Annotated in this window: 48 protein-coding genes, 1 pseudogene and 1 riboswitch (1 of these 50 running past the window's edge); of the genes and pseudogenes, 12 read left to right on the forward strand and 37 right to left on the reverse strand. The window is 52.1% G+C overall.

What is annotated here, in order from left to right; translation table 11 throughout:
• Positions 1-341 precede the first annotated feature (341 nt).
• From NT140_03755 to NT140_03825, 15 genes are all read right to left on the reverse strand, one after another.
• Entirely contained in the window at positions 342-4,421 is a 4,080-nt protein-coding gene (locus tag NT140_03755) for a tetratricopeptide repeat protein (GenBank protein ID MCX5830995.1), read from the reverse strand.
• Between the two features lie 110 nt (positions 4,422-4,531).
• Positions 4,532-5,098, reverse strand: coding sequence for a tetratricopeptide repeat protein (locus NT140_03760; GenBank protein MCX5830996.1), 567 nt, complete (start codon positions 5,096-5,098; stop codon positions 4,532-4,534).
• A 158-nt stretch (positions 5,099-5,256) separates the two neighbouring features.
• On the reverse strand, positions 5,257-5,829 hold the full coding sequence (locus NT140_03765) for an HD domain-containing protein (GenBank protein MCX5830997.1): 573 nt from the start codon (positions 5,827-5,829) through the stop codon (positions 5,257-5,259).
• Positions 5,830-5,841: 12 nt separating this feature from the next.
• Positions 5,842-7,263, reverse strand: coding sequence for a tetratricopeptide repeat protein (locus tag NT140_03770; GenBank protein MCX5830998.1), 1,422 nt, complete (start codon positions 7,261-7,263; stop codon positions 5,842-5,844).
• A gap of 402 nt (positions 7,264-7,665) precedes the next feature.
• A complete protein-coding gene (locus NT140_03775) occupies positions 7,666-7,803 on the reverse strand; it encodes a hypothetical protein (protein MCX5830999.1) in 138 nt (45 codons plus the stop codon).
• A gap of 32 nt (positions 7,804-7,835) precedes the next feature.
• Positions 7,836-9,107, reverse strand: coding sequence for a phosphopyruvate hydratase (gene eno, locus NT140_03780; GenBank protein ID MCX5831000.1), 1,272 nt, complete (start codon positions 9,105-9,107; stop codon positions 7,836-7,838).
• A 77-nt stretch (positions 9,108-9,184) separates the two neighbouring features.
• Complete coding sequence (locus NT140_03785; protein ID MCX5831001.1) at positions 9,185-10,378, reverse strand: MFS transporter; 1,194 nt, start codon at positions 10,376-10,378, stop codon at positions 9,185-9,187.
• A 50-nt stretch (positions 10,379-10,428) separates the two neighbouring features.
• Positions 10,429-12,183 carry a dynamin family protein gene (locus NT140_03790; protein MCX5831002.1) on the reverse strand — a complete coding sequence of 585 codons (1,755 nt, stop codon included), beginning with the start codon at positions 12,181-12,183 and terminating at the stop codon, positions 10,429-10,431.
• 70 nt (positions 12,184-12,253) lie between these two features.
• Positions 12,254-12,316: riboswitch (Fluoride riboswitch) on the reverse strand.
• A gap of 780 nt (positions 12,317-13,096) precedes the next feature.
• Positions 13,097-13,300 (reverse strand): hypothetical protein, encoded by a 204-nt coding sequence (locus NT140_03795; protein MCX5831003.1) that lies wholly within the window; start codon positions 13,298-13,300, stop codon positions 13,097-13,099.
• 314 nt (positions 13,301-13,614) lie between these two features.
• Positions 13,615-13,800, reverse strand: coding sequence for a hypothetical protein (locus NT140_03800; protein ID MCX5831004.1), 186 nt, complete (start codon positions 13,798-13,800; stop codon positions 13,615-13,617).
• 26 nt (positions 13,801-13,826) lie between these two features.
• Positions 13,827-14,246, reverse strand: coding sequence for a type II toxin-antitoxin system VapC family toxin (locus tag NT140_03805; GenBank protein MCX5831005.1), 420 nt, complete (start codon positions 14,244-14,246; stop codon positions 13,827-13,829).
• Complete coding sequence (locus NT140_03810) at positions 14,221-14,478, reverse strand: AbrB/MazE/SpoVT family DNA-binding domain-containing protein (protein MCX5831006.1); 258 nt, start codon at positions 14,476-14,478, stop codon at positions 14,221-14,223. The genes NT140_03805 and NT140_03810 overlap by 26 nt, the downstream gene beginning before the upstream one ends.
• Before the next feature lie 115 nt (positions 14,479-14,593).
• The gene (locus tag NT140_03815) at positions 14,594-16,003 is read right to left on the reverse strand and encodes a TolC family protein (GenBank protein MCX5831007.1); all 1,410 of its coding nucleotides are present in this window, start codon (positions 16,001-16,003) and stop codon (positions 14,594-14,596) included.
• On the reverse strand, positions 16,000-19,095 hold the full coding sequence (locus NT140_03820) for an efflux RND transporter permease subunit (GenBank protein MCX5831008.1): 3,096 nt from the start codon (positions 19,093-19,095) through the stop codon (positions 16,000-16,002). The genes NT140_03815 and NT140_03820 overlap by 4 nt, the downstream gene beginning before the upstream one ends.
• Position 19,096: 1 nt before the next feature.
• Positions 19,097-20,257 carry an efflux RND transporter periplasmic adaptor subunit gene (locus tag NT140_03825; protein MCX5831009.1) on the reverse strand — a complete coding sequence of 387 codons (1,161 nt, stop codon included), beginning with the start codon at positions 20,255-20,257 and terminating at the stop codon, positions 19,097-19,099.
• 306 nt (positions 20,258-20,563) lie between these two features.
• Between NT140_03825 and NT140_03830 the strand changes: the two genes are divergently transcribed.
• The 8 genes from NT140_03830 (at position 20,564) to NT140_03865 (ending at position 31,234) form a co-directional block, all read left to right on the forward strand.
• Positions 20,564-21,421 (forward strand): L,D-transpeptidase, encoded by an 858-nt coding sequence (locus NT140_03830; GenBank protein ID MCX5831010.1) that lies wholly within the window; start codon positions 20,564-20,566, stop codon positions 21,419-21,421.
• Positions 21,422-21,607: 186 nt separating this feature from the next.
• On the forward strand, positions 21,608-21,844 hold the full coding sequence (locus tag NT140_03835) for a hypothetical protein (protein ID MCX5831011.1): 237 nt from the start codon (positions 21,608-21,610) through the stop codon (positions 21,842-21,844).
• Entirely contained in the window at positions 21,841-22,251 is a 411-nt protein-coding gene (locus tag NT140_03840) for a putative toxin-antitoxin system toxin component, PIN family (GenBank protein MCX5831012.1), read from the forward strand. The genes NT140_03835 and NT140_03840 overlap by 4 nt, the downstream gene beginning before the upstream one ends.
• Before the next feature lie 331 nt (positions 22,252-22,582).
• On the forward strand, positions 22,583-25,432 hold the full coding sequence (locus NT140_03845) for an N-6 DNA methylase (GenBank protein ID MCX5831013.1): 2,850 nt from the start codon (positions 22,583-22,585) through the stop codon (positions 25,430-25,432).
• Positions 25,433-25,584: 152 nt separating this feature from the next.
• The gene (locus NT140_03850) at positions 25,585-30,321 is read left to right on the forward strand and encodes a hypothetical protein (protein MCX5831014.1); all 4,737 of its coding nucleotides are present in this window, start codon (positions 25,585-25,587) and stop codon (positions 30,319-30,321) included.
• A 60-nt stretch (positions 30,322-30,381) separates the two neighbouring features.
• The gene (locus tag NT140_03855; GenBank protein MCX5831015.1) at positions 30,382-30,522 is read left to right on the forward strand and encodes a hypothetical protein; all 141 of its coding nucleotides are present in this window, start codon (positions 30,382-30,384) and stop codon (positions 30,520-30,522) included.
• 75 nt (positions 30,523-30,597) lie between these two features.
• Positions 30,598-30,963 carry a hypothetical protein gene (locus NT140_03860; GenBank protein MCX5831016.1) on the forward strand — a complete coding sequence of 122 codons (366 nt, stop codon included), beginning with the start codon at positions 30,598-30,600 and terminating at the stop codon, positions 30,961-30,963.
• On the forward strand, positions 30,950-31,234 hold the full coding sequence (locus NT140_03865; protein MCX5831017.1) for an NAD(P)H-binding protein: 285 nt from the start codon (positions 30,950-30,952) through the stop codon (positions 31,232-31,234). Before NT140_03860 ends, NT140_03865 begins: the two co-directional genes overlap by 14 nt.
• 50 nt (positions 31,235-31,284) lie before the next feature.
• On the opposite strand, the gene NT140_03870 is transcribed toward NT140_03865, so the two are convergent.
• From NT140_03870 to NT140_03880, 3 genes are all read right to left on the reverse strand, one after another.
• The gene (locus NT140_03870; GenBank protein MCX5831018.1) at positions 31,285-32,460 is read right to left on the reverse strand and encodes an LL-diaminopimelate aminotransferase; all 1,176 of its coding nucleotides are present in this window, start codon (positions 32,458-32,460) and stop codon (positions 31,285-31,287) included.
• 24 nt (positions 32,461-32,484) lie between these two features.
• Positions 32,485-33,306 carry a diaminopimelate epimerase gene (gene dapF, locus NT140_03875; protein ID MCX5831019.1) on the reverse strand — a complete coding sequence of 274 codons (822 nt, stop codon included), beginning with the start codon at positions 33,304-33,306 and terminating at the stop codon, positions 32,485-32,487.
• An 89-nt stretch (positions 33,307-33,395) separates the two neighbouring features.
• Positions 33,396-34,721: a 3-deoxy-D-manno-octulosonic acid transferase gene (locus tag NT140_03880; GenBank protein MCX5831020.1), complete on the reverse strand. Its 1,326-nt coding sequence runs from the start codon at positions 34,719-34,721 to the stop codon at positions 33,396-33,398.
• Positions 34,722-35,000: 279 nt separating this feature from the next.
• Between NT140_03880 and rpe the strand changes: the two genes are divergently transcribed.
• A complete protein-coding gene (gene rpe, locus NT140_03885; GenBank protein MCX5831021.1) occupies positions 35,001-35,657 on the forward strand; it encodes a ribulose-phosphate 3-epimerase in 657 nt (218 codons plus the stop codon).
• A 183-nt stretch (positions 35,658-35,840) separates the two neighbouring features.
• Here rpe and NT140_03890 read toward each other — a convergent pair whose 3' ends face one another.
• The 8 genes from NT140_03890 to NT140_03925 form a co-directional block, all read right to left on the reverse strand.
• Positions 35,841-36,695, reverse strand: a complete 855-nt coding sequence (locus NT140_03890) for a 3-hydroxyacyl-CoA dehydrogenase NAD-binding domain-containing protein (protein MCX5831022.1) — start codon at positions 36,693-36,695, stop codon at positions 35,841-35,843.
• Between the two features lie 53 nt (positions 36,696-36,748).
• Positions 36,749-38,131: a DNA polymerase III subunit delta gene (gene holA / locus NT140_03895; protein MCX5831023.1), complete on the reverse strand. Its 1,383-nt coding sequence runs from the start codon at positions 38,129-38,131 to the stop codon at positions 36,749-36,751.
• A gap of 8 nt (positions 38,132-38,139) precedes the next feature.
• Positions 38,140-38,793 (reverse strand): TIGR00730 family Rossman fold protein, encoded by a 654-nt coding sequence (locus tag NT140_03900; protein MCX5831024.1) that lies wholly within the window; start codon positions 38,791-38,793, stop codon positions 38,140-38,142.
• A gap of 170 nt (positions 38,794-38,963) precedes the next feature.
• Positions 38,964-39,155 carry a 30S ribosomal protein S21 gene (gene rpsU, locus NT140_03905; protein MCX5831025.1) on the reverse strand — a complete coding sequence of 64 codons (192 nt, stop codon included), beginning with the start codon at positions 39,153-39,155 and terminating at the stop codon, positions 38,964-38,966.
• Positions 39,156-39,379: 224 nt separating this feature from the next.
• Positions 39,380-40,438 carry a histidinol-phosphate transaminase gene (gene hisC, locus NT140_03910; GenBank protein ID MCX5831026.1) on the reverse strand — a complete coding sequence of 353 codons (1,059 nt, stop codon included), beginning with the start codon at positions 40,436-40,438 and terminating at the stop codon, positions 39,380-39,382.
• 56 nt (positions 40,439-40,494) lie between these two features.
• Positions 40,495-40,902 (reverse strand): glycine cleavage system protein GcvH, encoded by a 408-nt coding sequence (gcvH, locus tag NT140_03915; protein MCX5831027.1) that lies wholly within the window; start codon positions 40,900-40,902, stop codon positions 40,495-40,497.
• Between the two features lie 22 nt (positions 40,903-40,924).
• Positions 40,925-42,010, reverse strand: a complete 1,086-nt coding sequence (locus NT140_03920; protein MCX5831028.1) for a Xaa-Pro peptidase family protein — start codon at positions 42,008-42,010, stop codon at positions 40,925-40,927.
• Positions 42,000-42,689, reverse strand: coding sequence for a tetratricopeptide repeat protein (locus NT140_03925; GenBank protein ID MCX5831029.1), 690 nt, complete (start codon positions 42,687-42,689; stop codon positions 42,000-42,002). The genes NT140_03920 and NT140_03925 overlap by 11 nt, the downstream gene beginning before the upstream one ends.
• A gap of 307 nt (positions 42,690-42,996) precedes the next feature.
• Between NT140_03925 and NT140_03930 the strand changes: the two genes are divergently transcribed.
• The 3 genes and pseudogenes from NT140_03930 to NT140_03940 all read left to right on the forward strand — a co-directional run bounded on the left by NT140_03930 (position 42,997) and on the right by NT140_03940 (position 43,945).
• The gene (locus NT140_03930) at positions 42,997-43,443 is read left to right on the forward strand and encodes a hypothetical protein (protein ID MCX5831030.1); all 447 of its coding nucleotides are present in this window, start codon (positions 42,997-42,999) and stop codon (positions 43,441-43,443) included.
• A 15-nt stretch (positions 43,444-43,458) separates the two neighbouring features.
• Positions 43,459-43,785: pseudogene (locus NT140_03935) on the forward strand (thioredoxin fold domain-containing protein).
• Between the two features lie 34 nt (positions 43,786-43,819).
• Positions 43,820-43,945 carry a hypothetical protein gene (locus NT140_03940; GenBank protein ID MCX5831031.1) on the forward strand — a complete coding sequence of 42 codons (126 nt, stop codon included), beginning with the start codon at positions 43,820-43,822 and terminating at the stop codon, positions 43,943-43,945.
• 356 nt (positions 43,946-44,301) lie between these two features.
• On the opposite strand, the gene NT140_03945 is transcribed toward NT140_03940, so the two are convergent.
• From NT140_03945 to ilvB, 11 genes are all read right to left on the reverse strand, one after another.
• Positions 44,302-46,281 carry an Ig-like domain-containing protein gene (locus tag NT140_03945; protein MCX5831032.1) on the reverse strand — a complete coding sequence of 660 codons (1,980 nt, stop codon included), beginning with the start codon at positions 46,279-46,281 and terminating at the stop codon, positions 44,302-44,304.
• Positions 46,282-46,324: 43 nt separating this feature from the next.
• Positions 46,325-47,290 carry a tetratricopeptide repeat protein gene (locus tag NT140_03950; GenBank protein ID MCX5831033.1) on the reverse strand — a complete coding sequence of 322 codons (966 nt, stop codon included), beginning with the start codon at positions 47,288-47,290 and terminating at the stop codon, positions 46,325-46,327.
• 61 nt (positions 47,291-47,351) lie between these two features.
• Positions 47,352-49,262, reverse strand: coding sequence for a type IV pilus secretin PilQ (pilQ, locus tag NT140_03955; protein ID MCX5831034.1), 1,911 nt, complete (start codon positions 49,260-49,262; stop codon positions 47,352-47,354).
• Between the two features lie 17 nt (positions 49,263-49,279).
• A complete protein-coding gene (locus NT140_03960) occupies positions 49,280-49,762 on the reverse strand; it encodes a pilus assembly protein PilP (protein ID MCX5831035.1) in 483 nt (160 codons plus the stop codon).
• Entirely contained in the window at positions 49,749-50,507 is a 759-nt protein-coding gene (gene pilO / locus NT140_03965) for a type 4a pilus biogenesis protein PilO (GenBank protein MCX5831036.1), read from the reverse strand. The genes NT140_03960 and pilO overlap by 14 nt, the downstream gene beginning before the upstream one ends.
• Positions 50,508-50,513: 6 nt before the next feature.
• Entirely contained in the window at positions 50,514-50,870 is a 357-nt protein-coding gene (locus NT140_03970) for a PilN domain-containing protein (protein ID MCX5831037.1), read from the reverse strand.
• On the reverse strand, positions 50,867-52,150 hold the full coding sequence (gene pilM, locus NT140_03975) for a type IV pilus assembly protein PilM (GenBank protein ID MCX5831038.1): 1,284 nt from the start codon (positions 52,148-52,150) through the stop codon (positions 50,867-50,869). Before pilM ends, NT140_03970 begins: the two co-directional genes overlap by 4 nt.
• A gap of 627 nt (positions 52,151-52,777) precedes the next feature.
• Positions 52,778-54,439, reverse strand: coding sequence for a dihydroxy-acid dehydratase (ilvD, locus tag NT140_03980; GenBank protein MCX5831039.1), 1,662 nt, complete (start codon positions 54,437-54,439; stop codon positions 52,778-52,780).
• Positions 54,440-54,611: 172 nt separating this feature from the next.
• On the reverse strand, positions 54,612-55,664 hold the full coding sequence (gene ilvC, locus NT140_03985) for a ketol-acid reductoisomerase (GenBank protein ID MCX5831040.1): 1,053 nt from the start codon (positions 55,662-55,664) through the stop codon (positions 54,612-54,614).
• A 2-nt stretch (positions 55,665-55,666) separates the two neighbouring features.
• Positions 55,667-56,170, reverse strand: coding sequence for an acetolactate synthase small subunit (gene ilvN / locus NT140_03990; protein MCX5831041.1), 504 nt, complete (start codon positions 56,168-56,170; stop codon positions 55,667-55,669).
• Between the two features lie 31 nt (positions 56,171-56,201).
• Positions 56,202-57,671, reverse strand: partial view of a biosynthetic-type acetolactate synthase large subunit gene (ilvB, locus tag NT140_03995; GenBank protein MCX5831042.1) — the 3' portion only. The gene runs 234 nt beyond the window's last position; 1,470 of the gene's 1,704 nt are visible here — the last part of the coding sequence; the start codon falls outside the window, past its right edge; it ends in the stop codon at positions 56,202-56,204.

Consider the following 57,671-nt stretch of genomic DNA (forward strand, 5'->3'; position numbering starts at 1 on the left):
GGTGTTCCATAGCCTGAATGCAGTTGAAGATGAACTTGTCACTTCCCTGGCGACTTTGGAAAAGGATAATCATACAGTGGCAGGGCTAACCGGTTTCGAATGGATCGTTAGTATATCTATGAATGCAAATTAGTATAAAAAAGCATGCAGAAGAAGGAATCCCGCCAGTATACCCAACCAAAGAATCGCGTAACCCATAAACCCTCCTATTTGCTGTTCATTGATCTTAAATTCGGCAATATGGCCTATATTGTTAGCATATCGGCAGATTAAAAACTAGGAGGTTCCACGTAATAAAAAACTGTTTTTGCTACTCGTAGCAGCAATACGCTTAGAGGCGCCTACTCCGCCTCGCCGAGGAAAACAAAAGCGCCCCAATAGTAGGGATTATCATAACCGTAACGGGCCTTAACCACTTCCCGCTGTTTGAGGGCCGCATGGCGAAGGGCCTCGGCGCGGTTCACTTTGCCTGATTGCAGGTTCTCGTAGAAAGAAACCATCAGTTCCTTTGTCTCCCTGTCGGGAACCTCCCAGAGACTCATGACCAGGCTCTTCGCGCCTGCCTGGGTGAAGGCCCTTCTCAGCCCATAGACCCCCTCACCGTTTTTCACGTCCCCCACCCCCGTCTCACAGGCCGAAAGTACCACCATATCGGTCCCGCGGAGATTCAGGCCGAGAATCTTCTCGCCCGTCAGGACACCATCCATGGTACCTTCCTGAGCAAGGGAACGGTTTGCCCCCGCCAGCGCGAGGCCGGCACGGAGGAAGGGGTTTTCGATGCTAACAGGCTTCTTGGAAGGGAGTTTATCCTTTCCAATGATGTTAATACCCCGGCTCTTCTCATCCATAAGGGAAGACCAGTCCTGATCGGAGAGGAAGAAACCATGGGTGGCCAGGTGCAGGATTCGAGGGCTTTCCTTTCGCAGCAGGACTGACTCCCGCGCCGTTTCTCCAGTATATGTATCGGAATCGGAGCGGCCCATAATGGCAGCGATGGCCTCCACTTCTTCCTTTGTCCCCGGCAGTCGTGAAAAGGTGAGCCCCTGCATCTGACGAGACCTGGTTACGGGCTTTTCTTTTTCTCCATCTGTTTGTTTAGCTGCCAGGTTAAAATCCGGGTCGCCTATCAAGAGAGCCTTCCGTCCTTTTTCCTTGATCATGCCGTAACCGGCAATATCCCGCCCCGCGGAGACGTAGTGAAAAGTATGCGTCTCAATGAGATAGCGACCTTTATCATCCCGCAGAACCTCAAAGGGGATGAGGTTGAGGCTGCCGTCAGGAGAAAGAAAGATTTGTCTTGATTCACCGACGCCTAAATGTAACGGGGCGAAGATCAGCCGGTAGAGATCGTTGCTCTGTTTCGCCAGGACATCGGACAGGGTTTTACTGTTCCCCAGGGATTTCTTGAAAGCTGCCGTCTGCTGGTCGATGTTGTCAGCATCTCCAAGATCAACAAGCGAGACATCGGGATTTTTTCCGGAAGAAAGGACAAACGCGAGGTAACGAGATGAGCCCCACTCGCCTTTTTTGAAATCAACACCCTTGATCCGGGCCATTTCGATGAGAATCGCACCTTGTGGGAGAGCAGAAGCAACGGCGGAAGTTGTGGCTATTCTCGTCTTTCTGTGTTGTGCAAAGGCCTGACTCAGGCGGCTGAGTTGCCCCTCTAAGGTTTCCTTTTGGGCAGTTAGTTCAACAATGCGTTTCTGATAGGCTTCCGGGCCTTCCTTCCCCTGACCTCCCAAGACAAGCATTGCCAGTTCCTGTCGGATTAAGATCAGATTCGCAAAGATTTCTTGTGCCTGGGGATTGTCGCCAACAGAAAGAACCTCCTTTATCCGCTTCTGGGCTTCAAGAAGGATACCCTTCCGGGCGAGCCAAACATCCAGGGCGTTCCTTATGGCTTTTGGATCGTCCGGAAAGCGCTGCCATATCAGGCTAAGATAAGCGAAAAAGTCGTATTCCCGGGTTGCCAGAAATTGAGTTTGCAGGGACTCCGAGGCAAAGCCGAGGACCTGCTCAATCTGCTTGCGGTCGCTTTCCTGAACACGTTCCATTAGGGTAAGGGACTCACCACTCCGTCCCTGAGCAGCGTAGAGCAAGGCCAGATTCCTCAGGGCAGTTGCGGTGTGGGGATGCTCATGGCCCAGGGTCTTCTCAGCGATCGCCAGGGAGCGACTATAGAGGGGTTCAGCTTTGTCGTAGGAACCCATGGTTTTGTAGAACACGGCCAGGTTGTTCAGGGAATTGGCGGTGTCAGGATGCTCTGGCCCCAAGACTTTCTCCCTGACCACCAGAGAGCGCCTCAAGAGGGGTTCCGTCCTGTCGTAGTCACCCATTTTATAATATAGCGAGGACAGATTGATCAGGGCGTAGACGGTGTTGGGATGTTCCGGCCCCAAGGTTTTCTCCCAAATCGCCAAGGCCCGCTTTAATAGGGGCTCAGCTTTGTCGTAGGTCCCCATGGTTACATAGAGTGCGGCCAGATTCGTCAAGGTAGTTGCGGTGTTGCGATGCTCCGGCCCCAAGACTTTCTCCCTGATCGACAGAGAGCGCCTGTATAGGAGCTCCGCCTTGTCATAGGCGCCCATTTTGTGATACATTAAGGCCAGATCGTTCAGGGTATAGGCGGTATCGGGATGCTCCGGCCCCAAGACTTTCTCCCTGACCGACAGAGAGCGCCGGTAGAGGGGTTCAGCCTTGTCGTAGGAACCCATGGTGCCATAGAGTCCGGCTATGTTGTTCAGGGTAAGGACGGTATCGGGATGCTCCGGCCCCAAGACTTTCTCCCTGATCACCAGAGAGCGCCTGTATAGGGGTTCCGCCTTGTCATAGGCGCCCATGTGAGAATATATTAAGGCCAGGCTGTTCATGGTATAGGCAGTTTCGGGGTGCTCCGGCCCCAAGATTTTCTCCCTGACCGACAGAGAGCGCCGGTAGAGGGGTTCAGCCTTGTCGTAGGCCCCCATGGTGTCATAGAGTCCGGCCAGGTTGTTCAGGGAAACGGCGGTATCGGGATGCTCCGGTCCCAAGGTTTTTTCGCTGATTGCCAGGGAGCGCCTGAAGAGGGGCTCCGCCTTGTCATAGGCCTCCATACTGTAATAGAGTCCAGCCAAGTTGTTTAGGGAGTCGGAGGTGTCGGGATGCTCCGGCCCCAGGACTTTCTCCCTGATCGTTAAGGCCCGCTTGTATAGGGGCTCCGCTCTGTCGTAGGCCCCTATTTCTCGGTAGATCGCTGCCAGGTTGTTCAAGGCATACGCGGTGTGTGGATGCTCCGGCCCGAGGACTTTCTCATAGATCGTAAGTGCCCGCTTGTAGAGAGGTTCTGCCTCTGCAGAATAGCCAGTAGAGTGGAAGAGTACGGCTAAATTATTCAGGGAACTGGCGGTATCGGGATGCTCCGACCCCAAGGTCTTCTCTCTGATCGCCAGAGAGCGCCTGTATAGGGGCTCCACCTTGTCGTAGGCTCCCATTTTTTGGTAGAGCTTTGCCATGTTGTCCAAGGCAGTCGCGGTGTTGGGATGCTCCGGCCCCAGGATTTTCTCACTGATCGCCAGTGCCCGTTTATAGAGAGGTTCGGCTTCAGCGTAGCGGCCTTGGGAGTTATAAAGCACCGCCAGATTATCGATACCTGTGGCTACGATGGAATGCTCAGCGCCAAATACTTTTTCGCATATCGCGAGCGCTTGTTGAGCAATAGGCAAGGCTTCGGCGTACTTGCCTTGCTGGTACAAGTCGAGTACTTGTTGGTTCAGCCTGATCACCTTCAGCCACTGCTGGCCTTGATCGGCAAACCAGGCCCGGACCTGGTTCGATGCCTCTACTTGCCAACCGCGTCGGATGAAAAGGTCGAAATCGCCAAGAGGGCCGGCGGTGAGATCATCTTCGCTTTCCAGCAGCGGAATGGTTTTGTCATACCACTGCCGGGCGGTCGCCAAGTCGCCCTGTAAAAAATAGGTGTGGCCGAGATTGATATTTGTAGCCATGATATCAGGAGCAAGCGCATGACTCCGTTCGCAAGCTGTCCGCGCTTGGCCCCATTCGCCAGCGGAAATACTGTGCCAACAGAGTGAATTGCGGGCCCTTATATTGTCAGGCGCCAACTCAACAGCTTTTCGGTCATCGGCCAGCCCAAGCGCAGGTTGCCCCAGCTCACTTTGCGCACCCGACCGTCCGAGGAGTGCTTCCACATCATCTGGCTGAATGGCAAGCAATTGGGTCCAGATATTGATGGCCTGGGTCCAGTCCTTGGCTACTTCGGCTGCCCTGCCGGCCTTGCTCAATTCTTCAACACTGAGGTTGGTTTTGTTAGCTTGTTTGGCGAGCGATGGCTGGGGCGTATCCTCCGCCAGCAGCAGCGGGGTGGCAACGGCGATCAGTAACAGGCAGAGGAGCTCGGAGGCGATACGGTGGGTTTTCATATGGGGTTCACTCATTATCCTGGCAAAGCCTTACATCGGAATAAGAACCCATTAATTTTAACAATAATTTCTTTTTTCGTGGCGCAGTATAATAAAAACTATCTTGTATGTCAATGGAACACCTCTCTTTTGGCTTGGCTCTTCTTTGCATTTTCGGAGAATAATATTTGCCCAAGGTAATTGGCAGCCCACTGGTGTGCTTCTTTGTCAACGGGAACCGTGTCTATAATCTTCTGCAGGCATTTCCGGGCCGAGTCATGGTACCCATATGCTTCGTGATAGATCTGCGCCTTTAGAAATAAGGCCTCCGGATGATCAGGGGCTTTTTTGAGAAGCTCGTTTATAATCTGCAGGGCTTCCTCAAAGCGTCCCTTCATCTTGCTGAATCTGATCTTGTCCAATTCGCATTTCGCCGGTTCAGCGACGCTCAAAGGTTTGTGACGCCCCCCATAGAACACCCTCCCAAATGCATTACTGAACTTGTTGAGTGCAAACATAGCGATAATAGCCATTACAACAGGAGCGATGATCAGCAAAGGGATGGGGACAGCGATAGTACCGGATTGTAGAAAAACAACTATAGCGATGACCAGAAAAGCACCGAAACAAACCCCATAAATCATCAGGAAGCGAATTATCTCTGTTCTATAGTCATCTATTATTCTTTTGAAACCCATTTATGATCTGCCTGCGATACTGGTACCAAATTTAAATTAGAATTTGCTATTTTTTGGTGATTATCGTTCAGACTTTTTTGCGCCTTCATCCCCCTTCCTGGCCTCGGGCGGCTGCGATTTCATTTGCTTTATGCTTTTAAGTGCTTAAAGAGGAATGCTTAAACGTTTTGGTTCGGTGGTGTATCCCCGCGCTGCCGGAGTTCCCGCAAACCAGTTTCATACACCTCATCGAAGCGCCTTTCGATCCACTTGTTGACCCCCCGACAGCCCGCTACGACGGCAAATGCCCAGACGAAGTATTCCCGCTGGCGGTCAACATCCCAGCCGACCGGGGGACTCAAGCATATTGAGCGGAGGTTGCTGATCTTATCGGCGATCTTGATCAGCTTGGCGTACCCCGACTTAGAACCAGAGTTCTCCACCTGCAGTTGCTTGCGCCTAAGCTTTGGCAGAAGCTTATTGTCAGTAAGTTCCACCACCAAAGCAGCGACCTCGCTGCCAAATTCCTGCTCTAATTCCTCACGCGTTGTTACCGTGTCCTCAATTGTGTCATGAAGCAAGGCTGCTATGAGCGCGGTTGTAGCTTCCCCTTCAGTAGCCTCGGCCACCAAAAACGCTACCTCAGTCAGGTGATTGATATAAGGTTCTGATCCGGCGCCCTTGCGACGTTGATCCCGATGTTTCCTTGCTGCAAAGTCAAGTGCCTTAATGACGTTTATTATCATTCTCATCGGTTAGCATATTTATTTTTTGACAGCCTTTTGGGCTTGCACATCACGGAATTGGGCAGCTTTCTTCAAGTCGCTTGCAGATTCATCAGCTTTACCGATCTGCTTATAGCTGAGCGACCGCTGATAATAGGCACCGGCGTTATCCGCTTCAAATTCAATAACTTTAGAGAAATCTCGGATGGCCCCTTCGTGATCTTTTAACTGATTACAGACAAGCCCGCGTAGATATAGAGCCGTTACAGGAGAAAATAGAGGTGTTACAGGATCTTTGTTCAAATCCAGCGCTTTGTTCATATCGCGGAGTGCGTCGTCATATTTTTTCCGCAAAAAATATGCGTATCCCCGGCTATGATATACATTCGGGTTTGCCGGAGTTATCTCGATTGTCTTCTGGTAATCTTTAAATGCCTCTTCATAGCTCCCGATATTTCGGTAAGCATCGCCTCGATGAAGATATGCATAGGCATTATTGGGGTTCAATTCTATTGCTTTATTACCATCTTCAATAGCATTAACGCTTTTCTTCATATAAAGATATATCAACGATCGCACTTCGTATGCCCTTGAATAATCAGGCTTAAGCTCAATAGCCCGGTTGATGTCGGCCAATGCTTTATCGTATTGTCTCATTCCCCATAACGTAGTCGAACGGTTCGCAAGTGCAGCAGGAAAGTTGGGCTTTAAATCGAGAGCACGATTATTATCCTTCAATGCAGATGGATAATCGCCAATCCTGTGATAAGCCCACCCGCGCGCGCTGTATGCAGTAGCATGCCTGGGATCTGCATCAATGGCCTTATTATAGAAACTGATGGCATCTCTATATTTTCCGGATTCCGCTAAAGCATAACCTTCCCTGAACCAGTCAACGGCATCGAGTTGCTGCACGGCCGCCATGTAGTCCTTCTTTTCTTGTATCTGCTGCCCCCCTTTCGATAACTTCAATTCCTCCCGGAGCCTCTCAAGTCCTATAAGCAGCTCTTCCGTCCGTTTTTTAACCTCCTCCAGTTCGCTAAGTCCTTGTTTATCCTTCCGAAGCTCATCAACGGCCTTGGCCACCTGGCTGGGGTCAGTGGTGATTTTGGCTATGATGTAGAAAGTCTTACCATCCCAGTTTTCTTTCAGGACCTCCGTTTTCACAATACCCGCCGTTATGGCGTTTACTTGATCCCGAGATATCTGATAATTTTTTACCTCTGTTTGGCTTACCAAGTAAGACCCTAATTCCTCTAATAGTAGCCTTTTCACCTGTTCAAGAGCGATGGTCCGACAGGAAATCTTACTGTCTGATTCAGAGGCTTGATAGGTATAGTCACGCTGGTACGTCACGTCAGATGCCATTACACTATTTACGCGACCCCAAATTAGAGGAAATGATAAAATATAAATAACCACGGCCCATTTTACGTTAGATGCTATTTTACGAGATGTCATATTGACCTCCATTTTGCTACCTAAAAAAGGAGAAGCCCATGAAATATTTTCATTGATAACAACTTGAAATCATGCATTTTATCCAAGGTTGACGTTTGTTGATTTCAGGAGGGGAACATACCATCTTCCGCCAAAAAAATCACGCTTAAAAATCTGGTCCATAATTCACCACCTAATTTTGTAAGGCTGTAATATCCGCTTTTTGGCGGCGATTCGCAGCCTTGTCGCTCATCACTCGTTTAATAATCCGGTATAATCCGGGGACATCCATAATACTAATTATCAGCGATTCAATATGATTAAATAGTATCATGGATGTCCCAGGAATATTGAGTAGTGTGGTTTCTCACGATACCGCAGGTTGGCATTTATTTCCTCCGTTTCGCTAATCCAACCCAACGGTCATACTTCGTATTTCTTGCGGCGGGAAGCAAGAAAACCAGTAAGGTGTCCCCATATTTTCCCCCATATTTTCCCAAAATCCGCTGCCAGATGTTGCAACCGGACATGCCCGAAACCGGTAATGTCAACCGCAAGCATTGTTGTTTCCTCCAACACAAAAAACTGCCAACTTACCAGCGCAGGTCGCCACGGAAGATGGCCCTGCTGCCCAATTCTTCCTCGATCCTCAGCAGTTGGTTATATTTTGCCAATCTTTCCGACCTCGCCGGAGCGCCGGTTTTCAGTTGACCGGCGTTGGTGGCTACGGCCACATCGGCCAAAAAGGAGTCTTCCGTCTCGCCGGACCGGTGGGAGAATAGGCAGGTATAGCCCGCCGCCTTGGCCGTCGCCACCGTCTCCAGCGTTTCCGTGAGCGTCCCGATCTGGTTTAGCTTGATCAACACGGAATTGGCGATGCCCTGCTTGATACCTTCGGCCAGAATCCTGGGGTTGGTGACGAATATATCGTCGCCCGTGAGCTGGATTTTTTTACCCAGCTTTTTCGTCAGAATGCGCCACCCCGACCAATCGTCTTCCGCGAGGGCGTCTTCGATGCAGATAATCGGATACTTGGCAACAAGCGCTCTATAATAGTCAACCATCTCTTCGGAGGACAGTTGGCTGTTATCCGCCTTCAGGACGTATTTGCCGTCCCGGTAAAATTCGCTCGCCGCCGGATCGAGGACAATGGCTATCTGCTCGCCGGGCTTATAGCCGCTCTTTTCAATGGCTGAGATGATGATCCGGATGGCCTCTTCATTAGAGGAAAGGTTAGGCGCAAAACCGCCCTCGTCTCCCACAGCCGTGTTCAGGCCTTTTGATTTCAAGACCGTCTTCAGGGTCTGGTACGTTTCGGCGGCCATCCGCAGGGCCTCCCGGAAAGAAGGCGCTCCGATGGGCGCAATCATGAACTCCTGGATATCCACGTTATTGTCGGCGTGCTTGCCGCCGTTCATGATGTTGAAGAAGGGTATGGGCAGCCTGCGGGCGTCTTTCCCGCCGATATACTTATAAATGGGTTTACCCTTATCGAGGGCGGCGGCTTTAGCTACGGCTATCGAGACGCCCAGAATCGCGTTCGCGCCCAATTTTGCCTTGTTCTCAGTTCCGTCCAGATCAATCATGTGCCGGTCTATTTCTTTTTGTTTTTCCGGAGCCATGCCCTTGAGCTTGGGAGCGATGATCTTGTTGACATTTGCGACCGCTTTCAGCACGCCTTTGCCATGGTAACGCTTTTTATCGCCGTCCCGCAGCTCGACTGCTTCTTTGCTCCCGGTAGATGCGCCGGAAGGGACGGCGGCCCTTCCGCATATCCCGTTATCCAGGATAACGTCAACCTCGACAGTAGGGTTTCCCCGTGAGTCCAGAATCTCCCGCGCCTTGATTTTTGTGATTTTCGACATAATGCCTCCTCTAATAAAGTAAAAGTGATGATGCTTTTCTCCTTACAATTGCCATAATATAACCACAATACGTTTCCTTAAACAGGGGCCTTTTTGCTCAACGAAGCGATGAAGGCGATAAACAGCAGGGTGGAAACAGCGGCCATTGCCGAACCGTAATAGAATGTTGCCGCCGGCGAAACGTGGTCCCACAACCAGCCACCGATGAGACTGGCAGGAAACAGCGCCAGGCCGATGGCGGTATTGTAAACACCGAATGCCGTCGCCTTGAAGTCAGGCGGGATGATGGTTGTCAGGAATGCCTTCTGCACACCTTCCGTAAGACCCATGAAAATGCCATACAAGCCGAACAATATCCAGACGGCAGCCGCAGAGCCAACAACGGCGAATCCATAATATATGAGGGCAAACAAAATGAAGCCGATAAGTACTACCCTCTTCATTCCAAATCTATCCGCCGCCATACCGGCAGGAATAGCGGATAATGAATAAACAAGGTTGAAGGTCAGGTAAACCACCGGGATCATGGCGGTGCTGATGCCCAACTGCTGAGCCCTCAGGATCAGGAAAACGTCGCTGGAGTTCCCGATGGCAAATATAGTCGTGATGAGGACAAAGAATTTAAACCTCCCGTCGAAATGCGCAAGGGTCAGTTTTGGCCTGTTATGACACGCCGGAAGAGCCCTCTTCTTTTCTTTAATGAAGAAGACTATCAGGAAAACGGCGATTATCCCCGGTATCATGGACACCCAGAACACCTTTCTGAAATCCCCGGCAAACAAGCTGAGCAGGAAGAAGGCAAGGGCAGGTCCGATGACGGCGCCGAGCGTATCCATTGAGCGGTGGTAGCTGAAAGCCCGAGAAATCACCGCGGGGTCTGCTGAATCCGCGATGAGGGCATCCCTGGGTGCGGTGCGTATGCCCTTGCCGAGCCGGTCTATGCATCTGGAGGCCAGGATGTGCTGCCAGGTGACAGCCAAGGCGATAAACGGCCTGCTCAGGACGGAAATGGCATATCCGGCCCCCATCAGGCCTTTGCGCGTTCCTATCCTGTCGGAGAACCAGCCCGAGAAAACCTTCAGCAGGCTGGCGGTGGATTCCGCAATTCCTTCGATAAGACCGATTACCGATTTGTTGACCCCCAGTACATTTGATAAAAACAGGGGCACGAGGGGATAGACCATCTCGGAGCTGACGTCCATAAAGAAGCTGACGAGTCCGGCAGCAAAGACATTTCTGCCAAAGCCGAAATAACTGCCAAATTTTCTCACCTTTTTCTCCTCAGGTCAAAACCGTGACTACATCCATTAGCGATAATAGGTCAACAATATTCCTCGTCTCTTACTTCACAACCCTCACCGTGTACCCTGTTGACGGCTGTGTTGTGCCGGTTGCTCATGGCCATCTGTTCCAATTGTTCTTCCAATTCCTCTATCGCCCGTTTGAGTTCTTCGGTTTGGTCGTGGGATCTGGAGAGAAGGGATTCGATTGTGGCCAGCTCATCACGGACATATTTCAAGGTTTGATCCTTCATCTCGTTGATGGCTCTGTTGATCAGCTTTTCCCATTGGGCAGCCAGACGGGAGAGGTTGACCATCACTTCCCTGGGGATCTGGTTTAAGAAATGCCTCTCCACAAGCGGGCGAAAGACAGGCATGGGAATCAGAAACCATATCAGATCGAAATGCTGATCAAAGGTCCGCACCGTCCGTACATCCGGGTGCTGCGGCTCGGCCACGTCAATCTTCCAATCCACTTCGGCAAGCCGGAGTCCGAGTGTTTTTTCGAGGTTTTGATTTAAAAGGCTCCGGAATACCTCCAGGGAGCGGGAGAAGCTGGTGTGGGTCTTTTTCAGCGTGCCTAAGAAACGTTCCCGTTCCGTCCGGGAAATATGATCGAGTTCCCCGGCCAGGGTTTCGCGCAGCCATTCCTCATATCTGCGGGTAAGCTTCCAGAGATTCCCTCTCCAGGAAGGCAATTCTTTGCGCAGCCTTTCCCGGGTCTTGTTCTTTAAACCAGGCTCATGGAATTTTTCCAGGTAACTGCTGATTTGCCCTCTGGTTTGCTGGGTGTTTTCCCTGGCCGACAATTCGATCCCCTCGCGGAACAGTTCGTAATTTACCTTCTCATCCAGGATCTGCGTCCGGCATTGCTCCCGGTCGCGGTCCGCCTGCCGGGAAGTCTTCAAGGCGATCGCCAGGTAGCTCAGACAACCCATGACGAGGGACTTCATCTTATACAGCAAAATCTCCCCCAATTCCTCTTCCCGATTCAAGGAAAGGGGTTGTAAGACTTCCTTTTCCAGCGTTTGCTTCCACCGTTCCGTCTCCTGGCGGGTGGAATAAAGAAAGATGGGGAATTGCTCCTGGAATTCTCGTTGGAGCGCTGAACGAAAAAAATGGACGACTTCTTCCTGTTGCTCCGGGGTGAGCAAGTCGGCCTTGGTAAGCAAAAGAACAATTTTGGGTGTATGCTGCCGCAATTCCCGCAGAAGTTGCATATCATTCTCGGCCAGGGGCCGATCCGCACTGATGGCAAGCACCGCTGTTCCCACCTCCGGGAGCCAGTTTTCAGAGGTTTTGATGTGATCTTTATATACGCTCCCCAGGCCGGGGGTATCCACCAGCCGCAGCCCAACGTACTTTGAAAGGGACGGAAGTTCAAGATCAACTACTTCAACATGCTTGTGATTGCCGGAATTTTGGGCCTCGGAGATAAATTCACCAATGGCGGAGATATCCGTTTCGGTATGTCGTCCGTCAACATGACGGATGATGGCCCTTTCCTCTTCCCCATATTGCAGACGGGTAATCGCTGTCGTAACGGGAATGACCCCTACGGGAAGGACGAGCTTCCCGATCAGGCTGTTGAGGAATGAACTTTTTCCGGCCTTGAATTGTCCGAGCACGGCCACATCAATCAGTTCATTTTGGTCGAGCAGATTCCGGCAGGCTTCGATCTGGCGGTTGAGAGAAATGATATGAAGCTGATTGCATATCTCCTGAATGCGGTTCAGGAAAGGCTCAAAGTTATCCGAAAGGCGATCGAGGTTTGCGTCTCTTGGTGCCAAGCCCATAAAAAAACTCCTTCAGGTTTCCCCTGCAGGAGTCTGATCTTTTCGCTTTACTCCCGACGGGGGGACATTTCCCTATCCAGGAGTTATCAGCCTGAGCGGCGGTTATCGGGTGAACTCCATCACCTCTCAAATATGTTTGTCCCTAATACATTGAGCGGATTATTGTCAAGCTGATTTTCCCCTTCATTACTATACTTGCCACAACGCTGAAAGTGCAAGAGACACAGCGTTGCCTTTAATGAGAGGGCATATCATAATCATATCATTTGAGTCGAGTAACCAGTTTCTCCAGATACATATTGGTGTTTGTTTCCTCTGTTTACCGCCAGGTTTCTCGACGGTGCCATAATATTTCAACCATGTATCCGCTGGCCAAAACATCTACATGACAGATTCTCTATAACATACCTATTGAGGGGATCACATTATTGATAACGGTTTGAAATCCAGCATCTTCGTCGAGGATGACGATTTGAGGGGTTCAGGAAGTTAGGCTCAACCCCGATCTTACCCCCCAAAATGCCACACTTCATCTGGTACTCAGCAATACACCTTGATCAATAAAATAGCTACTTGTATTCGAAGCCGAGAAAATTAAAGGACTTCCCGTGTCGCCCGGCTTTCGTTAATTGTCTCGATGTTCTGGAAGGGCAGAACAATCCGCTCCACTTTCGTTTGACCCTGCCAGTAAAGGCCCGTGGGCATGGTCTGTGTTTCTGTGGTAATTTTTTTAAGTTCTCCCTGCGTCTTTAATCTGAGAGGTTGATTGCGTTTATGGGCCTGAGGAATAAATAGCTTTGAACTTCGTTGAAAACGCGCTGGGGCAGGTAAAGACTGCCCGTTTGCCTGAGCAACTGCAGGCAATGGGCCTCGTAAAGATGAATGATGGGACCGGCATCGCAGACGATAGTTCTCATTTGAGCACATGAGCCTCATTCTTGGCCCACGCGATATCTTCCCGAGCAAAGCGCTCCATCAAGTCAACCCGGTTGCGACGGACAAATTCCGACATGGCCGCCAGGATGACATCCGGATCGGACATGAAAAAACCAGACTGGACATAATCATGGATACGCTCTGCCAAATGGTCCGGCACGGTGATTGATAGCGTTTTCATGAGCGTTTACCTCCCTTCTTCTAAAATATTATAATGATTAACTTATCATTTTTTTCTATCGTCCGCAAGCCCCGCCGGGCACACGCAGGTCCCATTATTTTCATGAGGTGTAAAAGTTTTATTGGTCGCTGATCCGCCTTTCGCAACCTGTCCGCGCAGAGCAGTTGAATGCATTCAACTGACTTATCTATCTTAAATAATTAACTAAATTACCTAACTGCTTTTCATTTTACTGCTAAATTTCCCTGGATTCCCCCGTATCGAGTACGGGGCAGGCTGCATATCAAGTCCGGAATGACAAAAAGTGATGCGGCCTACTGCGCCATCGCCTGAAATTTGCTCTCGATAATCTGCTTGAGAGCATCCAGGGCATTGGCAAAGCTGTCCCGTTCTTCGTGCGTCAGGCCTGTGACATCTAAGCCACTGATCTTTTGCCCCGCTGTATCTACCATGCTGCAGACGTTTTGAGCAACCGACAGCCATATCAGGTGGAGTGACATTGCTGCTGGCCTGCCAATAATTTTTACTATGTCCCGAAATTTTCCAGCCATTCGATGGTAACGAGGTGCTCGACGCTCTTGAATTCGGGGTCGCCGGTCAGAATGCTTGCACCTTCGCTGCTTGCCGTTGCCACGGCGAAGCAATCGGCAAAAGAAAGTGGATACTGGGCCTTAATCCGGCTGGCGGCGATAACATCCGGGAAGTCGTTGGCCACGTTGCGAATGGGAAGGCCAGGCAGAATGGTGTCGAGGAGATAATCGGCCTTTTCTGTCCCCCTCTTCCGGGAAAGGATGTAGTAGCTCTCGCCAATGTTGATCTCATTCATGCAGAGGTCGTAAACCCCTTCCCTGGCTGCGATCAGCGCCTCGCGGACTTTACCGCAGCCTGGTTCTCCGTTGAGATAGGCGAGCAAGGCAAAACTATCGAGTAATTTGACGATCTTCATCGTCGCGCTCCTTTCGTCTCTCCTCCAGGAGGCCCTCCGTGAGGGACGGCCCTTCCTTGAAGATGCCGCAGAAGTGTGCAACCGGGTCATCAGGCAAGAGAGTCATGACGGCAGAATCCCCCTCGACCTTAATCAGCAGCTTCCTGCCGGGTAAGATCTGCAGGCGTCTGCGTACCTCCCGGGGGATGACTATTTGTCCCTTTCCGGATACGGTTATGACATTGGTAGACATGTTTACTCCTTTTCTGCATGCATCACGACATGTAGGTCATACCGTAATGCTTCCTTCTTTTTGTGAAGTATCATACTTTTTAGTTGATGGCAAGTCTGATGAATATATGTAAAATTTATTTTCCTTCTTCTCCGCTGGTTCCCATTACCCAATCGAGCGTTGCCAGCGCCACCATATAGTCCCGCCGGGCACGGGCGAGGTTGCTCCGGGCTTGCATCCTGTTGAGGGCGGCATCGTCCACATCCAATTTCGTTTTCACGCCAAATTCATAACCCTTTTCCGCCATCTGGAGCAGCCGATCGGCCTGCTCAACAGTGGCGGTGAGGGCCTTGACGATCTCGCCTGCCTCGCACACCGCATCAACAGCCCCCCGCGTCTGCAAGAGTATTTCATCCAGCAGCTTGGCTTCTTCGATCTTCAAAGTAGCCAGATTGCTTCTGGCCTGCAGCACCCTGCCCTGGGAGCGCATACCGTCAAAGAAGGGATAGGTGAGAAAGATACCGGCCGTCCAGGCCTGACCGTCGGCATTGCTGCCTTGCAGGGCCAAATCGCGCCATCCCCAGTCCGCTTTCAGGTCCAGGCGCGGTTTGTCTCCTGCCTTCGCGATGGTAATCAGTTCTCCGGCGATTGCTATTCTGTAACCCATATCAGCAATGTCGGGGCGATTCAGGCGCGCCTTTGCCGCTGTTTCTTCCAGCCGGGGATAGGGGCCGCCATCCCTTCCCAAATCACCCTGCACTTCTATTTCTGCATCCCCCAGACCGAGCAGGAAACGGAGCTTTTCGCGGGAGATGCGCACAAGGTTTTCCATCCTGATGACTTCGGGGCGGGCGTTTTGTACCGCCACTTCCGATGACAAGACATCGTAATCGGTGGCCACGCCCAGTTTCAACTTCTTCTGTACCTCATCGCGGTGGCGTTCTTTCTGCTCCAGATTTTGGGTGGAAAGCTTCAGAAGCTCCCCGGACAGCAGGGCATCGTAAAAGGCGGCCGAGACATCCCGGAGGGCCGCCTGACGGAAGATGCGCAACTGCTCATCAGCCGAGGCGATCCCCATCTTGGCGCCCCTGATGGCGGCGCCTATCTGTCCGAAGGTGAAGAGCACCTGGTTGAGTCCTATGGTGGCGCTTTTCGTCTGCGATTCAAGAGAAAAACCCGGCCCGTAAGCCATCTGGCTTTCATCGCGGCTGCGGTATATCCCGGAAGAAATCATGAACTGGGGCAGGGCGGCGGCCCGCTCTTCCACATAGCGCCCGGCGACCTGTTTGCGGTATTCCTGCGCCTTGAGAATATCTCTGTTTTTTTCCCGGGCAATCTCCAGGGCATCTTGCAGGGTCAGGACTTTGGCCGGTTGTTTTTCACCGGCATTTAGAACGGTGGGGATGGACAAAGGCAGGAGCGCCACCAATAAAAAAATGGCGATACAGATATTTTTTCGCAACCATTTAATATTTGGTTCAATCTTCAAGATTGAACCAGCCTGTGCGGCAAAGATTGAACAAGCCGGTAAACTTTGGTCTTTCATGCTTTTTCCTCCTTCCGCCACCAATGGTGCAGACGGCCGGCCAGATCGTCTAACCAGGAATACATTACCGGCACCACCAAAAGCGTCAGAAAAGTCGAGGTAATGAGACCGCCGATGACGGCGCGGGCCATAGGCGCCCTGAACTCCGCCCCTTTGCCCAGACCGAGGGCCAGCGGCAGCATGCCGAAGATCATGGCCACCGTAGTCATCATGATGGGCCGCAGTCTGGTCCGGCCGGCCGTGATAATGGCCTCCCGCCGTTCAATACCGCGGGAGCGCAGTACCTGCGCAAAATCCACGAGCAGAATGGCGTTTTTGGTAACCAGTCCCATGAGCATGATGAGTCCGATAAGCGACATGATGTTGATCGTATCCCCCGTGAGAAAAAGCATCCCCGCCATGCCCACCAGTGACAGGGGCAGCGCCAGCATGATGGAGAAGGGGCTGATGAAGGACTCAAACTGCGCCGACAGCACGAAGTAAACCAGGATTATCGCCAGCAGCAGCGCCTCCGCCATGTAGCCGAAGGATTCCATCATGTCCTCAGCCTCGCCCGAAAAGATCAGCCGGTATCCCTTGTCCATTTTTAGATCGGCGGCGGCGGCGCGTATTTTATTGACGGCCGTGCCCAGCGGCATTCCGTCCGTGTTGGCCGAAATAACCACCTCGCGGGTCAGATCCTGCCGGTTGATCTCGGCGGGCGTTGCGCTCCGCTGATAGGTAACCAGCGCCCCGAGGGGAATCAGTGAAGGCGCATCGCCGGGCTTGCGCACAACCAGATTCAGCCGCCCCGCCTGTTCCGGCTGCTGTCGCAGCGGCAGTGGGAGTCGTACCCGCAAATTCACGGCATCGCCATCTTCGTCCTCGTAGGTGGATACCGCCTGCCCTCCCACCAGCACACCCAGGGTCCGCACAATATCGCCCGTCATCACCCCGCTCGCCGCTGCCAGTTCACGGTTCACGGCCAGGCGGAATTCCGGGATATCCTGCTCCATGCTTACTTCGAGGTCGGCGATTCCCTTGATGCCTTCGATTCTCTTCTTCAGATCGGCGGCGTAGCGCTTGAGCGTCGCGATCTCATCCCCCCGGATACTGATCTGCAACGGTTTCTGGTTGTCCATGCGACCCACCTCCATGATGGAAGGCGTTATCCCCGGTATCTGCTGCAATTCCCGACGGATGATCCGTTGGATTTCCTTCTGACTGAGCTTCCGCTCCCCCTTTTCCGCTAATTTCACATAGATCACGGCATCGCGCACCGTCGCTGTTTCCCCGGCCCCGATGGTCGCATAGGTGTGCCTTACCTCGGGAATACTCCTGATCATGGTCAGCACTTTTTCCAATCGCCCCTGCGTCTCCGCCAGGGAGGCATCAGGCGCGCTTTTGAAGCTGACCTGGATTTCGGAGTTGTCGGCTTCCGGGAAAAAGGCGCTTTCCAGATTGGCGAGGATCGCCAGCCCGCCGGCAAAGGCCAGCGTCGCCAGAAATAGTGTCGTCTTCCGGTGATCGAGCGCCCAGGCAATCATCGCGCGGTAACCGTCGGCCATGCGGTCGAACCAGTCATTGAAGCGATCAAGCGCCCGGGCCAGCGGGTTGCGCTTACCTGTCCGGTGAATGTCGGGATCAAGCCAGCGCGAGGAAAGCATGGGGTCCAGAGTAAACGAAACGAAGAGGGAAATCATGACGGCAAAGGATACCGTAATGCCGAACTGGAAAAAGAACCGGCCCACGATGCCCTTCATGTAGGCCACAGGAATGAAAACCGAGACAATGGTGAAGGTGGTGGCCATAACGGCAAGCCCGATCTCTGCCGTTCCGTTCCGGGCGGCGGCAAAGTGGTCTTCCCCTTTCTCCAGATGGCGGACAATATTCTCCCGCACCACAATGGCATCGTCAATGAGGAGGCCGATGGCGAGCGACAGGGCCATGAGCGTCAGGACGTTTAGCGTCATCCCCATAAAGTTCATGACCGTAAAGGACGAGATGACCGAGATGGGGAGCGTGAGCCCCGTTATGACTGTAGAACGCCAGGAGTTGAGGAAACAGAATACGATGAGGATGGTGAGTATCCCGCCGATAATCATCGTCTCTTCCACGTCCCGGACGGAATCACGAATCATGACCGATCCGTCGCGCACCAGCTCTATTTTTACACCCGTCGGCAGTTCGGTCTTGAGCTTCTCCATCTCTGCCTTGACGCGGTCCACAAGGCCTGCCGTATTGGCTCCAGACTGCTTCAGGATATCCAGCGAGATCGCCCGCGTCCCGTTGACCAGGGCCGTGGTGCGTTCCTCCTCAATACCGTCGGTGATCTCCGCCACCTCGCCCAGGGTCACGGGGCGGCCATTGCGCGCCCCGATCACCATGCCTTGAAACCGTCCGACGGCATCAGGCTTGCCGGCGATGCGCAGGACATATTCGCTGCCGCCGCTTTGCAAACGGCCCAGCGGGGTGTTCACGTTTTCCGACTGCAGACCCGCAATGACCTCGTCAATCCCCATACCCATCGCCTCCAGACGGATGGGATTCACGATCACGTTTACTTCCCTTTTGGCGGCCCCGACCAGTTCCACCTTGCCCACGCCGGCGATGTTTTCAAACCGTCGCTTCACTTTTTTCTCCACCAGGGTCGTCAGCTCCCGGGGAGAGAGACCATCCGCCCGGATGGCGAGCGAAACGACGGGCATGGCAGAGAAGTCCAGCTTCTGAATGACCGGATCTTCAATACCCTGGGGAAGGTCGCCGCGGATCGTGTTGATTTTGGCGCGCGCATCCTGCGCGGCTTCATTGATCTTGACCTCCAACTTAAACAGAACCACGACGCTGGACACGCTTTCCCGCGAGGTGGACATGATGTGCTTGACGCCGGGAATCCGGTTGACCTCTTCCTCTATCCGCTTGGTAATCTCCCGCTCCACCGTTTCGGGAGAGGCGCCGGGAAATTTGGTAACAATGGAGAGGACCGGTATCTCCACGTCGGGATACATATCAATGGACAGACGCCGGTAGGAGAAGATGCCCAGAGTAACCAGCACCAACATCATCACGGCAGCAAAAATGGGCCGTTTAATGGAAAGATCGGATAGAAACATGCTAACGGCCTCCCTGCTTCCCAACCACCTTGACCGGATCGCCGTCTTTCACATTGAAGCCGCCACGCAGGATTATCTGGCCTGTTGAGACCAAACCGCCCGTTATTTCTATCATATCGTCGGCAATGATGCCTGTCTGCACTTTGCGGAGGCGGGCGACGCCATTTTCCGCCACTAAGAGCTCGCCCTGCCTTCCCGCCACATCCCAGGAGATAAGAGCAGGCCGCGGGACTTGCCTAACCCCTTTCCGCTGCTCCGTAATAATCTTGCCCTGGACAAACAGGCCGCCCTTTAGCACTTCCGGCACATTGGGAACCTCGGCAATGACCTGGACGGAGCGGTCCGCCCGACTTACGGAGGGGTTGATGAATTTAACCTGACCGCGGAAAGTCTTTCCGGGCGCCGCATCAGTGGTAAAAACCAGCGGCTGACCCACCTTAAGCATCCCGGTCTCAAAGGAAGGAACATTGACGATCAGATCCAACAGACGATTATCCACGACCTTGAACATCACCTTGGGCGAACCCATCTCGCCCACGAGATCTCCGACGCTAACGGTACGCAAGGAAACCACGCCGTCCAGCGGCGACCGGAGTATAGCCTTGGTCAGTCGCGTCTCCGTCTGCCGGAGATCCTCTTCGGCAGCGGTAATCTGCGCCCGGGCCGCACTGACCCGGGCCTGGGCGGCGGACCTGCCCGTCTCTGCATCTTCCAGATTCTGTTGCGTGATCAGGCCAGCTTCTTTAAGTTTACGGCTACGTTCGTATTCCCGCTCCGCCCTGCCTCCGGCCGCCTCAGCCTCCAGCAGACCGGCCCGGGCCGCCGCCAGGTTAGCCTGCATCTTCCTTTCGACGTTGTCCGCCTCGCGGGTGTCAAGCTTGGCCAGAGGCGTCCCTTTTTTTACCCTGACCCACTCCGTAACGTAGATTTCCGTAACGACGCCAAGATACTCGGATTTCACCTCGGCTTCAAATTTCGGCGCCAGTGTCCCGACGACATCCACTCCCCGGCTCATGTCGGCCACCGTTACGGGAACTGTCTCAACGGCAGTAGGGATCTTGCCGGCCGGCGCGTCTTTTTTCTCCCCTCCCTGGGAGGTGCAGCCGAAAAAACTTAGACCCATAACCGCAATGGTCGCTATTACTATCGCCATCTTCATCATGCTCTTCTCCCTCTCGCCATATATCACCCATCATGCCTTGAATTTTTAGTCTGTGTGCTTAGCCGGTAGGTATAGGGATTCACGGGAGGTGAGTCAAGGAAAAATTTCTGATAGGCCCGGAACCCGGCTGATGGAATATGACAAGGATTGGGCATATGCAGGAATCAGGATAATGCATTAACGAAGTTGCTTCCTGCCGGAAAGCAACTTCTAACTTACTCAAGAAAAGTAGTTGACAACCTCGTGAAAAGTTAAGATGCTCTCGCGGGACTCTGTAAAGGATAGTGCAGCGAGAAGCGGATTAATATGGTTCATAAATTTTGTGTAGCTTTGCTGGCCCTGATTACGGCCGGCGTGATAATCATCTCCGGTCCGGAGAGCACATCCGGCCCGGCCGCCTCGCCCGTTGACAAGGCCAAGGAGGATCTCGGCAGATTTTTCTATCCGAGTCAGGCCGCCATAAAATGGAAAGCTCACTTCATCATGCCCCAGGAAAACCTGGAGCGCCTTTTCGGCGCGGACTGGGTTTATGTCGCCCGCTTTAACCGGATTGACCGGCGTCACGTCTATCCCGGCATGACCATCAAGAAGCCTGTAAACATGGACGACATACGCAATTACAGCCCCTTGCCCTCCCTGTATGAACCGGCGGCAAAGTACGGCAAGTATGTGCTGGTGGACGTCAGGGAACAGTGGCTCGGCGCCTACGAATATGGGAAATTGCAGTTTTCCACGCCCGCGGCGACCGGCATTGATGAGCACCTGACACCAGTGGGTACTTTCAAGGTGGACGCCCGCCACCAAAAGCATTCGTCCTCCCTGTACACAACCAAGAAGGGAGATGCCCAATACCCTATGGACTATGCCGTCCGTTTTCACATTGATAAAGAACGTGTTTCCTACTGGATTCATGCCCGGGATATGCCCGGCAAACCGGTTTCCCACGGCTGCATCGGTATTTACGATGAACAGATGCAAAAAAGGGTTTACGGCGTGCCGACCAAGCCCGTCATCAATGATGCAGCATGGCTGTATCGCTGGGTGGCCGACGCAGATCAAAATGAAGCGGATGACGGCCGCATGACGTTAATAGCCAACGGTCCCAAAGTGGAAATCAGGGGAGAATTACCGCAATACCTGGCCGGTAATCTTCCCCCGCAGTAACACAGCACAGTACAATAACCGATAATTTAGGTGCATCCGCCTCACTCCAGGCACCGACCGACTTATTTCCCCTTGATAACCCCCTAATTTTTCTGTATTGTCTGAGACCGGCAGGCGCGGATTTATGTGCGGTGAAATAAAAGACCGGAACAAAGCTTTAATGAAGTTAGTATGGGAGGTTGATCTATGAGAGCGTATAAAACACACCTAACCGTGCAGGATCCCAAACGAGTTGTATTAACAAATCTACCCTTCAGAGCAGGGCAGCGTATCGAGGTGCTAATCTTGCGGGAGGATTCACCTGATAATGGCGTCAAGGATTTTGAGCTGCTTTTGAAAGAAACGCAGTCATTGCCTCAAAGCCAGGCAATCAGCGAGGCGGATATCGCTGCTGAAATAGCGGCATACCGAAGCGTTCGATGAGGGTCGTAATTGACACGAACGTTGTTGTCTCGGCAGTGTTGAGAGATCGCAATCCGGAAGCTGTGATTCTGTTTGTTATCGGGAATCCCGACTTTGAATGGGTTGCCTCCCGTGAAATTGTAGAAGAATACATCGGTGTATTGAGCCGCGAGCGGTTTGCCGTACCGAAGGAAATTTTAAACAAATGGTCAGATATTTTCAATGAAGTCATAACACTTTTAGATGTTACATCAACGGTCAATTTCCCTCGCGATCAGAAAGATGCCCGATTTGTAACCTGTGCATTGTCCGCAGGTGCCGACTATTTGATTACGGGAGATAAGGATTTTGAGGAAGCATACAAGCTGATGAGTACGACTGTCATTTCCGTATCCTATTTCAAAAGGCTTGTCTCTGATCATTGGTGAAATGAGTGATTAGTTGCGCCGGAGGAAGCCCGCGACCGGGTGGCCAAGGCAGTAACCATCTGACTTGAAAATAATCGGAGTCGTCGCTATAGTATAAATAATATCATGATGATAAGTAACTTTAACGCGTTATAGTGACCTCCGATGAGGGCTGACCCAGAGGCGTGGCGCGGCCACATGGCTGAGAGACGATGATCTGAAGTTTGGGGAAATAAATCTGTCACCTCTTTTGGGCGCTCCGGCCCGCATAGTTATTTTGGGGATTGAATTTCATTGCCGCACTGCTGAAATGATTGTATGGAGTCAACAGAAATGATGATGGGACAATAACATGACACCCGAAGAATTCATCGCCCTCTGGAAAGACAACAAACTCACGGAACGCGGCGGGGCGCAGGCGCATTTTGACGATCTGTGCGACCTGCTCGGCGTGGACAAACCTCGCGATCCGGATAACTACTGTTTTGAACAGGGGGCCAAGAAATCCGGCGGCGGCGACGGCTGGGCCGATGTCTGGAAACGCGGCTACTTCGGCTGGGAAAACAAAAAGCCGGGCCGCGACCTTGCCACCGCCCTGCATCAGCTTACCGACTACGCCCTGCAACTGGAAAACCCGCCGCTCCTCGTCGTCTCCGACCGGGAGCGCATCATCATTCACACCGCCTTCACCGGTTACCCGGACGAACCGCGCGAAATTCGTATCGAAGAACTCATCGATCCCGAAAAACGGCAAATTCTGCGCTGGGTCTTCACGGACCCCCAAAAACTCCGTCCGGAAAAATCCACCGCCACCATCACCGCTGAGGCCGCCGGGCACTTTGCCGGACTCGCCAGAAACATGCGCGAACGCGGGCTTGACGGCCAGCGTGTCGCTCATTTTCTGGTTCAATGCCTGTTTAGCATCTTTGCGGAAGATGAAAACCTGCTCCCCGGCAGCGTCTTTACCGAAATCCTCAAAAGCGCCGGCAGCGACGCCGACAAGGCCGGCAAACGTATCAACAAGCTCTTCACCGCCATGCAGCAAAAAACCGGCGGTGAATACGGCGATCACGACATCGCCTGGTTCAACGGCGGTCTCTTCAAAACTATTGATGTTCCCGTTTTGACCACAGATGATCTGGCCGCGCTGTACGCCGCCGCAGCCAACATGGACTGGCGAGCCATTGATCCCACTATCTTCGGCACACTCTTCGAACGCGGCCTCGATCCTGCCGCCCGTGCCCCGCTCGGCGCTCACTACACCGATACCGGCACCATCGCCAAGCTCATCCGTCCGCTGATTACTGAGCCTCTGCTGGCCAAATGGCAGACCGTTAAAGCAGTTATTGCTGCCGGGCAAGGCAAAGGCCCGCGCACCAGGGAATACAAGGAAGCCCGCGCCGCCTACCAAGGCTTTCTGCTGTTTCTCCATCTCTTTCAGGTGCTCGACCCCGCCTGCGGATCGGGGAATTTTCTCTACCTGGCCCTCAAGGCCCTGCGCGATCTGGAGAAGCAAGTCCACATCGAAGCGCGGGAACTGGGACTTGAAGCCGAACTCTTGATGCAAACCGGGCCGCACAACATTCGCGGAATCGAAATCAACGAATTTGCCGCCGAACTCGCCCGCGTCACCGTCTGGATCGGCGACATCCAGTGGTGCCGTCGCAACGGACGTGAAATCGCCCGAGATCCCATCCTGCGCCCCCTGGACGGCATCGAGCACCGCGACGCGCTGCTCAACCCCGACGATAGCGAGGCCGCCTGGCCGAAAGCCGATGTCATCGTCGGCAATCCGCCTTTTCTGGGCGACAAGATGATGCGCGGCGAACTGGGCGACGCCTACGTCGAACGGCTGCGCCGGCGTTTTGAAGGCCGTGTACCGGGCGGCGCCGATCTGGTGACCTATTGGTTCGAGAAAGCGCGGGCGCAGATCGAAGCGGGAAATGCAAGGGCGGCGGGACTGGTCGCCACCAATTCCATTCGTCAGATACGCAACCGCGCCGTGCTGGAACGGATTCTTGCGAGCACTCGCATCTTCGAGGCGTGGTCGGACGAGGATTGGGTGAACGAAGGGGCTGCCGTGCGGGTCAGCCTGGTCTGTTTTGGGCAGGGCAGCAGCACGCGGCTCGACGGAAATTCCATGACCGCTATCCATGCCGATTTAACGGGCAGCGCCCAGGGAGAAGAAACGTCTGACCTTACCCAGGCCCTGCCGCTCCCCGCCAACAAAGGACGCTCATTCTTCGGAATTTGTCTGGCCGGTCCTTTCAAAGTAGACACCGCCACGGCCCTCAAATGGCTTAAGGAAAGCGGCAATCCGAACGGACGCCCCAACAGCGACGTCGTGCGGCCCATCTACAACGGTTCCGACATCACCCGGCGCTGGGCGGGCAACTGGGTGGTGGACTTCGCCGGGATGGATCTGGCTGCGGCCGCCGATTACCTCACACCCTTCGCCTATGTGGAGAATAAGGTGAAGCCGGTACGCATAACCAACAACCGTGCGGCCAGAGCGGAAAAATGGTGGCAGCATGGTGAAAAGCGGCCGGCGCTGCGCGCCGCCCTGCATGGCCTCACCCACTACATCGCCACTTCGGAAACCGCCAAGCACCGCTTCTTCGTCAAATTTCCAGTGGAGGTAGCGCCTGAACACAAGCTAATCGTCATCCCGCGCCAAGACGATGTGACGCTTGGCATACTATCCTCACGCATCCATTGCTTATGGGCGATTGAAAACGGAGGACGTTTGGGCGTTGGAAATGACCCAGTCTACAACTCAAGTCTATGCTTTGAAACCTTCTCCTTCCCGCCCGGATTCGACCTCAAGGCGAAGGCCGCTCCCGAAGGCGAACCGTTCGCCGCAATCGCCGAAGCCGCCGCCGACCTCGATGCCTGGCGGGAAAAATGGCTTAACCCGGAGGGCTGGCTGGACTGGGAGAGCACGCAGGAAGAACAAAACGCCGGTTTTCCGCCCCGACCGGTCCCCAAGCCGGAGTACACTGCGGCCTGGAAGAAGCGCACCCTGACCAACCTCTACAACGAAATGCCCGCCGGGCTGAAACTGCGCCAGGAAAAACTTGATCGGGCCGTCGCCGCTGCATACGGCTGGGAGGATTACACCCCGGACATGTCCGACCGAGAAATCCTCCGCCGTCTCCTGGCGCTGAACAGGGAGCGGGTCAAGCCAAGGGAGCGGACATAAGGAAGGAAAAACCACCGGTCATGCTGAAAGACATCGAAGATGCGTTCGAGAGATAGAAAGAGTTTCTATATTACTACTGGCACTGTCGATCGATGACCAACGCGACTTGACCGGACACCCTTTGCAGGATGGTATGAGGGATAAATAAACCGATGACAAAGAGCACGGACGGTAAGGCATCTACCACAAGATTGGATTACTTGTTGGAATGCCTCCTTTCCTTAGGGGCTACAGGACCTAATGGATTCGAAGGGCTTATCCGTGTTTTACTTGAAAAATGGACCAACCAAACATTTCGTCTTGCAAGATCAGGAAGCCAATCAGGAAAAGACACGACATCCGAGAATCCGAATGGATGTGTCATTGCCGCGGAAATGAAGCGATATGAGGAAGGGACTTCGTTAAGCCGTCGGATGCTCTTAGGTGAACTTTCAGAAGTGATCACGGGTCTTCCCGATTTAGAACTTTGGGTGCTCAGCACAACTAAGGAAATTGGGGATAAAGAGGCAGAGGGCATTCGTGAGTTGTCCGAAAGGCTCGATGTAGAAACTCTCATCATAGATTCCCGTTCCACCGGTATAGGACCGATTCAAGCCTTTTGCGCGAAATATCCGGACATCACTTTGAATTTTTGCATTGTCAATGGGGATCATATTGATTCAGAAAAATTAAGTACCTACCTGAATGATATTCAGGTGCATCCAGCATACGCTGACGCAGCAGATAGCCTAAAACGAATGTTGGATGCAACCCTCCTTGGTCGAAGTCAGACTCGCCAAGACTCGTTACGATGGCTCACAAAGCAGGTTAATAGCCGAGTCCAGTCATGGGCTGTCTTCCGCCAAGATATCGCTTTGCATGATGGAAATCGGGTACCTGCCATTGATCGGACTAAACATAATGAGCAATTTGATGATTGGTGGCAGAACAAAAGAACGAAGAGTCCGCACTGCATCCTCTTGGGAGAAGAGGGTACTGGTAAGACATGGGCTATAATCTCGTGGCTAATGACGCGTTTCCGAGAAAACAATGGGCCGATCGTCTTGCCCGTGACTTCCTCCCAGCTCACATCAGCAACCGATCTTCAAACACTCCTTGCCGGCATCCTTGAAAACCGCTTTGGTAAATCCATCACATTTTGGCTGAGGCGTATAAACCATTGGCTGGAACAGGCGGCTTCAAATGGTCCCATATTCCTGCTTTGCCTTGACGGCCTGAACGAAAAACCAGATTTCCCATGGAAAGCCATCATATCACAATCTGTTGCTGAGGCGTGGATTGGTAAGATTGCAATTTTAATGACAAGCAGGCCAGAATACTGGAAAGAACACGTATCTTATGGTGTGTCGGGTATCCAAATTATTACTACAGAAGGATACGGCGACGAGGAGCTGAAAATCATCCTTGGGAGAGCTATGCTGAAGATTGAGCAGATACCGAAAGAGCTTTACTCGTTAATCAAGAAACCACGGTATTGCGATTTGGTCGTCCAGCATTTCTCTGAAATGGTAGCATCAGGAGATCTGACAATAGATAGACTGCTCTATGAAGACTATAAGGATCGCACTGCGAGGAAACAAAATCTTCCCGTTTCTGATGCAGAATTTAACCAAATTCTGTGTAGCTTTGCTCAGCAACATCTAAATGGCGTTAATGGCTTCAGTAAGGCAGAGTTAATACCTTTTCTCCCCACTACCGGCGATCGTACCCTTATTCAAGAAATCATCGATGGTGGCCTTCTTGTGCCAACAGGAAAGCAATCTACCCCCTATCGAGTGGAGAACCGACGGCTCATTTACGGCCTCGGTATGCTGTTGGCTGATGATCTCAAGGAGATAGGAGATAAATCAATAGACTACATAGCCGATCGCATACAGGCGTGGTTGGAACCCCAGTCTGATATGGAGATGAAGGTACAAATCACCGGGGCGGCGGTTTTTTTCAGCACTATTGATACCACTTATCCTCAAAGCGCTCGTAGGGCATTGCTTCGCGCCTGGATTGGATCGCGCAACATGTCGGAAGGGCAGGAACGTGTCATTGGGGCCTATATATCTGACTGCGCGGACGATCTTCTTGCCATTACTGACGATTTTTGGCGATCGTCCAGTGAAGATGGGCTTTCCCACGAACGATTGGCAAATGTTTTTCTCAAACATCGTGATGATCCGAAGGTCAAACCTCATCTCATCCAAGCCACCAAGCGATGGATGAGTTACGTCAATACCAATGGCCAGCTTCTTGAACGAGGGGGCGATAACAAACGTCTGGAAGAACTAAACAGGGCAATACTTGATCGACTAGGCCAGGAACCAAAAGTTGGCGATACTGTCACTTTTCATGGAAGGTCATTTCCTGTGACCGATGATGATGGGCTGCTTCGTCTTGCTCGATTTGCTCTTCTTATTATATCCGGAGGAGACCGACTTCCGTTTATTGAAGCATTTTACTACTGGTCAATCTCGCGACGACTCATGGGAAGACATGCGGAATTGGAAGAAGCCTCGTGGGTGCTACAGCTCGCGGATGAAGACCTGTGGGCTGCCTTTGCACCCACCTTAAATGAGATGGCAACATCCGAAAACGATACGATAAAGAAGGCAGCAGATCTTCTTTTAACATGTCTCGGCAATCGAGAGGCTCTTGCACTGAAGGAAAAACATTTGGCCAATCTTTATCCTTTACCGGAGTGGTGGATTGAGCATCTACAAGATCCATGTAAGAGTATCTTTGCTCTCCAGCGCAGTGGATTTGAACCATGCATGGCAAGGGAGGATCTTGACATCAAACATCTCCTTTGGAAGATCGATAAGAAGTACCTGCCCGACCCTCAACTAAGAGCCCCTGAATCTTTCATAGGGCGTATTGCTGACGAGACATTAACGCTTCCAGTGAGTGGTTATAGGACGGCTTTTGGAACAACGAGCGAAGACTGTAAAATTGAACAATTCGAGACAGCCCTGGCCCGGTTTGCCCCTTCAATCTTTGGCGATTTGATGCGGAAGATTGTGCAAAGCATCAGGCAAAGAAACGAAAAAACCAGAAAACCGCTACTTACCATCCTCCCCCGCTTGGGGCTTATCCTACGCGATCCTGAGATCGCCATAATCCGAGAAACAATTTCTACGCAAATCAACACAGCAGAAGAAGAAACTGAGAAAAACTCCTTTAATTATGGAAAATATGCTGAAGCCGAAGCGGCTCTTGCTCTCGTTATGCATTTAGATCCGGTGGACGTGGCGGAGTTAATTCTTGGGAGGCCCGACGAAGCAGTGGATCTTGTACCTCTTGAACATTGGTTTGAACTGCTGCCTGATCAAACCATAGTCAGCTATCTTGATCGATTGCTGGTTGAACCCAATGAAACGTATATAACCAGGCTCCTATGGATCTTGTGCGAATCGCAGCCCTCATTGACCGATGGACAGCGTCATCGCATAATGCAGCTCATTGAGAGTGGTGATGAGATTTTGCGCTTTTCTGCCATCCGATTTACGTGGGCAACGAAAGACAAGGAATTGATAAAGTGCATATTAACAAATAGTTATTCTTTGCTTCATCCCGAAAAGAGCCAGGCGGATAATTTCATTGCTGAGATTCTATGCCGTTATGGGAACGAATTCCATTTCGATCAACTTAGCCAAAGACTGCCGCTCTCCAGACTTGGCTGGGCTATACATCGGAGAGGATTTCAGCCTGAGGAAATAACAGTATATGCCCAATGTCTCAATTCTGTATGTAATAAACTTGTTGGGTGTAAAGACATCGTAGGAGACCGTCTCATTAATGCAATTATTAACCTGTCCGATGATTTGGATGTTTCTTTTAAACAGTATCAAGAAGTGCCGGCTGACAAAACGGTCCATTTCATTTCATCCGCATTAACCTGGGGAAGCCCTCCATCACTTTCTCCCGACGATTGTAAACGTCTTATGACGCAGGAATCTGCTGAACAGTTCCGGGAACGACAGCGTGCTTTCCGCGAAAAGATTGAGAGACTGACGTCGCAAGACGAAACTAGGTGGCAGTCAGATCAGTTCAATACAGATGTATTGGAACGGATTTGCCGCGATTATCCCCAGATGGTCGAGACTTGGGTTAATGGAGTGGGGGAGAACGATAAGGCATTGTTTTTGTGTGAAGGGTTCTACCAATCTTTGTGCGCTGCGCTGGCTAACGAAGAACCGTCTTTAGGATTTAAACTCTGGCATTTAATTCAGAGCAGGCCTGTTTTAATCCACTTTATGGAATCCAGAGCCCGAACCGATTGGATGACTTGCCTTCCCTTCGCAGCACGGCCTTCAGAAAAAGCAAATATGGCCAGAAGGGACCTGCTTGATCGATGCTATAGTGATATCGAACTCTTGAAATTAGCGAATGCAGCCGGTGCGTACGCTCGCGAAGATTGGATTGTTGAAGAGGCACGTCAGTTGATCAGGTCACCTTTTCTGTGGCGGCGTGTGAAAGGCCTCATGTTATTTTGCCTGGCCAATACAGAAGGCAATATCGATGAAATGATTTCTCTTTCTGACATTCATGGAACATGGGTTGAGGAACGCATTCCCACTATTCGCTATTATCATTCAAGAAATATCTGGGCAAAATATTGGTACAGCCGCTTTCTTTCTATAGAAGATAATGACGAGGCATTTGCCAGCTATCACCTGTTTTTGAAATGTGCAGACCGCAGATGTTACCTTTGGATGGATAGATTCGAAAAAGTAGGAGAATTGAACCACACATCTATTCCAAGCAGGATTAAGTTCTGCATTACCAATGAAGAACAGCTTAAGCGGGCAGTTGAAGAAAACGAGAAGGACCTTAAAAATCATTTTCTAACGGTCAAGTTCGACAAAGGTCAATTATTACCGTTCATGACAGCGGCATGAAAGATCATATCAGACCCTGATATTTCGTTCTTCCAAGATCGTCCGCTGGATCGTCAACGTATGACTCTCCGTTGCCTGGCCCGACTTCTCAAGCCGAAGTTGTGGACCGTCATCAAAGGTAATCTCGATCCCGGTAATGCTGAGTGGATGGGCGTAGGAGCCAGTGTTGTAATAGCTCCCGTCGGGTTAGAGCTTGATTAGGACCCTGTTCAATACCAATAGATCCTGGATAAAATAGGATTTGACATTTTTCCACTACATCGATAGATTATATCTATGAAAGTAGCGGAAAAAGATATTGTTGTCCACGGAATGCTGGACGACGAATACGGGCGCTGCCGCGAGGTCATCGAGGCTCTTCTCGCCAAAGTGGTAAACTATCCCAAGGGCGCCCTCAATGTCCGCAGGAAACAGAATAAGGGAAAAGAGTACGTCTATCATTACCTTGTCCGGCGCGACGGGAAGAAGATCATTAACCGGCACATATCTGAAAAGGAACTGCCGGAACTTCAGAAGCTTATGGAAGAGCGGGAAAAATGCCGGAAGGAGATACGGGCGTACAAGAAACGCATGGCCTATCTGGAAAAGCTTTTGAACAAACCGAATCCGGGAGGTGGCCGTCACGAACTTGCTGCCCGATAATATCTGCCGTAACGAGTCGGATCGGCAGTATCTTCCGGAGAATGTGGCCTGTATCGTTGGCGATATCAGGAACAGGGATCATCTGGATCAAGCTGTGGCCGGCGCGGATGTGGTGATCTGTGCCTTCGGTCCGCGTGAGCCATACAAGGAAGTCTTTTGCGGCGACGTTACCGGCAATGTTATTGAATCCATGAAAAAACATGATGTTGACAGGTTGCTCTTACTATTTTTTTCTGTCCGCTCCTGCTGCTGTTTATTAAGATATACCTGACGTCCCCTGTGCCCATGAACCGGGCACAGTGGTTAGTGAAGCAGAGGCTTTTACCCGCCGCTGGCAAATTCCTTTTCAATCCTGAGCATGGCCTCTGCCAAACGATTGTCGGGCACCGTGAGCGAGATGCGGACATAGCCTTCCCCGTACTGGCCATAGGCATTGCCTGCCGCCACCACGACCGCCGTTTTTTCAAAGAGCCGGTTCGTAAATTCCAGGGCCGTCATACCGGCCGGTACGGGCACCCAGAGATAAAATGTACCCTTCGGGGGATTAAAATTGATCCCGATCCGCCGGAGCGTTGCCAGCACCAGCTCCCGGCGCTTACCATAGATATTCAGCATCTTGCTGATATTATTTGTTTCCTGCTTCAAGGCCAGGATCGCGGCATACTGGATGGGGTTAAAGATGCCCGAGTCGGTGTTTTCCTTGACCTTGCTCATCGCGGCAATCAGGTCGGTATTTCCTGCTGCCATGCCGATCCGCCAGCCTGTCATGTTGTAGGGCTTGGAGAGCGAATTTAATTCCACGCCCACTTCCTTGGCTCCCGCAGCCGTTAAAAAGCTTAACCGCTCCTGGCCGTCGAAAAGTATCTCGCTGTACGGATTGTCATAGCAGACGGCAATATTGTGGGCCTTGGCAAAAGCGACGGTCCGGTCGAAAAATTCCCTGTTGGCGCAGGCGCCCGTGGGATTGTTCGGGTAATTGAGGAACATCGCCGTGGCCTGCGACAGAATATCCGCGGGAATATCTTCGTAAACGGGCAAATAATTATTTCTGGCCAGGATCGGCATATTGTAGGGAATACCGCCGCCCATCAGGATACTGGAACGGTAGGCGGGATAGCCGGGGTCCGTCATCAGCACCACTTCGCCACTGTTGACGCGGGCCAGGATGAAATGGTGGCAACCTTCCTTGGAACCGATCAGCGCGAGCACTTCATCGGCGGCATTCAGAGCTACACCGTAACGCTCCTGATACCAGCGGGCCACCTCCTGCCGGAAGGCCAGCATGCCCTTTTCCTCGTCCGTCGGGTAGCGGTGATTTTCCGGATCCCGTGCCCGGAGACTTAATTCATCAATAATGCCGGGCGGTGTGGGCTCCACGGGATCACCGATGGCGAGGCTGATGACATCCACCCCCTCGGCCCTGGCCTTCGCAATCTTCTTTCTCAATTCCATAAACAGGTACGGCGGTATCTTGGTTAAACGTTCGGCTGTCTGCAAAATATCTTCTCCTTTACTCTCTTTTTATTTTTTGTAGGCTTCTTCCCACAGCAGGCCCTGATAAACTACTTTGGCGCCGCCCTCGAGATAAACGTTGCCGTAGCCGGCGGCTGTCTCCTCAAAATAAATCTTCAACCTCTCGCCACTCTGCACGATCACCTCCACGGGGGAGGACGTCAGACCTTTCCGGGCCGAGACCAGCGCGGCGGCCACGGAACCGGTGCCGCAGGCCAGGGTTTCATCTTCTACGCCCCTTTCATAGGTGCGCACGGCAATGGTATGGCCGTCCAGTACCCGGACAAAATTGGCATTCGTGCCTGCCGGCTGGTAATGCTCATGGTAACGGATCATACGGCCGGCGCCAAAAACATCAAAACTCTCCAGGTCATCCACGAAGTGAATAACATGGGGGACGCCGGTATTGATGCTGCTGACGGGAAGCGACCCGGATTCTGTCTGCAGATCATGATGCAATTCCAGGCGCGTAGGTTCGGTCAGGCGCAGTTTTACCGTCTCCCCGCTCACGGTGGCATCTATAATGCCGGCCACCGTTTCAAAGGACATTTGCGCCGGGGCAATTCCCTTGAGGAAGGCAAAGCGGGCGGCGCAGCGGCCGCCGTTGCCGCACATCTCCACCTCGCTGCCGTCGGCGTTGAAAAAACGCCAGCGGAAATCAGCACAGGTTGATTTCTCAATGATGATCAGGCCGTCCGCCCCCACTGATCCTTTCCGGGCGCAAAGGGTTTGGACAAATTCGATCAGGTCGGAAACCGTAAGCTCGCAGTTGCGGTTGTCAATCAGGATGAAATCGTTCCCGCTGCCGCTCATTTTATAAAATTCAATCAAATCACACCTCTTATTATTTCCAAAGCTTGCCTGCCCGATGGAAACTCGTAGATTTTGTGCGGCGAGTATATGAAAATAGCTTCCGTGTGTCAAGATGTTGGGAGACAATTTGGCAGACAATTAATGATCAGATCCGCATAGCTGTCCGCCGCCCCGCTGTTGGACGCCACCAAACGACGTCCCGCTTCACCCCGCCGGGCCATAGCTGACGGATCGGCCATCATCTTCAGGATGCCCGTAAGCAGCTCGTCGCCATCGTGCACGGTAATCCCGGCGCCCGCGTTTTCCAGAAGAGCCATTTCCTCACGGAAATCATCCATGAAGGGACCGTAAAAAACTATCTTGCCCCAGGCGGCAGCCTCCATGATATTCTGCCCGCCCTTAGGAACCAGGCTGCCTCCGCAAAAAACCACCGTGGCCAGGCCATATACCTTGAAGAGTTCACCAATGACATCCACAACTATCACGCGCTCATCGCTGCGCTGCCTACCGCCCATGATCTCGGCCAAAGTGATTATGTCTCCCAGCCCGGCCTCACGGGCCAAGGCAAGGACGGATGGCGCCCGCTCGACGTGGCGCGGCACTACAATCAGTTTACATGCGGGATAGGTGTGCAGAATCTTTCTGTAAACTCCGATGATAATCGCTTCCTCTCCCTCATGGGTGCTGCCGGCCACCAGGACCGGATCGTCGGCTCCGACATTCAGGCGGTTTTGCATCTCCGCCAGCAGGGCGGCGGAGGTTTGCGCCGCCAGACTATCGTACTTCGCATTGCCGCAGACCGTTAACCGGTCCGGCGGCGCTCCTATACTCCGGAAACGCTCCGCATCAAGCCCGGAAATAACGCCGACCCCGGCGAAGCTATCAAGGATGCCCTTCCAGAAAAAACGTGTCAGCTTATAGCGGCGGAAAGAACGAGGAGAGAGACGACCGTTGGCCATCACAACGTTAACCCGGCGCTCCCGGCAGTAACGGATAAAATTCGGCCATAATTCGGTCTCCGTAAGCACGAAGATGTCCGGACGCACGGCCTTGATTGCCCGGCGGACGGCGCAGGGGATGTCGAGGGGATAGTAAATCAAGGCGTTGGTGGCGGGAACGATCCGGCGGGCCATTTCCTGACCCGTATCCGTAGTTGTGGAAAGGATGATCGCCGCTCCGGGCAGCCGCTTCCGGAGAGCGGCAATGATGGGAGCGGCCACGGTAACTTCACCGACCGAAACGGCGTGAAACCACAGGCGGGGACTGCCGGTCAGATCGGCAAGGATGGCGGGCGGCAGAAAGCCGAGGCGCTGGCCGAATCCCCGCCGATATTTCCCCGTTCGCATCATCTTGACCGCATACCAGGGGACCAGAAACAGGGCGGCGACCCATAAGAAAACATTATACAGTAGCAACATGCAGTGCCTTTGCAATTACCTCTCCCGATAAAATTACTAAACACCGAGGATGGCTTCAGTATCACGCCAATCAGGGAAAGTGCAAGCAAAAGAGGGACACTACCGGGGAAGATAAGGCCATACGATGGCCTTGAAAATTAAAATGACTTGAATAGCGGGCAATATCTGTTATATAGTCCGAGTAGCCCCCATGCTCGGCGCGGGCACAACGAAACATGAAAATCCCCCCTTAACCCCCCTTTGGTAAAGGGGGGATGGGGGATTTTCATATAAAATCAAAGGTAAAGGAAAACCATGAAGAAAATTGCCCCTTCCATTCTTTCCGCCGATTTCAGCCGCCTGGCCGAAGAAATTGCGGCCGTTGAAAAGGCCGGCGCCGACCTGATCCACATTGATGTCATGGACGGGCACTTTGTCCCCAACATTACGATTGGCGCCGGCGTCATTGCGGCGCTGCGTAAGACGACCCACCTCCCCTTTGATGTGCATCTGATGATTGAAAATGCCGACCGCTATATAGAGAGCTTCGTACAGGCGGGCAGCGATATTATAACGGTTCATGTCGAAGCGACGCATCACATCCACCGCACTGTCACCATGATCAGGGAGCTGGGCGTCAAGGCCGGCGTTTCCCTGAACCCGGCCACCCCCCTCGGGCAGGTGGAGGAGATCCTTGCGGCAGTGGATCAGTTGCTCATTATGACGGTAAACCCCGGGTTTGGCGGGCAAAAATTTATTGCCGGCGTACTCCCCAAAATACGCCGTGCGAAGGAAATGATCAACGCGACTGCGCCTGCCGTTTTAATCGAAGTGGATGGGGGGGTTACGCTGGACAACGTGGCTGCCATCGCGGCAGCCGGGGCAGATATTCTGGTTGCCGGCGCTGCGGTTTTCGGGCAGGGCAATTACGCCCAGACGATCGGAAAGATGAAGGCGCTGCTCAATAGCTAAATTTAAGCAGGGGCAGGTTTGACGACCTCGTCAAAAGTCGAAAATGCCCCAAAATCGTCATTCCGGTGAAAACCGGAATCCAGTAATTTCAACGCGTTACAAAAATTCTGGACACCGGTTTTCACCGGTGTGACGACTTTTGACGAGACCATCAGGTTTGAAATCTGCCCCTACTTATCTATCCTACTTGCTGTAATCATAGACGCCTTTGCCGGTCTTGCGGCCCAGACGCCCCGCTCGCACTAACTTCCTCAGCAAGGGGGCTGGTTTGTACTTGTCTCCCAATTCCCGATGCATCCCTTCCATGATATGGAGCAGCGTGTCGTTGCCGATCAGATCGGCCAGGGCCAGGGGCCCGATCGGATGATTGCAACCCAGGACCATGCCCTTGTCAATATCTTCGGCGCTGGCCACTCCCTCTCCGAGGGTAAAATAGGCCTCGTTGATCATCAGGCAGAGGATCCTGTTAACCGCAAATGCCGGCGCCTCGTTGACGATGATTGCCTCCTTGCCAAGCGCCTTCCCCCAAGCCAGGGCGGTTTCCAGCGTTTCAGCAGAAGTTTCGTAGCCCTTGATCACCTCCAGGAGCTTCATGACCGGGACCGGATTGAAAAAATGAGTGCCGATAAAACGCGTCGGCCTCTTGGTAATGGTCGCCATTTCCGTAATACTGAGCCCCGAGGTGTTGGTAAAGAAAAGGCAATGGGAGGGCACAACAGCCTCCAGCTCCGCATACACCTTCTTTTTGACGTCCATCACTTCGATGATGACTTCCACCACTACATCGGCGTCTCCCGCCGCTTCCTTGATGTCAAGGGTGGGTTTGATCCGACCCATGATGGTATCCATCTCGGCCTGGGTTCTTCTGCCTTTTTCCACATCGCGGCTCAGATTTTTACTGATCGCCTTCATGCCGCCATCAATAAATCTCTGCTCTATGTCCCGCATGGTCACCCGAAAACCTGCCTGCGCACAGACCTGGGCGATACCATTGCCCATCAAACCAGCCCCTAAAACACATACTTTTTTAATCTCCATTGTCTTGCTCCTTCCTGTACCTGTGTAAAGTTGTTTTTTCTCACGTACCACTATTAATGCAAACACACTTCCGCTAAAAAACGCTCCAGCATAAGCTGGGGATTTCTTCCCGTTGATCGCAGGGCCAGGTCCATATCGGCCAGATATTCCAGATGCCCAAGGAGGACATCGTAAGGAAAAAGCCCCGCATTCTTGAGCATGCGATAGACTGCATAGGGATGCTGCCCACACAGGCTGCCCACACCTTCTTTATCCTTGCCGCCCAAAGCCTTGATCGCCGGGTAAGTGCTCGCCTGAAACCGGCTATAGTCCATACCGGGTTTATAAGACGTAAGTTTCCCGGACTTCAACAGCAACTGGGCGTAAAGAAGCAGGCGAATCTCCCGGGTGAGCATTTTCATGATGACTAAGTGATGAACGCCCTGCTCCAGCAGATCCTTCAGGATGATAAGCGCCTGCGGCAGTTTTCTCTCCACGAGGGCGGCCGTTAATTCAAAAACCGTATCCTCTTTCGATTTCCCGATCGCCGCTTCCACATCGCGCGCCTCTATCGTGGTCGCGCCGCCGGTATATATGGAAAGCTTTTCCAGGGCCAACATGGAGTCGCGCAGATCAAACCCTGTCTTTTTGCCGATGGCCTCCCAGGCGGCCGGCGTTAATTTCTTGCCCCTCTGGTCCAGGAACTCCTGTGCCGCCTCGAGCAGCAGGAACTTTTGTTTCGCTTCATTCTTGGCCTGGGGGAAGTAAAGCACTTTCCCGGAGGCGGATATTTGCTTGAAGATCTGCTTTCTTTTGTCAACCGCCGCCGCCGTTAATATGAGAATGTTACCCTCCGGCAATCCTCCGGCCAGAACTTTGCTCAGGCCTTCCAGATTATCCCCGGCCGACGCGGCTGTTTCCATACCGCGTTCCACACAAATTGCGACCACCCCGGGCAGCCATTTTTCCCTGTCCTCGCCGCTGTCGCCTTCCACCGTCTTCTGCCATTCCGAATCGCCAATCCTTTTCCAGGCCCCATCCTGAAAATCGGCCAGTTTCCAGCCCGTCAGCTTGAGAAATTGGAGAAAATCGCCAGCCGCCTGCGTGGGGTTGGTATCTAAGCGCTCGCGAATCTTTTGGATAAGGCCGGGTAAAATCTTCCGGGATTGGAAAAGAGTGGTATTCTTTACGGCCACAATCTTCCGGCCGGGCAACAGCGGCACGGTAAGGAGGGACTGGCAAATGGCGGCGAAATCCTCCTGCCCTCCTTCCACGTAGAAAAGGTTCAGCTCCCGGTCCGCCGGGGGAAGAAGTAGCTCAATGATCTTGTTCAGCCCTTCCTGGATCAGGTATTCTTCTTCTCCATAGAGCAGGTAGCAGGGGGCAATATCGCCCTGTTTGATGCTGTTTAAGACCCTCGGTAAGGTTTCCGTGCTTTCGCCCGGTTGCATGTCCATCAGTCAGCTCAGACAATAACATATTTCTTGATATATTTTACCACTTCCTCTGGTTCATCAATAAGCTCGAACAGGGCCAGGTCAGACGGGGATATCTTATCGTCCCGCAGCATGGTCGCCTTGATCCAGTCTATCAGCCCCCCCCAGAATTCACTACCCATCAGGATGACAGGGAAGCTTTTTATCCGCTTGGTCTGGATCAGGGTCAGGGCCTCGAACAGTTCATCGAGGGTACCAAAACCGCCCGGCAATACTACGTAAGCCATGGCATACTTGACAAAGAAGACCTTGCGAATAAAAAAATACCGGCAATCAAGATTGATATTGGCATAGGGATTGGGTTTCTGCTCGAACGGAAGATGGATGTTCATCCCCACGGATTTGCCCCCGGCTTCCGCGGCGCCTCTATTGCCAGCCTCCATGACGCCCGGACCGCCGCCAGTTATGATGCTGAATCCCTCTTCCGCGAGCCGATGGGCCAGATATTGCGTCTTTTTATAATAGGGGTCATCCGGTTTGACGCGGGCCGAACCAAAGATGGAGACCGCATTGCCCAAATCGGAAAGCGACTCGATCCCATCTACAAACTCGGCCATGATGCGAAATATGCGCCATGATTCCTCGACGGACAGGGCATCTATCAGGTATTGTTTCTCAGTCAAAGCACCTACCCCATGTTAAACGGGCCCTAACCCCGCCAAGCGGGATAAGCAAGTTTACGAAAGCAGTTTCCGCTAACCCCGATGAACGGGATAAGTAAGTTTACGAATTTACTTTCTTGCTGAAAGCAAATTCTAACTTACTAAAAGCGCAGAAAATGCTTTCTAACTTGCTAAAACGTTCGCCGTCTCTGCACCTTGGCTAATCTTCGTCTCGCCTCGATGGCTTTGCGTTTTTTCTTGACCGATGGTTTCTCGTAAGCCCTGCGCACCTTCAGTTCCTTGAAAAGGCCGCTTTTCGACAATTTATTCTTCAGAATCTTTAAGGCCTTCTCGACGTCATTATCAAATACTTTTACTTCCAATCCCAGTCCTCCTTATTTACCATATGTAAAGAGATACGCTCCCTGTTTGCATTCTCTCAGGCGTTTGGCCGCCTGTATCGGCCTTCCAACGTACTCAAAACGTTTATCGGCATTTGGGCATAAAAAAAGGGCAGTACGGCATTGCACTAAACTTAGTGCCGTCGTCTACCCTAACTGTGGCAAATATATTAAATCACGCTCCTTACTCGGCCCTTGCTTGGCCTTTATTCGGCGATGATACGCTCCAACGCCCCCAGAAACATCCCGTTTTCCCTCTGGGTTCCTACTGTTACCCGCATACAGTTTTTAAAGTTACCGGCAGTAGGGAAATGTCTGACCATAATCCCCTGTTCACGTAGGGAAGCGTATACTCTATTCGTATCATAAAGGCAACCAAAAAAAATAAAATTTGCCGCCGAGGGGTAGGGCCGAATGCCCGGCAATTGTTGCAAGGCGGAAAATAACTGCTCTCTCCCCCTGACAATCTCCGCTGCCTGCGCTAAGAATACCGCCTCATGATCAAGGTAGAACCCGGCTGCGGCCTGGGATAAGGAGTTGATGTTGTATGGCAGCCTCACCTTGTTCAGTTCGTTCACCAAGGAGGACGCGCCGATCAAAAAACCAATCCGGAGCGCCGCCAGACCCATTTTAGACAAGGTCTTCAGAATGACCAGATTTTCATATTTTTCCAGGAGCGGCAGAAAAGTCTGTCCGGAAAAATTGCCATAGGCTTCATCCACGACGATTAGTCCGGGCGTCTTTTCCAACAGTGCTTCCATTTTTTCCCGGGAGAAGCAATTTCCGGTGGGGTTATTCGGAAAGCTCAAAAAAACCAGCCCGGGCGCATAAACATCCATCAGTTCCAGCATGGCCGGCAGGTCGAGGTCGCAGCCGTTCTCCAGCGGCGCTTCTATGACCGTATGCCCGTTATTCACGGAGCTGATCCGGTACATCGCAAAAGTGGGAACAGGCGTCATGACGCGGGTAGGGGCGAGAGATGTACAGAGTACCTGGATCATCTCGTTAGACCCGTTGCCGGCGATAAGCATATCCTCCGCAACGCCGTAATTAGCCGCAAACCTGGCCAGCAGTGTGTGAGAACCGGCTCCGGGATACCGATTTAACGACACACGACCCAGAGCCGCCATGAATTCATCATGGAGTTCGGCCGGAAGGGAAAAAGGACTTTCATTGGCATCCAGCTTGATCGGCAAGATGGAGGTCTCGGCGACATAGGCCTTCTGCCCCCGTACCTCGTTTTTGATAAGATCATCCAAACGCATCGGCAAGATTGGCTACCTTTCTTAGAGAATTATGGAAAAATTACCGCATCCAGAATTCAGTCAACATCAACTTCCGCTTCCTCGGCCAGAAACTCATTGTATTCGGCCAGATCCAGCAAGTCACTCAACTCCTCCTCAAACTCCACTTCCACAACGATCATCCATCCCGTATCGTGGGGATCACTGTTGACAACACCGATGTCATCCAGAAGGTCTTCATTCACGGCGACAACCTCGCCGCTGACAGGGGAAACGAGATCTGTCACCCCTCTGGCGGCGGCCTCAATGGCGCCGAAGGGTTCATCCCGTTCGAGGTAGGATTCCACCTCGGGCAATTCGATGGAAACAGCCTCGCCCAATTCTTGCTGGGCATAATCGGTAATGCCGATCGTGGCCAAATGGCCCTCAAGCCTTACCCATACATGTTCACGACTGAACAGCAAGTCATCCGAAAATACTTTCATGGCATAATATCCTGTGTTTTTATTATAATACGGTTAAATTCTTGGGTACGCTGGTTAATACCTCGCAATCATGCTCCCGCACCAGAACCGTATCCTCGATCCTGATCCCCCATTGGCCGGGGAGATAAACCCCCGGCTCAATAGTCACTACCATCCCGGCGGCCAGAGTCGCCTGCGAAGAGGCCGCAATCCGGGGCGGCTCATGCACATCAAGCCCGATGCCATGCCCCGTCCCGTGAGAAAAAAAGCGTCCCAGACCGGCTTTCTCCATGCAGTCCCGGGCAATATGGTCAATCTCCGCGCAGGCGACCCCTGCCTTTACAGCCGCCAGCGCCCGGTCATGGGCGACTCGGACTATCTCATAGACCTCCTGGAACCGGGCAGACGCCTGGCCCAATATAAAGGTGCATGTTTCGTCGGAATGATAGCCCTCAATAACAGCCCCATAATCAATGACCAGCGCATCTCCCGCCATTAATTTTCTTTTCCCCGGGGTCGCATGCGGCAGGGCGGAGTTCGCCCCGGCGGCTACAATGGTCGGAAACGATGCCCCCGCAGCGCCGCTTTGCCGCATCCGGTATTCCAGTTCCAGTGCGACTTCATCTTCCCGCAGGCCGGGCCTGATTATCTCCTGCATCGCCACCAGCGCCCGGGAGGCCGTAACCGCCGCCGCCCGTAGCAGGGCGATCTCTCCTGCGTCCTTGATGGCCCTGATGTTGACTAAATCGCCAGTAAGCGGGGACAGACGGAGCGCCGGAACTTTTTCTTTCAGTTTGCCGTGGACTTCAAAACTGAGCGCCGCGGCCTCAAACCCAACCGCCTTGATCGCCTCACCCGCGATGTTCTCCGCAATCCCCTCCAATTTTTCGCGGTATTGGAAAACCCTGATTCCGACTGCTTCCAGGCTGGCCTGGGTTGTATAGCGACCGTCAACCATAAGCAGGGACTCGTCACGTTCCAGCAGGAAGACTCCATCGCTGCCCGTAAAACCTGTCAGGTAGCGGATATTCTTCATATCCAGAAAGAGCAGGGCCTCCAGATCATCTGTCAATAAGGTCTGCCGAACGCGCTGGAGGCGGTCCGGGAACCGGGCTGCTTCAGGCGGCATAGGCCCTTATCCTGTCAAGATTGCTTAACCAGCGGTTCAGCTCCTTTAGGACTGCGTCCGGCGGTGCGCCCTTCTCCGGTGGGGCGTCTTTCTCCGGTTGCGCCGTGCCGCCGCCTCCGATTTCACTCAACATGGCCAGCGCCCGCTTATTGGTATCATCTTTTTTAATGATTTCTTCCAGAATCTCTGCCGCCAGATCCGTATGCCCCTGTTTCATATAAAGTTCCGCTATGGTTACCGTTCGCATGATGGACGGGGAGTGCTGCGGCGTATCCTCTTCCTGGAGCAGGATTGTCTCGCCGTCAGGCGCCAGGGAATGCAGTTTTTCCGCCACCTCCGTGGTAATAGGCGAATTGGGATTCAGATCCAGGAATTTTCGGTAAAAGGTGATCGCCTCCTGGTTAAGTCCCGAACGTTGGCAGATGTCGCCCATCTTGGCGTAAATCACGGACATCCCATAGATGGCGTCATCCACCTCCCCCAGCAACTGCTTCACCTTGTCCAGCTTGCCCATGCGGGTCCAGGCCTGACAAAGAATTACCCTGGCCTCGGCATCGTCGGGAAACCTTTCCAGCCAATTCAGGGCAAAATCCTGGGCCTCTTTTTGCAGACCCTGATCTAAAAAGGACTCCGCCTTGGCAATAAATACTTCTTTTTCACTACGGTTGCCATAATTCATAGTAATTTTCCCATTAATCCAAGGGATTGCTGAATTTACAACATCATGGAGATGATGGATTGGACGCTAACACAGCCTTTTGGAACGTGTCAAGCAGGAATTCAAGGGGGCAGAAATCCGACATCGTTGTGGCGGCATCAAAATTATCTTGTTTTTTTGCCAGGTTTTGATTTAAGTTGCCGACAAATAACACCCATGTTCGGCGCGGGCACAAAGAAACATGAAAATCACCCCTTAACCCCCCTTTGGTAAGGGGGGGGATGGGGGGATTTTCATATAAACACACAAAAATCAGAGGAATCAAAGAATGAATAAACTTGATTGCGGTGGGAAATTGATAACTGGATTTGTTATTTTTCTCTTCCTCAGCACTGCAACCTTACCTGCTTACGCTGAAAATGGGAACGAATGTGCTGATATTACCAAAGAAAAGGTCGCCGGCACCTTGAAAAAAATGAATATCCCAGTAGTTGAAATATTGGCCATCAAGAACAGTCCCTTGGACGGTATTTGCGAGATAGAGGTCAACAGCAAAGGATCGGCGGGTATCTTTTATACCGATCTAACGCTCAATTACGTGATATTCGGAAGCCTGCATGACACCAGGAATATGGTGAACCTCACTGCAAGCAGTGTTCAGAAACTGCAGGACAAGAAAAGAGTTGATCTGGCCAGGATAACCTTGAATGAGGGACTGGCCATCGGGGTAAAGGGAGCGGCGAAAAAAGTCATAATTTTTACGGACCCTGACTGACCATACTGCGGCCAACTTCATCAGGTGATGAAGCAGATTGCAGACAAACGGCAAGATATCATATTTTATATTAAGTTATTCCCTTTGAGTATGCATAAGGATGCCTACTGGAAGTCCAAAAGCATCATTTGCAACAATTCCATGAATTTGCTTGAAAACTGCTTCGCAGGGAAAAAGATTGACAAGACGGAGTGTGATAACACCGAAGTTGATGAGACGATAAAATTAGCCGATTCCTTAGGCATCACGGGAACCCCGGGCATTGTTCTGCCTGATGGCCGGATGCGTATGGGCGCCCTGCCGGAAAGTGAACTGATTGATTTGATTGACGGAAAGAAATAGTATGCCCTTCAATTGCGTTTAGAGGAACTTAACCATGAAATTCCCAAAATATCGCTTCATCACCCTCGTTACCCTCTTGCTGCTGACCTGTTTTTTTATGCAGGCTATTTACGCTGCGGAGAGAATTGTACAACTGAATATTCCCGGTTGCGGCTCCTGAGGCCTGAGCCAGAGGATAGGTTCTATCCTCAAGACAACAGCGGGAGTCATCAAGCATGAAATACCGCGGGAAAATACTATCAACATCACTTTTGACGATGAAAGCATATCCGCAGACGAGATTCTTGCCACGCTGAAAAAAAATGGCTTGACTGTCAACGGTGCGCCGGTATTGATTAAGTAGGATGCTCTCAAAAAGTCCCGGGGACATCCATTTGCCGGTTCAGGCTTGCCGCCAAAACCATTTGTTAATGTTTTGGTTCAGGCTGCAAGATTGAACCAGCCCCGAGAAACTTTCGAGCAATCGAGGGCAATTAGTGGCTGTCCCCAATTAATTGAAGCCAGGCTGTCACCAACCTATTTGTCATCTGTACAAACGTTATGCGGCGCAGCGCCTAAACCAAAAGGACTCACAGGCCCCGGGGGAGATGCTGCACACTTTACATCGTCACGCAGCACGGGCAGATAAAATTGCGTCGTCCCCAAGGTCTGGTCCCCATAAGAATAGATTCTTCCTTCAATCTTAACTTTTGCCCAATTGGCAAACTGCTTTGCATAAATCACATAAAATTGGGCAAAACCATTGGCATCGGTTGTTGCCGTTCGATTCACTTCGGCAACATTGCCCGGGGTCAAGACTCCATCGCCGTTGATATCCTCCGTTTGTCCCCCCCCGCTGTCTAGGAACCCATTGAGCAACCATTCCGGATGGCCAGCAAAGAAAATTGGATTATTATCCTCATTATAGCACTCGTTCATGGTTGCGGGAGTCCATACCCAATACTCATCTGTGGTCGATACGCAACCGGTATATCTTCCCTTGAGATACGTTACAGGTATCAGGCTTGTCGTAACGGTAACGCCGGCCTGGGGATTTCCCGCAATATCAGTAACTAACGCGACAAAGGGAACTCTATATTGTGTAGAGCTATAGTTTTCAATGGTATTGCCTGTGCCAAGAACAACATAAATAGATTTGCTCGCAACAGTGAGAGTGGCAAATGCCGTTGCTGCGGAGCCATCAACGGATGCATCAATTCTAACACCATTTTTAACACTCGGGGAACTGCTGGAAATATAGGTTGTGCTGGCCGTCCCCTGGCTGTCTGTTACACCACTCGGCTGTTTTATAGTGCCGCCGCTTACATCCGTCAAACTAAACCGCACCGTCTTGTTTTTAACCAAGTTACCGGCTGAGTCGCGCAGGACGGCAATAATCGTACTTTGTTCCACTGTGGATCCGGCGGTATTTGTTGAAATCGTGCCGGGAGCGGCCTGCAACGACATTGCAGAAGCGGTAACTGCAACAAATTCAACGGGTGTTTGAATAGTTCCCGCTCCGGATATCGTTGCCGTAATTATCGCCGGCCCGGCAGTTGTTGACGACAGATTGGCCGAGGCATTGCCGCTGCCATCAGTAACGACATTTAGTGTTATAATGCCCCTTGTAGCCGAAAAATTCACTGTCTTTCCCGTTTGAGGAACACCCGACAAAGCATAATGTACAGTAGCGGTGGCCGTACTACCGATATTAATCTCGGTACCCGATGAGGGGGCTGTAAAGGTAAAATCTGTCGAGCTGACACTTATGGTCTGAGTCGCTGTTGCGCCCAAGGCAGATGCGGTGACAGTATCTGTGCCGCCATTTGTTGCCGTATAGGTCACTTCCGCTTGTCCGTTGGCGCTGGTGGAAACCGGACTCGGGCTAAAACTGTTCCCAAGGCTCGAGGTTAAGGTAATTGCCTGACTAGGTATTGTCGCTCCTGCGGAATCCTTTAAAAATAGCGAAAGCTTGGCAGATGTGCCCGAAACTAGAGAATTTTGACCAGTTATCTGCAGTGTTGTGCCTACTACGTCTACGGAAGTTGTACCGGTAATCGAATCTGATGTGGCGGTTATGGTAATCGTTCGTTTGGACTTGTCTCCGGCCGCACTCAAGGTTGCCGTAGCGGTACCACTGGCATCCGTTGTGCCACTGGCAACCACCAAGTTTCCTCCAGCCAAGGGTCCTGCAACAGAAGAAGACGCAAATGTAACTGACTTATCTTTTAATGCTACGTTATTTGCCGTTTTGACAATTGCCGTAAGGGTGACGGTGGACAAACCATCTGATCCAACCTGCGGACTGCTGGTCAGTAAATTCACAAAGCCGGCGGGTTGAACTGTCCCAGACGTTGTGGATCCTCCCGTCGTTCCGCCAGTTGTGCCGCTGCTCGTTGAGGAACCGGTGGTGGCATCCGTCAGGCCGCCGGTACTGCATCCGGAGAGCAAACAAAGAAACGCAATTATTAGCACCGGCATCATCAGTCCGGGGAAACGCATCGCTTTTCTAAACATCCCTATTCTCCTTTCACATACACACGAAGCAGGGCCGACCATATTATTTCCCTACTATCTTGAACTCCCGCGCCAGGCGCTGGGCCTCGGCGATCTGGGCGGGCGACATCCAGACGGTGACTCGGTCCCGCGCCATTTTGGCCTTGGCTTCACCCTGGATCGAGGCCAGGTTGTACCACTTCAGGGCCTGGATTTCGTCCGGCAAAACCCCCTGGCCCTTTTCATACATATAGCCGAGGTTATACTGGGCCAACTGATAGCCCCGCTCCGCCGCCTGGCGATAGCATTTTGCCGCTTCCACATAATCCTGCGGCGTCCCCTCACCCTTTTCGTACATGTAGCCAATATTATACTGGGCTATGGTATGGCCCTGCAGGGCGGCTTTACTGAACCAGTTGAGGGCTTCCAGGTAATCACGGGAAACTCCCTGACCGCTGTAATAGATCAATCCGACATTGAACTGGGAAGCCGCATCGCCCTGCTCGGCCAGTGCCTTCAGTTCCCGCAGCGACTTCGCATAGGCAGACTGAGGCTTGAATTCCCGGGCCAGCTTTTGCGCTTCCGTAATCTGTTTTGGCGTCATTTTCACGGCCAGAGTATCTCTGAACTCTCTGGCTTCCATATCCCCCTGAGCGGCGGCCAGGATGAACCACATGAGCGCCTGGGGATAGTCTTTGTCAATCACTCCCTGTATGCCCTCGGCATAGATGGTACCCAGCGTGGCCTGTGCAAAACCATGGCTCTGTTCAGCGGCCTTGCGCAGCCACTTGGCGGCTTCCCGATAATCCTGAGGCACTCCCCAGCCCTGGTAATAAAGCGAGCCCAGGTTGAACTGGGCTTCGGCGTTGCCCTGCTCGGCCAGCGGCTTCAATTCGCTTACGGCCGCCGCGACATCATCCGGCTTATAGTGTTTCATCCCTTTTTGGTAATTACCCGGAGCGCAACCCGCGATGTTCCCGAATATGGCCGCCATGAAGACCAAAAGAATAAATCTGGCCAGATATTTCATAATGCCTGTCTCCTTGAATGATAACAACCTAACCCCACAACCTCTATAACCCCCAACCCCTTCAAGGTCCGGTCTGAATGCCGGCCACTTCCTGCGGCTTCATGATATTGGGAGTAATAAAAATCAGCACCTCTTCCATGGATTCGCTCTTCCCCTCTCCCTTGAACAGCCAGCCCAATAGAGGAATATCTTTTAACCAGGGGACCCCATTAACATTATCTATGTTTTTTTGCTTGGTCAAACCGGAAATTACGATCGTCTCACCATCCTGCACGATGAGGTTGGTCTCCGTCTGCTTTTTGATGATATAGGGATTGCCGTCCACGTTGCGGCTGGGGTCCACCTCATCCTTCTGCACCAGAATTTTCATCTTCAAGTTTTTCCCGTCAATCACATGCGGGGTAATTTCCAGGCGCAGAACGGCGTTTTCAAATTTAACGGATTTGGTTACGGTGCCGCCGCTGGTATCCATGGTAACAAAAGGAATTTTCTCGCCATTTTCCGTAAAGGCCTTCTGGTTATCCAGGGTGGTGATGGAAGGGCTGGAAAGAATATTAAGCTTGCCGTCTTTCTGCAGGGCATTTAACTGCAAATCAAGAATATTCTCCCCAATTGTGCCAAACATAAGACCTAATGACGCTGAGGCCGTTGAGGACATGGTTGCCGGAAAATTGACTCCGAATCCCTGACCGGCGATCCCCGTGGTGCCGGAGGTGGGCGTATAAGTTCCGGCGAAGGCCGAACCGGGAGACGTGGCAAGGCCCCCAGTACCTCCAGGATTTACATATAAGCCCTGGTTCCCTATCTTTTGCCCCCACATACCGCCCCACTGAATGCCAAGATTACGGGCGGTATCTTTTGTTGTTTCCACAATATTGGCTTTTATTAGTATCTGTGCGGTCGGTTTGTCTATTTTCTCGATAATGGGGAACAACCTGGTCATATCCTGACGGGTGGCCTGGATGATCAGCGAATTACTGTGTTCATCAACCTTTACAGACCCCTGAACTTTGCCATCCTTATCTTTGGGCAGCAGGTCCAGAAGGTTTTCGGTCAGTTTTTTGGCATCTGTATAATCAACATTGACCACTCTCGTGATCAAGGGCTCTGATGATGGCCTGGTCTGTACTGCTTGCCGATCGGCATCATCTTTTTTTATCTTGTCCAGAGTCATCACAGTGATCACGTTGCCAGCCTGTCTTTTGCCCAGACCCGTAATAGAAAGGATGGTATCGAGCGCCTGGTCCCAGGGGACGTTCTTCATCTGGATCGTAACATTACCCTTGACGTCATCTCCCGAGACGATACTTACCCCGGCCAACTCGGCCAGCAGTCGGAAAACGCTTTTGATATTCGCATCCTGGAAGTCAATGGATATCTGATGCCCGGCATAGTTTTTCGACTCCGGCGTCTGTTCACCGCCCACGGCTTTATCTTTCGGCACTACATCCTTCGGAGCGACATCTTTCGGCGTGATAGGCACATTAGTCGCCTCCGTTGTTGCCGGCGGTTTCGGAGCTGCGTCCGCGGCCGGCTCCTTTAACGCCGCGACGTTGAAATCAATGAGGATATTGGGCCCTTCCTGCCGGACGCTATGGGGCACGCGTTCCTTTAAATCAATCGTCAAATATGCCCACTGCTTGCCTTCCAGTATTTTCTGTGCGGGCAAAACGCGCAGGACGTTGCGTAATGCGCCTTCCCCACGCGGAGTCCTTAAATCCAGCGGCACAAACATGTTATCCAGCTTGACCAGCAAGGCGTTTCCCGGCTGACTTTCCACCGTAGCGCCGGACAGTCGTGAAACTGTAATGGTAATCCTTTCCTTCCCGGCCACCGGGCTTTCCAAGGCAATGTTTTCAAGGTATCCCACATTAACGGCCTGCGGCGCCGGAGGCTCGGCCGCTCCCAGGGGGGCGGCGCCCACGCAGAAGAAACTGCCGATGAACATCACAAAACAGATTAATGAAAACATAAGTATGCTCTTTTTCCTCATGGTATGCCCTCTTCATCTTTGCGCAGCTTTTTTATGATCCTGTTTTTTTTCCCGGTACGGAGCGCAGTTGCTTCTTCCACAACAATCTGATCTTTTCCTATTTCAACAACCTTTCCGTTGTTTAAGCCGATAACTGTACCCAGCTTCAGTGCGTAGAATCTGCTGCCCCTACTGTCCTTAGTTTCCACAATGGCCAGTCTACGTCCGGTATCACCGGCGATGCCGAGCAGATTGAATTGATCGAGACCCACCTTCTGCAAGGGGAAGATGGAGATGGCGGCATCCATTTCCGCTTTTTTCTTTAAAACCGGATCCTTTTCCACAAAAGGCCGGAACGGATCCGGTTTCCCCGCCGGATTAAAGCTGTAGCTGGCCGGAGGCGCCTGCTTGGCGGCATCGGACGTCGCGGCATAAGCAGCATGATTAAAGCCGCCGGCAATCAGGAGTAAAATTATTATAATAACGCTATTTCTTGGCATTCTTGTCCTTTTCGCTATTCTTTTGCTCCGCCGGCTTTTGCGCTCCGGTTTTACTATCCACCGTCTTTTGAACAAACATATAAGTCTTGACCATGCAAGAGGTCGTCAGGATAAGCTCCTTGCCCTTGCCGGGATTGGCTTCTCCCATGGAGATATCCTCGATATTTATTATCCGGGGGAGACCGGCCACCTTGGCAAAAAAAGCGGCCGCGTTATTGTAACCACCTTTGACTGAAACCTTGACGGGTATCTCTTCGTAATAATCACCTTCTTCCACGGGCGGCTTGCCCGGTGGCGCCTTGCCGTCGGCAGGCTTCGGCGCGGGCGGCTTTTTATCAGGCGCTTTCGGATCCGCGGCTGCCGGTCCCCCAATCGGTTTTTTTACTGATGATTGCGGTTCAAAGATGAGAAAGTTCAGCCCGGCATTTTTCCCGGACAGGGCAATAGTCTGAAGAAGTTCAGGAATTTCCTTGCGGACAGGAAGCTTGGTCAGGGCCGTTTGGAACTCCTCCTTCAGGGCATCCATGCCTTTCATGTATTTCCCCAGCTCGGCTGCCAACTTTTCCTTGGTCGCTACCTGCTGCTCCAGATCCAGGAGCTTCTCCTGCTGAGTGCTGCGCTTTGCCATATCGGTCTGCAGGAAGTAGAAAAAGAAGAAATAGCTAAAAATGACATAAATCACGCCAATCGCGAGCGCCCTCATCCGGGGCGACATTTTCTTTATGTCATCCAAGTTTATGGCCATGATTTGCTATCCCCTCTTTAATACACAAGATAAGGTAAATTGCTGCAGCTTAATACCGGCGACTTCCTTTTCCCTGGTGGATACCAGGCTGACGGAAGACACGAAACTGGAAAATTCAAGGCTTTTCATAAAACGAGCCACAACCATGTTGTCTTTGGCCACCCCTTCAATGCGCAGGCCGGAACTGGTCTCGGCGATTTTTTCGAGCCATATTTCTTTCTGGGGAACCAGTTGCGCCAATTCAGCCAGCATGCGGACGGGGAAAAAGCGATCTGCCTCTAAGCCCTTGATAACAGAAAGCTTTTGCTCAAGTTCCTTGATGTCTCGTTTCAACCCCTCTATGTCTCCGAGCTTCTTTGTCAAGACGACCAGCTTTTCGTCTTTCTCCTTGATCTGCGCCTCCAGTGCGCTGAGGCTGGAACTGAGAGAAATCTTGAGCAAAACGAAAACCAGGAGAAGGATAATAAAGGAGCCGGCAATAATTGTAATCTGCCGTTTGATATTTTCCTTTTTGGCTGCTTCGCGGTAGGGCAAAAGATTGATGCGGATCTTTTGTCACCTATTTTTCTTAGCGCCAGCCCTACGCCCACGGCGGCAATGGGACCGATACTTTCGATCGCTGCCCCAGCAATGGCCTTCTTATCGTAACCAATTTTTTTGAAGGGATTGATAATTTCGGTGTCTGTGCCGAGCCGCTGCGTCATTTCGGCGGCAATTCCGGGAATCATCGCCCCACCTCCCGAGAGCAGCGCCTGCTTTATTTCCTCGTTGCCGAAGGTAGAACGGAAATAATCAACGGAACGCTCTATTTCCAGGCAGATGGGCTCGGCAAGGCTGAGTATGTCTGTTACTCCAGCTTCCTGCAGTCGCTTGGCGCCCTCCGGACCGGCAATCTTTACCTGTTCCGCCTCGTCAAAAGTCACCCCTAACTTGGCCTGGATGGCTTCCGTGACGGCGTTGCCGCCCAGAGTGAAATCTCTGGTAAATATGGACGTGCCATTCTTGACCACATTGATATTCGTGATGCTGGCCCCGATATTGACAATTACCGCCACATCTGTCTCTGCAAAATCATAGTTCTTTTCATACATTGTTTCCAGAGCAAAGGAATCAACATCCATAATGAGCGGAATCAGGCCGGCGTCCTTTATGGACTCCGCATAGTTATCTATTATATCTTTTTTAGCTGCGACCAAGAGGACTTCCATCAGATTGGGGTTGAATTCATTGGCCCCCAGGATTTGAAAATCAAAGTACACCGCCGCCATGTCATCAAAAGGCAGATATTTACTCGCTTCATCATGGATTAAATCGCGTAATTCGCCTTCCTCCATGACGGCGAAGGAAACTTTTTTTACAATCACGGCATGACCGGAAAGGGAGGTGACGACGTTTTTTATGCTGCAACCAGCAAGCTTGAAAAGTTCCTTTATCCTGGCGCTGAGTTCCTCATGCTCGACCAGTGCGCCATCCACAATGACGCCCCGGCGGACGGGAATCTGGTAGAAGCTCTTCAATACATAGCCCTTGGACGACTCCTGCATCGCCACAAGCTTCAGCGAACTTGATCCGATGTCAAGCCCCACCAGCTTCTTACGGCCGGACAGCAGTTCTTTTATATCGATCGCGGGCAGAGCAAACACAGCGTCACCTACCGGTTATTTCCTGATGTTCAATTGTCAAACTGAAATACTACGGCTCCCTTTCTTACCATCCCAAGTTCGTTTCTGGCCACCATTTCTATATAGGATAAATCGTCTCTAAGCAAAGTAATCGTTCGTTTCAATTCCTCATTTCCCCTAGCCAGATCATGATTCGCCCTCTTCAAGGAGATTAGGCGCTCTTTCATCCGAAAATTATCAATGAGCCCCCGATCGCCAAATGTTACCAGCACACAGACGAATAAAGCGATAATTATTAAGTACTTGCCAACTTTCATCCCCAAGGCAGCCCCTTGCCAAATGGCAATAACAAGTAAGGAAACACATGATTTGTTTGGTTTTATACACTACTTGGCGGCGGCGTGCAAGAAAAAATGAATTAAATCAAAAAAATATTTACCGGTAGGTGAAACCCACATGACGGCACCCGCACAAAGGGCAATGGAAATCTACCCTAACCCCTCTTTGCCAAAGAGGGGAGCATAAAGTCCCCCTTTGTAAAAGGGGGACTAAGGGGGATTTGATGCGCATTTTCAGGTGAAAATCATGGTTCGACAAGCTCACCACGAACGGCTGACTTGGCCACGGATTTTTAACGGCCCTTTCCCATTAGTCTTTATAAATAGCGCCAGTACTCGCTGATGTGACCTGCCGGGCATACCGGGCCAGATAGCCGGTGGTGATTGCGGGCAGACGCGGTTGCAATTTTTTCCTCCGTGCAGTCAGTTCCTTTTCGCTGACCATCAAGTTCAGTTGCTTATTGGGGATGTCAATACTGATCCTGTCTCCTTCCTTTACCAGGGCAATGGGGCCGCCTTCCGCCGCTTCCGGGGAAATATGACCGATTGCCGCCCCGCGCGAACCGCCGCTGAAACGACCATCCGTGAGCAGCGCCACCGTTTTGTCCAGACCCATTCCGGCAATGGCAGATGTAGGCCCCAGCATTTCCCGCATCCCGGGCCCTCCTTTCGGACCTTCATAGCGGATCACAACGATGTCGCCCGCCTGAATTTTCCCACCCAGGATCGCCTCGCTGGCCTCCTCTTCACTGTCGAAGACGCGGGCCCGGCCTTCATTAACCATCATATCCGGATCTACTGCCGACTGCTTGACTACCGCACCCTCAGGCGCCAGATTGCCCTTGAGAATAGCCAACCCCCCCTCTTGGTGATAGGGGCGTTTTACGGGACGGATTACGTCGTCATCATATACCCTGGCCTGCTTCAGGTTTTCGCCCAGCGTCTTGCCCGTGACCGTCATGACCTGCAAATCCAGGATGCCCAACTTGCTAATTTCCTTCATAAGACCTTGAATGCCGCCTGCCCGGTCCAGATCTTCAATATGATGGTGGCCGGCCGGGCTCAAATGGCAGAGATGGGGCGTCTTTTTGCTGATTTCGTTGAAAAGATCAAGATCAAGACGGAAACCCGCTTCATGGGCAATGGCCGGAATATGGAGCGCGGTGTTGGTAGAACAGCCGAGGGCCATGTCAACCGCCAGGGCATTCCTGAAGGCTGCCAGCGTGGCAATATCACGCGGTCGGATGTTTTTCTGGAGAAGCTCCATGATGCCCATTCCCGCCTCTTTGGCCAGACGCCTGCGGGCTGCCTGAACGGCCGGGATGGTCCCGTTGCCCGGCAGTCCCAGGCCGATAGCCTCGGTAAGGCAGTTCATGGAATTGGCCGTGAACATGCCGGAACAGGAGCCACAACCGGGGCAAGCGGAATCTTCCAGCGATTTCAATTCCTTTTGTGTCATCGAGCCGGATTTGACGGCCCCGACGCCTTCAAAGACGGTTATCAGATCCACCTTCTTGCCCTGCCGGACACCGGCCAGCATGGGGCCGCCGCTGATAAAGATGGTCGGGATGTTTAAACGCAGGGCTGCCATGAGCATGCCCGGAACGATCTTGTCACAGTTGGGAATCATCACCAGGGCGTCAAAGGGATGAGCAGTGGCCATCACTTCGACCGAATCGGCGATCAGCTCCCGGCTGGCCAGCGAGTATTTCATGCCGCGATGCCCCATGGCAATGCCGTCGCAGACCCCGATGGCTGGAAATTCTACTGGGGTCCCGCCGGACATCCGGATGCCGGCCTTGACGTCGGCCGTAATCATATTCAGGTGGATATGCCCCGGAATGATTTCATTGGCGGAGTTTACCACCCCGATCAAAGGTCGCGAGATCTCTTGGTCCGTATAGCCCATCGCCTTAAAGAGGGAGCGGTGGGGAGCCCTCTCGAGTCCCTTTTTCATGGCATCGCTGCGCATATCTCCTCCTACTTATTTCACCTGGAAATGCACTTCAAATCCCCCTCAATCCCCCTTTGCTAAAGGGGGAGTTTATTATCATCCCCCTTCTTACAAAGGGGGAATTTATTATTTCCCTCTTTGGCAAAGAGGGGTTAGGGGAAATTTTCATTTTCCTTCGTGTCGGGAATCGTCACGAGGTTTTCTTTCTCCGTTCCGGACGCAGCGCTCGCACGGCGGCGCCCGCCTGCCACATCTCGCTGTTCTTAATGACATCCAGTTCTTTTTGCAGCTTTTCCCGGTAATCAGGGGCGCTGTTTACCCTCAGGACAATTTCCGTTTCTTTCCCGGCGGCGACGCTGTTATACAGATCCGTGAAGACAGGGGCAACCGCATCGCGGAAACGATCCTTCCAGTCCAGCGCGCCGCGCTGGGCTGTCGTACTGCAGTTGGCATACATCCAATCCATACCGTTCTGGGCAACGAGAGGCATCAGACTCTGGGTCAACTCTTCCACCGACTCGTTGAATGCCTCGCTGGGGCTGTGGCCGTGCTTTCTTAACTCGTTGTACTGTGCCTCTAAAATACCGGCGAGGCACCCCATCAGGACGCCGCGTTCCCCGGTAAGATCGCTGTATACCTCTTTTTCAAAAGTGGTGGGAAAAAGATAACCGGACCCGATACCCACACCCACGGCCAGAGTTCTTTCCAGCGCCCGGCCGGTGTAGTTCTGAAATACGGCATAGCTGGAGTTAATACCGCTGCCGTCTAAGAAATTGGTACGCACGGTAGCGCCTGACCCCTTGGGGGCTACCATGATGACATCAACATTCGGCGGCGGAATGATGCCGGTCTGCTCTTTGTAGACAATCGAAAACCCGTGAGAAAAATAAAGGGCATCCCCTTCATTAAGACAGGCTTTTAATTCCGGCCACATCGCCTTTTGACCTGCGTCGGACTGGAGATACTGGATGATTGTGGCGCGTTTTGCCGCTTCCATGGGCGAGAAGAGTGTTTCCCCGGGTATAAAGCCTTCCTCGGTAGCCTTGTTCCAGTTATAATCGCCCTCACCGACAATCACGTTGATCCCGTTGTCTTTCATATTCAGGGCCTGACCACGTCCCTGAACACCATAACCGATAACGGCCACTGTCTCATTTTTCAGCACATCCTGCGCTTTTTTTATGGAAAATTCGTCGGATGTAACCACTTCTTCCCAAGTGCCGCCAAAGTTTATATTTGCCATATTTACCCCCTTTTGTTGTTATTATTACGCCGCACCAGAGCCACCGTGCCGGTTCTGGTAAAATTATCCATGCCGAGAGGTTTTAGAATGACCAGGGCATTTTCGATATCTTCCTTGTTCCCTGTTACTTCCAGGATGAAATAATCATCTTCATTGCCTACTATTTTCCACTTATATGTGTCAATAGTTTTCATAAGATTGTCTTGCCGTTCTTTATCCGCCTTCACACGGGCCAGCAGCATTTCCCGTCTTATCGCATCTTTGCCTGTCAGGTCATCAACCTGAAGCACGTCTACCATCCTGTTCAACTGTTTTTCGATTTTTATGATGGTATCCTGATTTCCCCAAATGGTGAGAACAATCTTGGATATCTTGGGGTCTTCGGTGACGTTTACCGCAATGGTTTCAATGTTGAAACCGCGGCCGCTGAAGGTGCCTGCGATTCTGGCCATGACGTCGGGCTTGTTATTCACTAAAATTGAAATCGTATTTTCTTTGATCTCCATATTGATTTTACCTTTCCTTTGCTAAAAAAATCTACCTTATCTGCGAGCTCTTATTCATCAGTGCCATCTCCGAGAGCGCAGCTCCTGGTTTCACCATGGGATAAACACCTTCCTCCGGTTCAACCAGGATATCAATCATCACCGGTCCCGACGTTGCCAGCCCCTCTTTCAGGACGCTTTCCACCTCTTCAGTTTTTGTGGCCCGGAAACCTTTCGCGCCGTAAGCCTCTGCCAATTTGACGAAATCAGGGGCATAATCCATGGTGGTCTGGGAGTAACGCCTGCTGTAGAACATTTCCTGCCACTGGCGCACCATGCCCAGAAACCCGTTATTCAGGATGATAATCTTTACAGGAATATTATACTGGACCGCCGTTGCCATTTCCTGAATGTTCATCTGGATACTGCCGTCCCCGGCAATATCCACCACTAATTTATCGGGAAAGGCCACCTGGGCGCCGATGGCCGCCGGGAAACCGAAGCCCATCGTCCCCAGGCCGCCCGAAGATATGAAGGTATTCGGCTCGTCAAATTTATAAAACTGAGCCGTCCACATTTGATTCTGCCCAACTTCCGTAGCAATAATGGCCTTACCTTTAGTCAGTTCGTAGAGTTTCTCAATGACGTACTGGGGCTTGATCTTTGCCCCGGCGCCATAGTCCAGAGGTTCCTTTTTCTGCCACTGGGCAATCTGCGCAAGCCAGGCCTGCGTTTGTTCCTGGGACCGGGCCATTTTATCGTTTGCCAGCCACTGATTCAAAAGTTGCAGAATAGGCTTGCAGTTACCCACAACAGAAACGTGGGCCTTAATGGTTTTATCAATGGAAGCGGGGTCAATATCAATATGAACGACCCGGGCGTGCGGCGCAAAGGCGTCCACCCGGGAAGTCACGCGATCGTCAAAGCGCACCCCGACGGCAATTAAAAGATCGCAATGACTGATGGCCATATTGGCGTAATAGGTCCCGTGCATGCCCGGCATCCCGAGCCAGAGGGGGTCCGTCCCGGGGAAACCGCCGAGCCCCATGAGCGTCGAAGTAACCGGACAATTAAGATGCTTGGCCAAGGTGTAAAGTTCCCGCCAGGCCTTCCCGAGCAAAATGCCGCCTCCCGAGATGATCACGGGCCGCTTGGCCTCCCTGATGAGCGGCAGGACCTCGGCGCATTTTGCTTCTATGGGCTCAATCGTATCTTCTGCAAAACTCAATGGATAATCCAGCGTAGCATCGTCGGTGAGCGCTTGAATAACATCCTTCGGCAGGTCCACCAAAACCGGCCCGGGACGTCCCGAACGGGCAATATGGAAGGCCTCCTTGATTATGCGCCCCAGATCGTTGACATCTCTCACCAGGAAGTTGTGCTTCGTGCAGGGACGCGTAATACCGGTAATATCCACCTCCTGAAAGGCGTCATTGCCGATTAAAGCCGTTATGACCTGACCCGTAAAAATGACCACGGGAATCGAATCCAGATAAGCATTGGCGATGCCCGTTACCGTATT

The organism is Deltaproteobacteria bacterium (assembly GCA_026388415.1).
Taxonomy (GTDB): Bacteria; Desulfobacterota; Syntrophia; order Syntrophales; family JACQWR01; genus JAPLJV01.

Coding starts and splice junctions, on each gene's coding strand:
- NT140_03755 (MCX5830995.1), bottom strand. CDS start 4,421: ATGAAAACCCACCGTATCGCCTCCGAGCTCCTCTGCCTGTTACTGATC.
- NT140_03760 (MCX5830996.1), bottom strand. CDS start 5,098: ATGGGTTTCAAAAGAATAATAGATGACTATAGAACAGAGATAATTCGC.
- NT140_03765 (MCX5830997.1), bottom strand. CDS start 5,829: ATGAGAATGATAATAAACGTCATTAAGGCACTTGACTTTGCAGCAAGG.
- NT140_03770 (MCX5830998.1), bottom strand. CDS start 7,263: ATGACATCTCGTAAAATAGCATCTAACGTAAAATGGGCCGTGGTTATT.
- NT140_03775 (MCX5830999.1), bottom strand. CDS start 7,803: ATGCTTGCGGTTGACATTACCGGTTTCGGGCATGTCCGGTTGCAACAT.
- eno (MCX5831000.1), bottom strand. CDS start 9,107: ATGTCGAAAATCACAAAAATCAAGGCGCGGGAGATTCTGGACTCACGG.
- NT140_03790 (MCX5831002.1), bottom strand. CDS start 12,183: ATGGGCTTGGCACCAAGAGACGCAAACCTCGATCGCCTTTCGGATAAC.
- NT140_03795 (MCX5831003.1), bottom strand. CDS start 13,300: ATGAAAACGCTATCAATCACCGTGCCGGACCATTTGGCAGAGCGTATC.
- NT140_03800 (MCX5831004.1), bottom strand. CDS start 13,800: ATGTCACTCCACCTGATATGGCTGTCGGTTGCTCAAAACGTCTGCAGC.
- NT140_03805 (MCX5831005.1), bottom strand. CDS start 14,246: ATGAAGATCGTCAAATTACTCGATAGTTTTGCCTTGCTCGCCTATCTC.
- NT140_03810 (MCX5831006.1), bottom strand. CDS start 14,478: ATGTCTACCAATGTCATAACCGTATCCGGAAAGGGACAAATAGTCATC.
- NT140_03815 (MCX5831007.1), bottom strand. CDS start 16,003: ATGAAAGACCAAAGTTTACCGGCTTGTTCAATCTTTGCCGCACAGGCT.
- NT140_03820 (MCX5831008.1), bottom strand. CDS start 19,095: ATGTTTCTATCCGATCTTTCCATTAAACGGCCCATTTTTGCTGCCGTG.
- NT140_03825 (MCX5831009.1), bottom strand. CDS start 20,257: ATGATGAAGATGGCGATAGTAATAGCGACCATTGCGGTTATGGGTCTA.
- NT140_03830 (MCX5831010.1), top strand. CDS start 20,564: ATGGTTCATAAATTTTGTGTAGCTTTGCTGGCCCTGATTACGGCCGGC.
- NT140_03835 (MCX5831011.1), top strand. CDS start 21,608: ATGAGAGCGTATAAAACACACCTAACCGTGCAGGATCCCAAACGAGTT.
- NT140_03840 (MCX5831012.1), top strand. CDS start 21,841: ATGAGGGTCGTAATTGACACGAACGTTGTTGTCTCGGCAGTGTTGAGA.
- NT140_03845 (MCX5831013.1), top strand. CDS start 22,583: ATGACACCCGAAGAATTCATCGCCCTCTGGAAAGACAACAAACTCACG.
- NT140_03850 (MCX5831014.1), top strand. CDS start 25,585: ATGACAAAGAGCACGGACGGTAAGGCATCTACCACAAGATTGGATTAC.
- NT140_03855 (MCX5831015.1), top strand. CDS start 30,382: ATGACTCTCCGTTGCCTGGCCCGACTTCTCAAGCCGAAGTTGTGGACC.
- NT140_03860 (MCX5831016.1), top strand. CDS start 30,598: ATGAAAGTAGCGGAAAAAGATATTGTTGTCCACGGAATGCTGGACGAC.
- rpe (MCX5831021.1), top strand. CDS start 35,001: ATGAAGAAAATTGCCCCTTCCATTCTTTCCGCCGATTTCAGCCGCCTG.
- NT140_03890 (MCX5831022.1), bottom strand. CDS start 36,695: ATGGAGATTAAAAAAGTATGTGTTTTAGGGGCTGGTTTGATGGGCAAT.
- holA (MCX5831023.1), bottom strand. CDS start 38,131: ATGGACATGCAACCGGGCGAAAGCACGGAAACCTTACCGAGGGTCTTA.
- hisC (MCX5831026.1), bottom strand. CDS start 40,438: ATGCGTTTGGATGATCTTATCAAAAACGAGGTACGGGGGCAGAAGGCC.
- gcvH (MCX5831027.1), bottom strand. CDS start 40,902: ATGAAAGTATTTTCGGATGACTTGCTGTTCAGTCGTGAACATGTATGG.
- NT140_03920 (MCX5831028.1), bottom strand. CDS start 42,010: ATGCCGCCTGAAGCAGCCCGGTTCCCGGACCGCCTCCAGCGCGTTCGG.
- NT140_03925 (MCX5831029.1), bottom strand. CDS start 42,689: ATGAATTATGGCAACCGTAGTGAAAAAGAAGTATTTATTGCCAAGGCG.
- NT140_03930 (MCX5831030.1), top strand. CDS start 42,997: ATGAATAAACTTGATTGCGGTGGGAAATTGATAACTGGATTTGTTATT.
- NT140_03940 (MCX5831031.1), top strand. CDS start 43,820: ATGAAATTCCCAAAATATCGCTTCATCACCCTCGTTACCCTCTTGCTG.
- NT140_03945 (MCX5831032.1), bottom strand. CDS start 46,281: ATGTTTAGAAAAGCGATGCGTTTCCCCGGACTGATGATGCCGGTGCTA.
- NT140_03950 (MCX5831033.1), bottom strand. CDS start 47,290: ATGAAATATCTGGCCAGATTTATTCTTTTGGTCTTCATGGCGGCCATA.
- pilQ (MCX5831034.1), bottom strand. CDS start 49,262: ATGTTTTCATTAATCTGTTTTGTGATGTTCATCGGCAGTTTCTTCTGC.
- NT140_03960 (MCX5831035.1), bottom strand. CDS start 49,762: ATGCCAAGAAATAGCGTTATTATAATAATTTTACTCCTGATTGCCGGC.
- pilO (MCX5831036.1), bottom strand. CDS start 50,507: ATGGCCATAAACTTGGATGACATAAAGAAAATGTCGCCCCGGATGAGG.
- ilvD (MCX5831039.1), bottom strand. CDS start 54,439: ATGCGCAGCGATGCCATGAAAAAGGGACTCGAGAGGGCTCCCCACCGC.
- ilvC (MCX5831040.1), bottom strand. CDS start 55,664: ATGGCAAATATAAACTTTGGCGGCACTTGGGAAGAAGTGGTTACATCC.
- ilvN (MCX5831041.1), bottom strand. CDS start 56,170: ATGGAGATCAAAGAAAATACGATTTCAATTTTAGTGAATAACAAGCCC.